Source organism: Mesorhizobium sp. B3-1-8 (genome assembly GCF_006439495.1).
GTDB lineage: Bacteria > Pseudomonadota > Alphaproteobacteria > Rhizobiales > Rhizobiaceae > Mesorhizobium.
In genome coordinates this window covers 1-44,873 of the sequence record NZ_VFTK01000045.1, presented here as the reverse complement: position 1 = coordinate 44,873, position 44,873 = coordinate 1, and the positions used below count along the sequence as shown (strand labels likewise).

The window sequence follows — 44,873 nt, the reverse complement described above, 5'->3', positions numbered from 1 at the left end:
CCACTGGTCGTCCCGAAGCGCGTCGCAGTTCATCACTGATCCCCAAAAATCAGTGTTGAATCTGATTTGCCGGCCTGCGGGAATCCCAATTCCTTAAATCGTCACTACGGCCTAGCCACCAGATGATTTTCAATCGATCGCAAGAGCAACAATCATCTCGATTTCCACGGTGATCTGGTTGGGCAGCGAACCTGCTCCAATGGCCGATCGAGCGTGCATGCCTTGTTCCCCAAACACGGAAATAAGCAGATCCGAGCAACCATTTATGACAGCAGGATGGTCAGTAAAATCTGCAGCCGCGTTGACAAATCCGAGGACTTTGACGATCTCCGCGATACGGTCAATTGAGCCTGCCGCTGCCTCTGCAACGGCCAGCAGATTGAGCGTGGTCAGCTGCGCATGCTCGTATGCCTCGCTTACGCTGACGTCGAGCCCGACCTTTCCGGTATGTCTCACACCCCCGTGGCTCACGGGGCCTTGTCCCGAGAGGAAAAGCAGGTCTCCATGTCGCTTGTACGGCAGGAAGTTGGCGACCGGCTTTCTTGGCGGCGGCAGCGTCAAACCGAGCTTTCTCAACCTTTCCGATGGCGCCTCGAAGGTCATCTGGCTGCCTCGCCGGCAGCGGTCTGAATTTGCCGGACCGTTTCCTGGGCGATCTTGCCAAGGAGGGTGGCGTCGCTGGTTATGGTGATGATGCGGAATCCAAGCCCTATCATACGCGCGGCATAGGCAGGGGCGGCATTGTGGAGACCGGTGATCAGACTACGCCTACCGGTCTCTTGTATGACCCGCGCGTAGATATCCAGGATCTCCGGCTCCTCCCGATCCAGTGTCGGGGACATTCCGAAGGACAGGCCCATGTCGCTCGGGCCGACATAGACACCGCTGATCCCGGGCACATCCAGAATTTCTTCGAGATTGTCGACCGCTTGCCGCGTCTCGATCATGGGCAGAACAAGCAGTTCGTCATTGGCGAACCCTTGATAGAGATTGCCTGGTTCGCCATAGCCGCCAGCACGGACTGGACCGTTCGAACGATTTCCTTTTGAAGGATAAAGGCAGGCCGCGACAAGGGCCCTGGCTTCCTCGGCGGTGTTGACCATCGGGCAGATGACACCCCACGCCCCGGCATCGAGAACCTTACCGATGATGCCTGGCTCGTTCCAAGGCACGCGAACCATGGGCGTCACCGGATATGCTACCATGGCCTGAAAACATTGAACCATGCTGAGATAGTCCTGGACACCGTGCTGCAAGTCGACGGTCACACTGTGCCAGCCTGCTCGAGCCATGACTTCTGCGGAAAAACCGGAAGGGATCGCAAGCCAGCCGTTCAGGCAGGCCCTTCCGGCCGCGAGCCGGGCTTTGAGAGCGTTCTTCAAGAAGGTCTCCTTCATGGTTCAATGAGCGTTTCGGCCGCGATCGTCCGGATCATGCGTGCTAATTTTGGCTATGGGCATTCGCCGTCTTCGTTGTCCATGCGCCTTCGCACAATAGCTGACGTCTGACATTTTTGAAATATCAAAAATGCCAATATGACACGCACCTTGCGGCCAGGCCAAGGGCACCGATTTGTTCTCACACACTCATATTGCTGAGATACCGTCGCCGGCGAAAACAATTTTGACCAAGAGGTAGCTTGCGCAACCGTGATGCGAAATGTAACAATCATATATCAAAAATAGGTCTTCTTATACGATGCCATCGCTACTTAATTCCTTGGACCTGCCCTTGACCGCTCTGGACAAAGGCGTACCGCCGATGGGCGGATCCATATCGATCAACGACGTTGCGGCACAACGCTGGAATCTCTTGCGGGAAGATCTGCCGCTCCCAGTTGCGGTCCTTAAGGATCGGGCGGTGCGCGACAACAGCGCATGGATGAAATCATTCCTGGCCGATGCCGGCGCCATCCTGTCACCACACGGCAAGACCACGATGTGCCCTGCCCTATTCGACCTGCAGATTGCCGACGGAGCCTGGGCGATTACAGTCTCAACGCTGCATCAAATCCAGGTCGCCCGCAGGTTCGGCTTCAAGCGGATCTTCCTGGCCAACCAGCTTATAGGACGGCAGTCGATCGATTATGTGATCGGCGAACTGGCAGCCGATTCGAGCTTTGAATTCCTATTTCTCGCAGACTCGCAGGAGAACATTCGTGCGATCGCCGACGCCGTTCGAAAGGCGGGCCACAACCGCCCACTGCAAGTGCTGGTCGAGCTCGGGTATCCTGGCGGCCGCACTGGCTGCCGCAGCCTCGAAGAAGCCTTGGAGCTTGCTCGCTCTATCGCGCGCACCAAGGGCGTGGTTGTTCTTCGCGGCATTGAAGGTTTCGAAGGCCTTCTCAAGGGCGCCGACAACATGGAGACGCTGACGCTTGTCGAAGACTTTGTCGGGCAAATGGCTTCGCTTGCCCGCCTTTGCGATGCCGAAAATCTCTTTGCCGCCGATCCTATAATCCTGAGCGCTGGAGGCTCCTCCTTCTACGATGTGGTGGTCAAAGGACTGGGCGGCGCGGCGTTGTCACGGCCCAGCATGGTTCTGGTGCGGTCCGGCTGCTACATAACGCACGATTCTCTCCTCTACGCGAAGGCCGTCGATGCGCTCAGGGAACGCAATCCCGAGCTTGCCAGCTCTCACGGTGGGCTCACGCCGGCTCTCGAAGTCTGGGCCTATGTGCAATCCCGGCCGGAGGACGAAAAGCTAATTGCTGGGCTCGGCAAGCGCGACGTTTCTTATGACGACCAGCCGGTGGCCCTCACATGGTTTCGGCCTGGGGGCGGCATGGAAAGTCCGCAGAAGCTGTCGTCGGACCATACCGTCACTCGGCTGAACGACCAGCACTGTCACATGACCATCCCGGTGGGCTCGCCGCTCCAAGTCGGCGACATGATCGGCTTCGGCATCTCGCACCCGTGCCTGACCTTCGACAAATGGCGCGTCATGCATGTCGTCGACGAGAACTATCAGGTGGTCAGCTCGGTCCGCACTTATTTCTAGCAAGTCTATCTTCCAGGCCGTAAGCGCCTGACCACAGAGACAGAGGCAAAATGAAAACGTCCAAACCAAAGGTCTTTCTCATCACCGGCGCGGCAAGCGGGATCGGCGCGGCTCTCGCCAGACTGGCCGCCGAAGCCGGCAACACTGTGGTGCTGGCCGACATCAACCTGCCCGGCGCGACGACGGTTGCGGCGAGAATCGGCCCTGCCGCCTCGGCTGTCAGACTGGACATCTGCTCTTCAGAGCAGTGGGAACAGGTGCTCAAGCACATCTGGGAAAGATTTGGACGCCTCGACGTTCTGGTCAACAACGCGGCGATCGTCCACACGGGTTACGCGCGCGACCTGACGATGGAAAAGCACGAGGACACGATGCGGACGAATTTCTTCGGTCCCGTCAGAGGAATGATGGCCGCATTGCCTAAATTCAAAGCGCAGGGATACGGCCATCTTGTCACCGTCTGCAGCATGACAGCGTTCCTGCCGTTTCCCGGCATTGCCAGCTATGCGGCGGCAAAACATGCCCTTCGTGCCTATCATCTTTCCCTCGCGTTGGAGGAACGCGGCAGCCCGGTAAAATTCACGATCGTTCATCCGACCTCGACCGAGACACCGATGCTCGACAAGGAAGCCGAGGACGACTCGATGGCGGTGTCCTTTGCCGGCACGCCAGTAACCGCGGATTTCGTCGCCGGTATCGTCCTCGAAGCCATTCGGAAGAATACTATCGAGGCCTTTGCGCCGCTCGAGCGCGGCAAGGTCGTCAAGAAGCTCGGCGCCAGTCCGCGCAGCCTTTGGAAGATGATGGACCGGAATGCGGCAATAGGTGCCGAGAAACTCAAAGCGCGCCGTGCGGCCAGGGCAGTGTCGTCAAAATAGGGCCGACACCGACCACGCAAGTGCGGCTACCAAGAGCGAGGCAATCAAGGCTCGGCCTTCTTGCGTCGAGACTTTTTCACTTGCCATGCATTCGCCTCGTTCTTGATCTTCTCGAGGATCACATAGGACCCTTCGCGCAAATCTCGGACGACCAGTTCTCCGGTTTCGCCGGGTGCCCTGCGTGTGAGAGCGTCGATAATCAGCAGATGCGGATGGACGCTATGGGCCGCGCTGCGGACGAGAGGATATTGATTGTTCACGAATGGACCGGCCAAGAGCCACAGATTCTCGATGCAGCGAACCAGAACGTAATTGCCGGACGCCCGGTAGATAGTGAAATGAAATTCCTGGTTGGCTGCCAGAGCCTCCTTCCAGCGTTCCTGATTTTCGGATTGAACGAACCTATCGTGCAGTGCCTTCAGGGTTTCTATGTCATCCTCGTTTATGTGGACGGCGCCCAGCTCCGCAGCGAGACGCTCGAGAGGCGCCCTGGTCTCTCTGATATTGATGTACTGGGGGATGGTCAGGACAGGCACCCGCGGCTGGTGGCCGAGCCGCAATTCCAGCGCGCCCTCGCGAACGAGCTGAACGATCGCTTCCCGCACCGGGGTGGGAGACATATCGTAGGTGGCAGCAAGCCGGCGAATATTCAGCCGGCTGCCAGGTTCGTATTGTCCGGTCATCAAATCGATGCGCAACCGCGCGTAGATGCGCTCCGACAAACTGTCGCGGTTTGTATCTGGTCCCTCAGGCTCCAGATCGATTTCTTCCGTCGCCGGGGAACTCATGACTGCTCATCAGATAGGGCCAAACCGCGAAATGCTTTTCTCCCATAGCATAAGTCCGGAGGCGTTCCATCGCTGCGCTGAAGCTCAGAACAAACCTTGTCTGCAGTCGGGCTCCGGAAAATGGCAAGCGAAAGTAGCCTTCCCGATCGTGCGCAGCATGGGCTCTTCGTTTGCGCATAGATCCTGTGCTTTCCAGCATCGGGTCCGAAACCTGCAGCCGCTCGGCGGAGCAGCAGGGCTCGGCAAGTCACCCTTCAAGACGATCCGCTTTCGCTGGCGCTCGCTCCTGGGGTCGGCGGTTGGCACGGCGGAAAGCAAGGCGACGGTATAGGGATGCCTAGGGCTGCTGAATATCTGGTCCCTTGGCGCGAGTTCGACGATCTTTCCAAGGTACATGACCGCGACCCGGTTGGAGATGTGACGAACTGTCGAAAGGTTATGCGCGACAAAGAGATAGGAGAGGCCGAGGCGCGCCTGCAAATCCGCCAGCAAATTCAGGATGCCGGCCTGAATGCTGACGTCGAGCGCGGACACGGGCTCGTCCAGGATCACGACTTTCGGATTGACCGCAAGCGCGCGTGCAATGCCCACGCGCTGCCTTTGGCCTCCCGAAAGCTCATGGGGGAAGCGTTGTAGATGCTCTTTGTTCAGCTTGACCAGGTCGACAAGCTCATGAAGGCGATCGAGCCTTTCCCTTTTTGACATGTTCAGAAGATTCAAAGGCTCGGAAATTGTCTCGCCAATGCGCATTCGCGGGTGGAGCGATGCAAACGGATCTTGAAACACGACTTGGAGATGCCGGCGCTGCCGCCGCATCTCCTCCTCGCTGAGCTTTGAAAGATCGACACCATCCAGGAAGACTTCTCCAGAGGTCGGGAGGGTCAGCCTCAGGATACACCGCGCCAGGGTCGACTTGCCGCAACCGGATTCGCCAACAAGACCCAGCGTCTCTCCTCTTGCCAGATCGAAGCTGACACCTGCGACAGCGCGGATGACCGGTGCGTTCTTCGATCCCGAAAACGCTCCGCCGGTGCCGAATTCCTTGGTGAGGCCTCGCACTGAGAGCAGCACTGGGGCGCCAGCGCGCAAAGGCATTTCGTCGCCAGCCTGCTCAAGCGCTGAACCGTGCAATACCGCCGTCATGCCGTCTTCCTTCGCTTGTCGTACTCCGGCAGCACCGTCGCCAGATGACAAGCGACGTCGGAGACGCCGGCCTTCATCAGCAACGGAGACTCGATGCGGCACCGATCGATCGCGAAATGGCAACGTGGGTTGAACGCGCAACCCGACGGCATGGTCTGTGCCGTTGGCGGCGCACCGCCAATGTCGATGAGACGGCCGATCTCGCCTTTCATTTCGGGAAGCGAGCCCAACAGCCCGCGGGTATAGGGATGGCCGGGGTGGTCGAACAGATCGTCGACTGCGGCACGCTCGACGATGGATCCCGCATACATGACGGAGACCCCTTCGGCCATGCCGGCGACAACGCCAAGATCGTGCGTGATCAGAACCAGCCCGGTGCCCTGCTGGCGGCAGAGCTGCTTCAGGAGTTCCAGGATCTGAGCCTGGACCGTGACGTCGAGCGCCGTGGTCGGTTCATCGGCGATGATCAAGTCCGGCTTGTTCGCGATCGCGATGGCAATCACCACGCGTTGACGCATGCCGCCGGAAAATTCGTGCGGATATTGCTGCATGCGCTTTTCGGGAAACGGAATCGCGACCTCGGAAAGCAATCCCAGCGCCTGAACATGTGCCTGTCTCGCCGAGATCGTCGGATTATGAATGCGTATCGCCTCCATGACCTGGTCTCCGATCGTCAACACCGGGTTCAATGCGGTGAGCGGATCCTGGAAGATCATCGACATCCTGGAGCCGCGAAGCTGCTCGAGTTTTTTCGCCGGACAGCCTATCAATTCGCTGCCGAGCAACTTTACCGAACCGCTGATCCGCGCAGAACGCGGCAGCAGTCCCATGACCGCACGCATGGTGATGCTTTTGCCGGACCCGGACTCGCCGACCAGGCTGATGATCTCCCCCTTGCGAATGGAGAACGACACGCCCCGCACGGCGTCGACGTATCCGAACGGCGTGTCGAAAGCAATTCTGAGATCCCGAACATCGAGAAGGGGTTCATCCTTCATGCATGCTTCCTCGGATCCAATATGTCGCGCACCCGGTCGCCGATGAAATTCAGCGCCAGCACGACGCTCAGAATGGCGGCACCAGGGGCTGCCGCGATCCACCAGTAGTAGAAGTTGACCGCGCCGTCCGAGACCATCGCCCCCCATTCAGGCGCCGGCGGTGCGGCTCCAAGTCCGATGAAGCTCAGGGAGGCCGCCAGCAACACGACCTGGCCGAAGTCCATCGTCGCGTTGATCAGAATGGGCGTCCAGCAAAGCGGTAAGATATAGCGGGTGAGCAGCCGACGAGGCCTCACACCCGATGAGATGGCGGCATCGACATGCTCCATCTGTTTCACGCTTATGACCTGCGCCTGCATCAGCCGCGTGTAGAGCGGCCACCAGACGGCGATCATTGCCAGCGTTGCGGTCCACAGCCCTGGTCCGAGCGAGGCAGCCACGGCCATGGCCAGAAGCATGGGCGGGAACGACAACGTCACGTCGACCAGGCGCATGATCACCGTGTTGGTCCAGCCGCCCAAGAAACCGGCGATGGCACCGAGCAGGCTGCCAAAAAATGCGCCGACCGAGACAACGAGCAAAGCGATGGGGATCGAATAGACGCTGCCAGCCATGGTGCGTGAAAAGACATCGCGGCCGAGCGCGTCGGTGCCGAAGAGGTGTGAGAAGGTCGGCGGCTGAAGGCGTCGGCCGACCATGTCGAGCGGCGCATAAGGCATCCAGTATCGCGACGTCAGCGCGGTCATGATCCAGAACAGGATGATCACAAGGCCGATATAACCCGGCACCACAGACCAAAGGTCGCGGCGGCGCCGCTGTGATGGGGCGAATACGACACTGGCCATCTCGCCACCTATTGGAGTTTGATTCTTGGATCGACCAGCACATAAGTGAGGTCGGTCAAGAGATTGGTCAGCAGGAAAGCCGCGCCGCCAAGCATTGTCACGCCCATGATCGCCGGATAATCCAGGGCTCGCGCTGAATCCACGGCGTACGAGCCGATGCCGGGCCACGAAAAAATGGTCTCGGTCAGGACGGCGCCGGTGATCAGGAATGCAAAGGAATAGCCGATAACGGTGATCGCGGGGATTAGCGCGTTGCGCAGCGCATGATGGAAGAGCACGCGCTTGCTGCTCGCCCCTTTTGCCCTGGCCATCATGATGTAGTCCTGGCCAAGGACGTCGAGCATGCTGGCTCTCACCAGCCGCGAGATGATGCCGGTGATCGACCAGCCCAGAACGGCGGCCGGAAGGATCAGATGCAAAACGGCTTCGAAGAAGCTGGACATGTTGCCGTGCAACAGCGCGTCGACGGTGTAGAATCCGGTGATCGGATCCAGAGGAGTGGACCGCGAATCGAGCCTGCCTGGTCCCGGCAGAATGCCAAGCTGCACGGAGAAGATCGACAGCACCGCAAGACCCGACCAGAAGACAGGAAGCGACGAGCCGAGCAGTGCGAACAGCCTGACCAGATGATCGACGATCGTGTCACGCATTCTGGCCGCCAGCACACCCAGCAGAATGCCGGACACCGAGCCGACAAGCAGAGCCGCGATGACGAGTTCAAGCGTGGCGGGCAGCCGCGCCAGGAGATCCTGTGAGACGGGGCGTTTGGTGCGAAAGGAGATGCCGAGATCGCCGGTGACGACGTTCTTCACGTAGAAGACGTATTGCTCGACCGGGCTCTTGTCGAGGCCCCACCTTGCCTTGGCGGCCGCCACCGCCTCGGGATTGCTGAGCTGACGCTCCGGCAGGATCGATGACAAGGGATCGGCTTGCGTGCCGTGCGACAGGATGAAGGCAACGGTCAAAACACCAAGCAGAAGCGGCGGCAGCCCAATCAAGCGACGAAAGACGTATCTGTAGGCTTGCATGGATTCGAACTCTCGATCAGGCCACTCCGCGGCTCGGCGCTATTTCTTGATGCTCAGGTCCTGCAACGGCAGCACCGACGTGACGCTGTACTTCATGCCCTGTACCTTGCTGCTGTAGGCAAGCACCGTGTCAGGCCCGACCAGGGGGACGATGACGCGATCCTTGATCATCTCCAGCGCGATCTCGTTGTAAAGCTTGTCGCGCACGTCCGTGGGCGATGCGACGGCTTTGTCCAACAACTCCTTCTCCTTCATGTTGAGGACGCCCTGCACACGCTCCGCTCCCGAACGCTTGAGCCAGCGCGTGCCCGGGATCATTCCGAATGTCTTCACATATTGGTCGGTGCCGTAGTAGTCGGGCGCGTAGAAGGACGCCGTCAGCGATGTCCCATCGCCTTTGACGGTGTCCAGCCAGACGGGGAAGGTAACCGGCTTCAGCTGAAGCCGGATGTTGACCTTGGCCAGATCCTGCTGGACGAGTTGCATCAAGGTCGACATGTCGACGCCATAGTAATTCTCGTTCGGGAACACCGACTCCATGTCGAACCCGTCTGCCAATCCCGCTTCCTTGAGAAGAGCCTTTGCCTTCTCAACGTCATGGACAGGCATTGGCAGACCGTCGGTGCCGGGGAAGCCGTTCGGGATTGCCACCGGGACCATCTTGCCGGCACCACCGATGGTGAAATCGATAATGCCCTGATAGTCGAGCGCATAGGCGATCGCCTGGCGGACCTTCGTATCCATTGGCACCTTGTTGGATTTCGCTCCCGGGCTGATGGCCATGTAGATAAAATTGTACGACGGAACGGTCTCAACGGTGACGCCAGGCGCATTGATCGTCTTTGCTGTGTCGGGCGCGATCTGCATGGCGATATCGACATCACCGCTTTGCAGGACCTGCGCCTGGGCGACCGAGTCTTTCGTCTGCTTGATGACAATTTCATCGATCGCAGCCGGCTTGTCCCAGTAGGCCGCGTTTCGCTTGAACCGCAGTTCATCGTTGGGGCTGTAGGATTCCAGAGCGTAGGGGCCGCTTCCGGCGGAATTGGCAAGAAACCAAGGCTCGGCCGAGTCGGAGGCTGCGTCGTCCTTGCCGGCCTTGGCTCCATGCTCGATGGCCAGATTGCTGTTCACGATGCCAGCGTAGGGCGCAATCACCTTTCCTAGAAATTCGGAGTCGGGCTGAGTGAGTTTGACGATCACTGTATGAGCATCCGGCGCCTCGATCGACTTCACCGTTTCGAACAGCCAGGCCATACCACCCTGCAAATTGGCCAGCCGATCCCACGACCACTTCACATCCTTGGCTTCGACCGGCGATCCATCGGCGAAAACAGCCTTCGGGTTGAGGTGGAAGGTGAACTCGGTATTGTCGCCGTTGACCTCCCACTTCTGCGCCAGGGCCGGATTGATGGTCTTGTTGTCGTCTCCGAGGCGCACCAGCGTTTCATAGACGGCATAGAGGAAGATATTGCAGGTGTCGCAGGAGGTTCGCGCGGGGTCGAGCGAATTGACCGCCAGGTTGCGCGCAATGATCAACGGCTTCTCCTGCGCCGAGACGGCACCAAGCGAAGAGGCCAGCATCACGGCCACCGTGGTTGAGAGAAACGCGGTCCGGATTGCACGCCCGGCTCTGGGCGTATCAGATGCTTTGATCATTGTTCATTCCCCTTGTTGTCCGTCTGATTCAGCTCAGAGCGCCTAATTTGATATATCATAAATGCCAATTGAAGTCGGCTGTCAATCTCTTTTTGACCGACAACGCAAAACTGGCTCGACGCTGCCGTGGCCAAAAAACGTGCGTTTCGAGCTCAATGCGGGGCGATTCTTGACAGCAATCCCTTATCTATCGCTATGCACGGCCCCTCGGTACGAACAACTTGCCCAAATTCCCGCCAAAAATCTCCTTCCAAGAAAATTTGACGGCACCAGAGAGGATCAGCAGTCGACAGGCGCCACAATTTTGCTATATCAAATCTCAAGACCGCATCGGACGCCGACTGTCTTGGAGTGCAAGGTGGAAATTGACGTGCCCATAACAACCAATTCGTTCGAGACCTGTATCGATTTCAGGCTCGAGATTGGCGAGAGTCCGGTGTGGGATCCGGTTCGGTCCATCCTCTGGTTCGTCGACATCCTGCACCCGGCGATCTACAGCCTTGACCCCATCTCCAGGACCATCGCGCGCTACAAGATGCCGTGCGTAGTCGGGAGCATCGGCATGGCGAATGGAGGCCTCCTCGTCGTCGCGTTGCGCAGCGGCATCCATCTTTTTGATCCGGCAACGCAGCGTCTGGATTTTCTGGTGCATCCTGAGCCGGACATGACCATGAATCGCCTCAACGACGGAAAGGTCGGACCGGATGGCTGTTTCTGGGTCGGCAGCATGCACGATGCGGTGCCAAGGGCGCCTTCGGGCGCCCTTCATCGCATCACGCCTGATGGACGAAGCAGGAAGGTCCTCGATGGACTTTACGTCTCGAACGGACTGGCCTGGAGCCCCGATGGACGGACCATGTATCACGCGGACTCCCGTGGCCCGTTCATCCAGGCGTTCGATTTTGATGTTGCGACCGGGAACATTTCAAACGGTCGCATCATTACCCTTCTCGACGAGACGAAGGGCCTGCCGGACGGCGCGGCAGTCGATCAGGAAGGCACATACTGGAGCGCCGGGGTCTCCGCGGGACGGCTCAATAGAATAGCGCCAGATGGTTTCATGCTCGACCCGGTGAAGGTGCCGCTCGATGCACCCACCATGCCCTGCTTTGGGGGGAGCGATCTGCGAACCCTTTTTGTCACGTCTCTCTCTACGATCGCGTCAAACAGAACCAGCAGCGGCTCGTTGATAAGCTTCAAGGTAGCCGTGCCTGGAACACCTGTCGGGCAGTTCGGCCCCCCCGGCTGAGGCGCATCGACTTTCAGCGGCGCACAGACGCCCTCCAATCCCAGCGGAAACGACGGAACGAGAATGTCAGTCATTGAAATCGAGCGCCATGTTGCAGAACTGCGTCGCATCCTTGGCGATAACGGCGTGCTGACTGGCACAGATATGACACCCTATGAAGCCGGCGCCCGGTTCGACAAGGGAAAGTCAGCGTTTGTCTTGCGTCCAACAACGACGCAACAGGCTGCCGCCGCGATCTCCTATTGCGTGCGAGAGAAGGTCTATATCATACCGCAGGCGGGAAACACCGGAGTGGTCGCGGCATCAACACCCGATGCCAGCGGCCAACAGGCGGTTTTGAGCATCGACCGGATGAACCGGAAATTCGAACTTGATCTCGATAACCGATCCGTTCGTGCCGATGCAGGAATGCGGCTCTCCGAAGTCAATGCGAGATTGCAAGCACACGGGCTCTTTTTCCCCATTGATCTCGGTGCCGACCCGCGGCTGGGCGGCATGCTGGCAACCAACACCGGCGGCGCACGCTTCCTGAAATTTGGCGATGTCCGCAAGAATGCCCTTGGCATGACAGTCGTCCTGGCGGACGAACATGGCACTGTCCTCGACCTGAATTCCGACTTGCGCAAGAACAACACCGGCGTCGACTGGAAGCAATTGTTCATTGGCACGTCAGGGGCTTTCGGCCTGATCACGGAATGCGTACTCAATCTGGAGCGACTTCCCCGCCAGACAGCGGCGGCGCTGTTGGTGCCACGGAATCCGGCCAAAGTCATGCCGCTGCTCAATGCCATGGAAGCACGGCTTGGCGCTTACCTTACCGCCTTCGAAGGTATGTCCGGCAATTCGATCGCAGCGACCTTGGCCCATATCCCATCGCTGAGAAACCCGTTCCAGGGCGGCTTGATACCCAGATATGTGATTCTCGCTGAAGTTACGCGCAGCTGGGATCCGAGGCAGGGTGAGCAGCCTCTCTCCGAGACACTCGAAAGTGTGCTCGCTGAAATCTGGGACAGCGACGACAGCCTGCTCGAGGACGCGATCATTGGGCCACTGCATGAAATCTGGTCGCTGCGGCACGCGATTTCCGAAGGAGTCAAACATCTCGGCAAGCTTGTCGCCTTTGATCTTTCGTTCCGCCGTGGGCAACTGATGGCGTTCTGCGAACGAATGGCGATCGAGATCCCGCAAAAATTTCCCGACGTTTCCATCTGCGATTTCGGCCATATCGGCGACGGCGGCGTCCACTTCAATCTGGTCGCATTGAAGGATGGTGCAAGTGCCGCCGACAGTACCTTCGAAGGACGCGTCCGCGACTGGGTGGTCGATATCGTCGTCAACGACTTCGGCGGCAGCTTCAGCGCGGAGCACGCCATCGGCCGCAAGAACCAAGCCTACTACGATGCCTATACACCGCAGAAACTCAAGGATCTCGCTTCCATTCTCAAGGCCGCCACATCGCCGGCGGGGATCGGCGTAGCGCGCTATGACGGAGCCGCTTAGATAGGGATACGGGACCGGGATTTCGAGGTCCAAAACCTTCATCAGCGAGCCGCGGTGGAGGTCGTCCGCGCAGTAATCAACATCTCTTGTGGCGTCGCCATGTAAGACGCGCCGGTTCGATGTCGGTCGTAGTTAGCCTATCCAGCGACCACCATTTCGTCCGGTCCATTTGTCCTAGGTGGATCCATTCCCAGTATTGGCGGAATTGAATAGCGGGCCCCCACGCCATGCCGGAAAGCCAAGCCCGTGCACAATCGCGAGATCAATATCGGAACTCCGGAGCGCCACGCCCTCGTTCAGTATAGTCTTGGCTTCGCTCACCATTGCCTCGAGTGCTCGCTCGACGATCGCGTTGCTGCTGATCGGGTGGCGCGTGATATCGCGTTCGGCAGAAGCCCGCTTGACGAGTTCCTCCACGACGGGGTCGGGCACCCGCTTGCCCTCCCCGTAGCAGTACCATCCCGCCCCGGCCTTGCGGCCGAAGCGTCCCATCTCGCACAGCCAGTCGGCCACCTTCACGTAGCGTTCGGAGGGGTCGCGCGTCGGCGCGAGGCGCTTGCGGCGAGCCCAAGAGATGTCGAGCCCCGACAAATCCGCCACAGCGAAAGGTCCCATGGCGAAGCCAAACGCCTCCAGCGCACCGTCGATCTCCTCGGGCAAAGCCCCATCCTCCAACAGATACTCCATCTCGCGCCGGTAGCGAGCCAGGATCCGGTTGACGATGAAGCCGTCGCAGACGCCGGAGACGACCGCCAATTTGTCGAGGGACTTGGCGAAACGCAGCGCGGTGGCTATCACGGCCGGATCACTGTCTTTGGTGCGGACGACCTCGACCAGCCGCATCACCTCCGCCGGGGCGAAGAAGTGGAGACCCACAAAACGCGACGGGTCAGCCACCGAACTGCCCAGGAGGTTGGTGTCGAGATAGGACGTGTTCGTCGCAATGATGGCGCCTGTGTCGGCGTGGAGCGCGATGCCGACCAGTACCTCTTGCTTCACCGTGAGGTCTTCGAAGACGGCCTCGATGATGAGATCACGGCGCGCCACTGCCGCAAGCGATATGGCAACCTCAAGCCTGTCAAGCAAGGTCTGGGCTCGCGCCGCCTCCCATTTTTCGCTTTTGGCCATTCTGGCAAGAGATTCGCCAATGGCGGCCTTGGCCCTGTCGACGATTGCCGTATCCTGGTCGATCAGCAAGGTCGGGTACCCTGCCTTGAGACAGGCGCTCGCGATTCCCCGTCCCATAGTGCCGGCGCCGACAACCGCCACCGAAGCCACTGTACGCGAGGCCTTCGTGTCCACTCCCGGCACCCTTTGTGCCTCGCGCTCGGCGAAGAACAGGTGTCGCAGCGCGCGGGCCTGTTCGGACATGCGCAGGTCAAGGAATGTCGCTCGATTAGAGGCTGCTGCCTGCCTGAAATCCTGGTCCAGGGCGGCGCGGACTGCGTTGACAGCCTCTCTCACGGAGCGTTGTCCACGCGCTCTGCCTAGGAGCCGCTGCGCCGAAACCTCGAACGCAACCGGGTCCTCGGTTGCCCTGACCGGTAGTTGAGAGGTCCTGCGCAGAACCCCTCCAGCAAGGACGTTTGCCAAGGCCACCGCAGCGTCCATGAGACGCGATACCTCCACTACGGCGTCGAAAACCCCGAGCGAGCAGGCCTCTCTCGCGTTGACGGGTCTGCCATTGGAGACAAGATCGAGCGCCTTCGTGGGGTCGACAAGGCGCACCAGGCGGGGAATACCGGCGGCCCCCGGAATTATCCCGAGCTTGACCTCCGGAAAGCCGAAGCTGCTTCGCTCTGTCGCCAAACACGCATGACAGGCAAGAGCCAGCTCTGCACCACCCCCCAGCGCCACACCATCGATGGCCGCGACGATCGGCTTTTGAGACCCCTCGATCGCCAGCAATACTTCCGGGAGGGCCGGCTCCAGCAGCGGCCCATCGAATTCGCGCATATCGGCTCCGGCAATGAAGGCCTGTCCCGCACCTGCGATCACGACCGCCCGCACATCCGGCCGCGTCGAAAATTCGTCGATAAGGTCCAGCAGCGCCTGGCGCACCGCCCGCGAGAGCGCATTGACTGGAGGGTTTGTGACGGTGAGGCGGGCGATACCGTCAATGTGCTCGACGAGCACTGGAGCGATACTTGCTTCATTCTGGCTCATGGGGCGGTCCCGGATGCGAATATCGATTGGTGGGGGCCGGCGGTCACGCCGCGGCCTCGGCGTCTTTGATCATATTGCGTGCGATGACGAGTTGTTGGATCTGGGTCGTGCCCTCGTAGATGCGGAATAGGCGCACGTCCCGGTAGAAGCGCTCGATACCGTACTCCGCCATGTAGCCTGCGCCGCCGTGGATCTGAACAGCGCGGTCCGCCACGCGACCCACCATCTCGCTTGCGAACATCTTGCAGCAGGCGGCCTCGGTCGAGACACTGGCGTCTCGATCCTTTGCGCGCGCCGTCTCGATGACCATGCAACGGGCCGCATAGGCCTCGGCCCGGCTATCGGCCAGCATGGCCTGCACGAGCTGGAATTCCGCGATCGGCTGCCCGAACTGTTTGCGCTGCATGGCGTAGGCCAGGCTGTCGGCGACGAGACGTTCCGCCATCCCCACACAGACCGCAGAGATATGAAGCCGACCCCGGTCCAACACCTTCATGGCTGTGCCAAAGCCCTGGCCCTCGCGCCCCCCTAGTACGGCGTCGGCCGGGACACGGCAGTCCTCGAAGATGACGTCGCTGGTGAGGGAGCCGCTCTGGCCCATCTTCCTGTCCGGGGCGCCGAGGCTGAGACCAGGGGTCTGCGCCTCGACCAAGAAGGCCGTGACCCGCCCCTTGGGACGCTCAGCGTCCACGGTGCGCGCAAAGACAGTGAACAGGCCGGCGTGTGGGGCGTTGGTGATGAAGCGCTTTGTGCCGTTGAGCACGTAGCTGTCGCCGTCGCGCCGCGCACTGGTGCGCAGCGAGGCCGCGTCGGAACCTGCCTCCGGCTCCGTCAGCGCGAACGACGATATGATCTCGCCAGTGGCAAGGCGAGGCAGATACTTCTGTTTCTGAGCTTCAGTACCGTCCATGACGAGGCCTTGGGACCCGATGCCGTTGTTGGTGCCGATGAGCGATCGAAAGGCCGCCGACGTCCGGCCGAGCTCGAACGCGATCCTGACTTCCTCCTCCATCGTTAGGCCCAAACCGCCATAGGCTTCCGGGATGGAGAGGCCGAACAGGCCCATGTCGCGGAACGCGTGCCTGATCTCCTCGGGAATGGCATTGTTCTCGGCCACCGCAGCCTCGAGCGGCACCAGTCGCTCTCTGACGAAGCGGGCAACGGCCGCCACTAATTGATCGAAGGTGGCTGGGTCGAGCGCCATGTCAGTGTTCCGTGGTGACGTTTGGATGGTGTTGTTCAAGGTGGTGGAACGGCGCATGGCCGTCCATGAGCCCGTCAGGCCAGAGGCATTGGCCCCCAAAGGTTGCGATCGACGCCCGTCCCCGGCCGAGCCGTATTGACGGCGTCGGCGACACGACGCTGGCCTCCCTCTCGTGACCTTGGCTGATTTGCAGATACAGGTTTGCGCATTTTCGGTCCGCCAATGGCTCCGTCCGCCCTTGCAATGGCCTTTACACTTGGGTACGGTCCGAGTCAATTATTCGGAACTTAATTCCAATATACGGAATTATCGATTTGACGTTGATTGTTTGGCAGGAAGTGAGAAGGCCTTGCGTGCATGACGCCAGCGAATGAAATGACGGGCGCAGAAAGCCTGGTGCGGACGCTGATTGGCGGGGGTGTTGATACCTGTTTTGCCAACCCCGGCACCAGCGAGATGCACTTCGTGGCGGCCCTCGACCAGATCCCCGGCATGCGCTGTGTACTCGGACTGCAGGAGAACGTCGTCACAGGCATGGCCGACGGCTACTATCGCATCGCCGATAGGCCGGCTTGCACATTGCTGCACTGTGGACCGGGACTGGCCAATGGCCTGGCGAACCTCCACAACGCACGCCGGGCCGGCAGCGGCATCGTCAATATCGTCGGGGACCATGCAACCTACCACGCACCGCTGGACGCGCCACTGACGGCCGATACCGAGGCCCTGGCACGCACGGTCTCGGCGTGGGTGCGCGCAAGCGCCCGGCCGCGGGATGTGGGACCTGACACTGCGGCAGCGATTCAAGCGTCCCGAACGATCGGACGGAACATCGCCACCCTGATCCTCCCGTCAGATGCCTCGTGGGGCCGGGGCGGAGTTATGGCCGACCCCTTGCCCACGTTGCGACCGCCGCCGATCGATCCACATGCGGTCGAGGCCGCCGCCCATGCGTTGCGCAGCGGTACCGACGTGCTCATCCTGCTCGGTGGCCGTGGCTTCCGCGCCGCCTCGCAGCGGCTGGCGTGGCGGTTGGCCAACGCCAGCGGCGCCTCGGTCCTGGGCGAATTCGTGGCCCCGCGCGTGGAGCGGGGCGCCGGGCGCCTAGCGCTCGAGCGCATACCCTACGGCACAGACGCCGCTAACAAAGTCCTGGCCCGGTTCACCGACATCGTCCTCGTTGGTGCCCGGCCGCCTATCGGCTTCTTTGCCTATCCCGACAAACCGTCGAGACAATATGCGCCCGGCACACGCCTGCACGTGCTTGCCCGTCAGGACCAGGACGTCGAAGCCGCTCTTGTCGCCCTGGTCGAGGCGCTCGGCGTGCCGGAAGCAGCCTATCCGGCCACACCGGCCCGCCGCCCGGAGCGGGCCACAGGCAAGCCCACGCCAGAAGGCCTGGCGCGGATGCTGGCCGCCGTCTTGCCCGAGGGAGCGATCGTTTCCGACGAGAGCATCTCGTTCGGCCGGGGGCTCTATGCCGAGACGCATGGCGCGGCACCCCACGATTGGCTGCACCTAACCGGCGGGGCTATCGGGGATGGCCTGCCCGTCGCCACGGGAGCTGCCATTGGCGCAGGCAGTTCCAGGCGCGTGATCAGCCTCCAGGCCGACGGCTCGGCCATGTACTCCCTGCAGTCGCTGTGGACCCAAGCGCGGGAGCGACTACCGATCACAACCATCATTCTGAGCAACCGCAAATACAATATCCTGATCGGCGAGTACAAGGGCGTCGGCGCCGTTCCGGGGCAGACCGCGATGAACATGCTTGACCTGTCGAACCCCGACATTGGCTGGGTGAAGCTCGCTGAAGGGATGGGCGTCGAAGCCGTCCAAGCGCACTCCCTTGAGCAATGTGGCGACCTCCTTGAGTCAAGCTTCCGACTGTCCGGGCCCTTTCTGATCGAGCTGGTGCTGTGAGCAAGGAGTATAGCGGGCTTAGGCTCATCAGCTCGACGCCCCTCCACTGATCCAGGCGCGCTGCCGCAACCACTCATGCCTCCCAAGGCGCAAAACGTGCTCCGCGGACCAGGTCCTCTCCAGCCAGGGACGCGGAGCACGGTTTGGCGTCCGAGACGGTGGCGGCGTAGCAGAGCGAAGCCCGGTCGTGGTCTGGAACTGGCACCCGGTGGCCTTTGCGAGCGGACCTACAGCAGATCTTGGTTAGGTGTGTTCCACTGCTGTCAATTGAACAAGTTGGCGCCAGCGAAAGTCCCCGCAACGGGCTGACAATACGACGACAAAACCTGCTTAAAATCAGTTTATTTGACTCCCTTCGTGAAGGTTACATCAAGGCCAACCTAAAAGATTCGACGCGCTCCACCTAGCCGATTCATGGCTCACAAGCAGGACTTTAACCAAACGCTTTGACATTGTGAGTTCGAGCTATTCGCGAACCGTTTGCTCTCCAAAATGTGGCAATTCCATTATAATCTGATATTAAACAAATTACTGGGAATAGCCGGATGGGAAGGCTGTCTTCCTTTCGCCCAGCAGCCAAAAGCTAGGAGACCCTTCGTTGATCGAAACAAATGCCGTCACCAAATCCCTCCGCCAACTCGGTCTCGGCCCGATAGGGCACATAGCCTTCGTGGTCGACGACATCCGCACTGCCGCCGCGGTATGGTCGTCCGCCTTCAGCGTCGGACCTTTCGTCCTGATCGAACATGTTCGCAGCAAGGAACTGCTTTATCGAGGCCAACCCAGCGATGTCGACTACAGCCTTGCCTTCGCGAGCCGAGGCGCCTTGCAGATCGAGCTGCTTCAACAACACAATGAAGCCCCCTCGGTCTTCAGGGCACCGGGGGTGCCTTGGCGTGGTGTCCATCACGTCGGTATCCGCAGCCAAGACGTCGTCGCCGACGAGCAAAAGCTGGTCGATGTCGGCATGGTCCGCATCCAGCGTGGCGTCTCGTCGACGGGGACGATAACCTGCTTCATGGGCGGCGGACCGGAACTGGGGATTGTCGAACTGGTTCAATCCTTCGATGGCGGCTCCTTCGCCAACCGCGTAGAAAGTGCTGCGGCCGGCTGGGACGGCACTACGGTCTTCGCCACGTAGCGCCCCGGCGGCTTCCTACAGGCCCTGCCGTCTGACGACGTGCCAGGCCGAGCTGTTGTCAGCCGGCTTTCAATTTCTGCTCATGCGCTATGGCCACCTCGATCGCATCGATGATGGGCTGGATCTTGGCGATATCGTAGCTGCGCCCCATGTAGGTCATCTGGTAGGTGACGGCTTCCTGGGCGAGTATGCGGCGACGCTTGATCAACATATCCAACATCTTCTTCAGGTTATCGAGATGGTCCTCGCTGACTTCCTGTGCGCCGAACTCGTCAACCGGCCGGGCGTAGCCCGATTGTTCGCGCAGAGAGTTGAATTCGCTGATGTCCGGTGGATTTTTGTGTTGCACGGTGTTCTCCAACTATAAAACGAGCTTTGCTGAACCCACACCAAAGGGAGTGGCCCTACAAGGCGAGCTGTTCGGGCACCGCCCTGCCCTGGTCCGCGTCATTCCACAGCGCCGGCAACGGCCCCCGCGATCCGAAAACCGGATCGAAGGCTGGTATAGGTACTTTGCGCGCCGTTTCAGCGAGTTCGTAGTACTCACTGGGATAACCGAGTCGGAAATCCAACACGCCGAAGCCGGCTGGAAAGGCGCCGGTGACGAACAGGTCCTCGGTGAGCGACACGCCGAAATGGCCAACGCCGGCCGGGATGACGACGATGTCACCACGACGCAGCGTAACCTCGCGCCCATCGTGTCCACCAAACAGCCCTGTAATCTCGCCGCGCGTCACTGCGATGAGTTCGTGCGCTTGGCTGTGAAAGTGGTGCTGAGGGTACATCCCGATCGGACTGTGCCAACTCGGGTACCAATTGTTCAAACGCAACCGATGTTCCAGCTCGGGTCCGCCCCAAGCGTGGACGTCGCGATAGACGCACACCGGCAGCCGCGAATTCGGCACACGCCCATTGCCCCTGAAGAGGTAGGTTTCGACCACGCCGCTCATTTTAGGCCACTCCGCCGATCGTTGTCGGCGCCGGTCGACCCGCTCGCCGCCATCCGGTCCGCCTGGGCGAGAACGCCCCCGATGGCGGCGAGCGACGCCGGCTCGTCGAGCATTGGCCAATGCCCCCTGCCGGCGATTGTAGTCACCGTCGTATGTGGTGAGGCCCCTGCCATGCGCTCGGCAAGATCGGGTGGCACGAACTCGGAGAACTCACCCCGTAACAGGGCGATTGGCCTGTCCTGCAAGGATGTGAACTCTTTCCAGAAGCTGGGGCGGGCCTCCTTGAACCGATGCGTCTCGGCCTGGGTCAGCTCGTCGAACGCGCGCACATAATTCCCGCTCTCTGTCCGGGCGTAGCCCTGCAGGGTAAAGTCCCGCCAGTCGTCTTCGGTGAATTCCGTGAGGTATTTGCCGTGTTGGTTCTTCACCTTGTCAATAGCCTCTTTAAGGCTGCACTCGTTGAAACTCAGCCCGTGGGCGAGCCCTTTGCTTCCCGGGGTCGTTGTCTCGGTGCCGATATCGTTCAACACGATTCCAGCCACACGCGAGGGGTTCTGAGCCGCCATCTCCAACCCGATGAAGCCTCCCAGCACCATTCCGACAGTCACCACGCGCTCGATCTCCAGGTGGTCGAGAAGCGCCCACATGTCCGCCACCAGTTTGTCGAAGTGATAGTCGGCGACATCGGTTGCCCTCGCCGTTTTGCCGCGGCCACGCAGATCGGGCGCTACCAACCTGCGCTGCCCAGCAACACAGCGCGCCAGGCGCTCAAAGTCCGAGGAGTTGCGCCAATATCCGCCAATGCAGAGCAACGGGGTCAGACGAGATGTGACGGCCGGCACATAGTCCCGGAAGAACATCTTGCCGAAACCGCCTATCTCGAGATGTCTCTCACTGACTTCGTAGGCCATCATCTCAACCATCTTGTCGCCTCCTCGTCCTGCCGGCCACCGATCCGACAAGCGAAACGCTCGATCGCATAAGTAAATTTAAATCAGGATTATAGAGAACAGCGAGGCAGCTGCAACTGCAAAATGGCAGCATTTTGAGTTGCGGTCACACACCGCACCAAATCTGATTCGAATTTTAATCAGACTGCCAGTAGCCGAACCACTCATCAAAATCTACCAAACGGTGACAGCCGGAAATCTCGCACCAGACCTCACGACCGCGGTTCAATGGGTCGCACCGTTTTGTCCCGGCCGGTGATGATGGCGGCGGCCTTGGCCGCCATCATCATGATCACAACGTTCGGGTTGCCTGAGATCAGGTGTGGCATGGAGGAGGCATCGACTACGCTCAGACGTTCGATTCCGCGCACGCTGAGGTCCGGGTTGAGGACTGCGTTCTCTCCGCTCCCCATCCTGCAGGTACAGGAGGGGTGGTAAAGCTGGATCGCATTGGCCCGGATATAGGCATTGATGTCGGCGTCCGTCCTCAGATCTGCGTCCGGCACCGTCTGACGGTCACGGAAAGGAGCCAGCGGCTCGCTGTTGCCTAGCGCGAGCGCGCGCCGGACGCCGTCGCGCATGACGTCGAGGTCCTCCGGCGCGGAGAGAGAGTTGTAGAAAATGCGCGGTCGATCGCCGGGATCGGAGGACTTCAGGAGAATTTCGCCACGACTTTGCTGGCTGAGCAGTTCGGGGCGGATACCGAAGCCGTCGACATAGGGGCGCTTGATGCCGGGGAACCAGAAATTGGCGTCGCCGGGCACCATCGACACTACGAATTCAAGATCGGGCTGACGCAGACCCTCTCTCGACCTAAGGAAGGCCAGGATGACTCCGGGAATGTTCGTGGCGGGTCCCACCCCCCCGAAATATGCGCGCAGCATGTTCAAACCGACACGGTCAAGCCGCAGGGTGCGATGGAAAGAACCCGGCCGCTTCCGACCCCAAAACACCCAGACCCCAAGGTGGTCCTCAAGGTTCTTGCCCACGGGCAGATCCACCCGGGGAATGATGCCGGTTGCCTTCAGGTGATCGGCTGGGCCTATGCCCGAGAGCATGAGCAGATGCGGTGTGTTGATCGCTCCGAGGCAGAGGATCGTCCGCTCCGTTGCGCGAACAGTCGACCTCTTGCCCGTGCGCACAAACTCGATGCCAGTTGCCCGGCTTTCCTCAAACAGGACCCTGGTGGCCAAGGCGCGCGTGAGCACGGTGAGGTTTGGCCTCGCCAAGGCCGGCCCGAGAAAAACCCGGCTCGACGACGAACGCCTGCCGTCGCGGACCGTGTACTGGGCCATTCCGAAGCCCTCCGGCTCGGCCCCATTGTAATCCGCCGTGACCGGATAGCCCTGGGCGCGGATGGCCTCGAACCATGCGTCATAGATGGGGTCGGGTCGCAGCGCCTCGCGGGCACCGAGCTCTCCGCCCCCACCGCGCAACGCGTCCGCTCCCTTTTCCCAGGTTTCGCATTCTCTGAAGTAGGGAAGCACGTCCTCGAAACCCCATCCCGTCGCACCCTCCTCGAGCCAGCGAGCGTAGTCGGCCGGATGTCCACGTGTGTGGGCCATGTAGTTGATCGACGAGCCGCCGCCGACTATCTTTCCGTGCGGAACCTGCAGCCGTCGGCCGTTGAGCTCCGGGTCAGGTTCGGAGACGTCTCCCCATTCGTAGAGCCCATATTGCGTCAGCTTCCGAGCGCCAATGGGAATGGAGATCAGGGGGTTCCAGTCCCATCCTCCCGCCTCAAGCAGCAGCACCCGCACGTTCGGGTCCCGTGTCAGCCGATTGGCCATTACGCAGCCGGCTGATCCCGCGCCGACCACGATGAAATCGAATGAATCCGTCAAGCAAGGCTCCTGTACAGCGCTGAAGCAAGTTATGGCCGGAGGCCGGCGAGGTGCCGCCGACTAGAGCGAGGACGCGACCTTCATCGCCTCCAAGACAGCTTCCTCGGAGGCCCGCGGCGCCAGGCAGTCGCCGAAAACGTGGATCTCGACACCGAGGTCTTCGAGATCGACCTCGAGATCCCGGTTCGACTCGCAACCGGACCTCAACGCCGTGCAGACAACCTCGAACATGTCGGGCAACAGGGGGCGTGGTGACGTGCATAAAAACTTCCCGTAGCCTCTATAACTTGATGTTACTCAGGTTTTTGATGACGGTCAACGGCCGCGCTCGATGCCTATCTTCGCCCACATTTTCCTTGCTAGGAGCCAATGGACATGGCTGGTTATGTCAGATCTTGAGTTGAAGCCCGGCTTACGCTGCGAGAGAAAATGTGTTGCATGACGCAACAGCAAACTTGACAAAGATCAAAAACTTTGCATCATTTCTGTCGCGACGTGAGCCGTTGCGAGCCTGCCTGGCCAAAAGATCTCGGCAGGGTTTGTTCCGAGAAATCAACTGCACGGCTCATTTGCTAAACCGCCTCGACGGGATGCCGTGCACTCCAACGCTTGAGGTGTGGAATGCTGAAGGTAAGTGTCGTCGTCGGTAACCCCAAACCGCGATCGAGAACAGCCAAGATTGCGGAAAGCTTCGCGCGCCAGCTTGTCGGGCCCTCCGACGACTTGTTGCGGATCATCGATCTGGCCGATCACGTTGACGAGATCTTCCTCTGGCCTGCCGAGAGGATGCAGGAGCTGAACCAGCACGTGGCGGAATCGCAACTGGTGATTTTCTGCTCGCCCACCTACAAGGCGAGCTACACGGGGTTGCTCAAGGCGTTTCTGGACCGTTACCCGGCGAACGGATTGCGCGGAGTGACGGCATTGGCCCTTATGACTGGGGCCGACATGGGCCATTCGATGGCTCCCACCGTGAACCTTGTCCCGTTGCTACTGGAACTCGGCGCCACCGTGCCCGTGCGCGGGATCTATTTCAACACATCCCAGATGGATCAGGTCGACGATATGATCCGAGGCAATGTCGAGCTCGTTCGTGAATCACTCAACCTTGTGGGCCGCCTTGTCGACGGGCTTGGCCCCCCCACGACTACCTCCACCGGGGCGAGGGCGAAATGATGCTGCACTCACCAATCGAAGATCGCAGGTTCCGCGAGGCGCTCGGCAACTTCGCCTCCGGCATCACCGTTGTGGCCGCAATGGTTGAGGGCGAGCCGGTCGGCTTCACCTGTCAGTCCTTCTACAGCGTGTCGATCGCACCGCCGCTGGTCTCGTTCTGCGTCATGAACACATCCACGAGCTGGCCGAAAATCCGCTCGGCGGCCCGCTTCAGCATCAACATCCTCTCGGCCGGTCAGGTCGAAGTCTCTCAGGCATTCGGCCGCAAATCTGCCGATCGGTGGGCTAGCGCGCGCTGGCAGCTGAGCCCGGACGGAAACCCGGTGCTTCATGACACCCTACTCAGCATGGATTGCAGCCTGCATGCCGAGCATGTGGCCGGGGATCACTGGCTGGTGCTTGCCAACGTGCACCAACTTGTCGGCGAGGGCGTCATCGACAGCGGCCCCCTGGTTTTCTACAGGGGCACTTACTGGCAGCTCGCCGGCCCCTGACGGCAATCCACAGCGCACAGGTACAGGCGTCGCGGCAGCGTGCCCGCGACGCCAGCCCGGCATCGCGCTGCTTGCCAAAATTGGAATTTAGTTCTGATTTTGGACTTGCCTTCGGAAACCTCGATCAATACGATTACAACTCGGACCTCGGTCCGGCGCTTGAGGATTGGCTCATGACAAGACAATTGCATTTCGTGGGGTACTGCTGTGTCAGCCCGACTTGGCACAACAACGGCGCTTGGCGGCACGCAGAGAGCGACGCGGTGAACGTAATGGACCCGTCGCGCTACGAACATATCGCCAAGATACTTGAAGAGGGCAAATTCGATGGCCTCTTCTTCGTCGACTGCCTATCGATGTTCGAGGCGTATGGCGACACATTTGCCGCCGACCTTCGGTACGGCGGTCAGATGTATATGCTTGAGCCGATGCAGATTCTGGCGGCAATGGCGAGGGTGACCAAGAACATAGGTCTCGCCGCCACGATGAGCACCACCTTCTATCACCCCTACCACATCGCCCGCCAGTTTGCGACGCTGGATCACCTCAGCGGCGGTAGGGCGGGTTGGAACGTGGTAACGTCGGCAAACAACCTCGAAGCGCAGAACTTCGGTATGGACAAGCTGCTCGACAAGGCCGTTCGGTACGATCAAGCCGACGAGGCTCTGGAGGCCTGCAACGCCCTCTGGAACAGCTGGGACGAGGGTGCGCTACTGCTCGATCAGGAGAAAGGGCTCTTTGCGGATCCCGACAAGGTACGCTACGCGAATTACGCGGGCAAATACGTCAAGACAAGGGGCCCCCTCCAGACCCCCCGCAGTCCGCAAGGACATCCGGTGATTATGCAGGCGGGCTCTTCCGACCGGGGACGCGAGTTTGCTGCGCGCTGGGCGGAGATGGTGTTCACCAACCAGCGCGACAAGGCTGGGATGCAGGCCTTCTACAGCGATATGAAGGGCCGCGTCGATGCGGCCGGCCGTAACCCGGACCACTGCGCAATCCTACCGGCGCTGGATTTCGTGATAGGCGAGACGGAGTCTATCGCCAAGGAGCGCGCCGACTACATCAACTCGCTCGTCAACGCGGAACTCGGGGTCGCCGACATCTCGAATTCGCTGTATCTCGACTTGTCGAGCCACCCGCTCGACCAGAAGGTGGACGACCTCGACCTGTCCGAGGGTGCGAAAGGGATACGCGGCATCTTCGACCTGATCCTCGGCGGATCCAAGGGCAAGACCCTGCGCGATGCCGGCCAAGCCTGGGGCGAGAGCCAGATGGTTTTCCAGTTCGTCGGCACGCCGGCAATGATTGCGGACCACATGCAGGACATGCTGGAATCCAGCGCCTGCGACGGTTTCATAGTGACCCCGAAGCTCAGCCCCTCCTCCTACATCTCCTTTGTTCGGTCGGTCGTGCCTGAGCTGCAGCGACGCGGCATCTACAAAAAGGATTATACCGGCAGGACCTTCCGCGAGAATTTGAGGAGCGGGATCTAGCCGGCCAAGCGCAGCTTTCGACCGCGCGGCCTGATCGTTCGGAGCGATGCCTGGACATCGAACAGTTTCAAGAACGCTGGAGGCCGAAAGTGCAGGGCAACCCGTCGAATACTGAGCAAAGACTACCGCTCAGTGGCGTGAACGTACTCGACCTCTCCCGTGTTCTTGCCGGTCCTTGGGCGACAATGAGCCTAGCAGACCTGGGGGCCACCGTGTGGAAGATCGAAAACATAGACGGTGGTGATGACACTCGCGCATGGTCGATCCCGAGCTACAAGGGGGTCAGCACCTACTTTCTTTGTGCCAACCGCGGCAAACACTCCGTGGCACTCGACCTCAAGTCCAAGGAAGGGCTTGAGATTGTCAGGGCCCTGGCGGCCAAGTGCGACATCGTGGTCGAAAATTTCCGTGTCGGCACTGCCGAGCGCCTCGGCGTCGGATACGATCAGCTGCGGAAGATCAACCCGGAGCTCATATACTGCTCAATCTCGGGCTATGGCCGTGACAGTTCAGAGGCCCGCCGCCCGGGCTATGATTTCGTCGTCCAAGCAGAGAGCGGTCTGATGGCAATCACCGGCGAAAAGGAGGGCCAGCCCCTGCGGTTCGGGATCGCCATAACGGACGTCGTCTGCGGCATGGTCGCCACTCAGTCGATCCTGGCGGCACTCATCCAGCGTGACAGGACTGGGCGAGGCCAGCAGATAGACCTTTCGCTGCTCGATTGCGGCCTTAATCTACTCATCAATGTCGGCAGCGCCTACCTCAATACGGGCGCCGAGGTGAAGCGCTACGGAAACGCTCATCCCACCGTCGTCCCGTACCAAATTTTCAACTGCTCAGACGGAGACCTTGCGCTCGCGGTCGGCAACGATCGCCAGTTCCGGGCGCTTTGTCGGTCCGTCATCGGCCAGCCGGAGCTCGCCGATGACCCACGCTTCACAACCGCCAATGGCAGGGCGGCCAACAGGGAGGCCCTTATCCCTATCCTGGCCAAAGTGTTCGAAACCATGACGCGCCAACACTGGATGGGCGTATGCGCAACGGCCGAGGTGCCGGCTGGCGTCGTGAAGACCGTGCCTGAAGCCTTGGGCAGCCGCAATGTCCTCGAACGCGGCACCATCCAGACCCTGCACAGCGATGCCGTTGGGCCCGTCTCCCTGGTCCGCCCAGCCCAGGGCCTTCGCGCCCAGCGGCACTCGTTACCCCTTCCGCCGCCAATGCTCGGGCAGGACACACAATCCGTACTGCGCGACGTCCTGGGATACAGTGACGAGGCGATCGGGTCCCTCATCGAGGCGGGCGTGGTGTCCCAATATGACAGCGCCACGCAATCAGTCCCGACCACCTGACATTTTTGCCGACGCGTCGACCTCACATGATCGGCCGCCTTTCGCCAGCCGTCACCGGCTGATCGAGACTAGGTGTTTTGCGACTCTGAGGGCGTTCGCCGCCACCGTCAACGACGGGTTGGTTCCCGAACTGGTGGGCAGGAAGGACGCGTCGACCACATATAGATTTTCGATCTCGTGGGCCCGGTTATTCCTGTCCAGCACGCTGGTTCGCGGATCATCCCCAAAACGGCATGTCCCGCAGCCGTGACCGAGCATTCCATTCTGGTTGGCCCGGAAGATCGTGGCTACACGGTGCGGACGCAGAGCACTCAGGATCGCGCCACGAAAGAGGTCCAGGCGACGCTGGTCGGCCGGCGCGATACGGTAGCGGATCTGCAAGGTCTCGCCGTCCCGCCCCAGCGTCACGCGATTGGCCAGGTAGGGCGGATCCTCCATGAAGGCGGTCATCACGTGCCCCCCCAACAGCATGCTCTCCAACCGCTGGGCGGCGAGCGGTCGCACGAGCGGGAACATAGCTGCCAGCGGCGCCCACTTTCGCCGCAACTCTTCTCGATAGCCGTTAAGGATCGCCGCGACGGGTGGCAGCTTCCCATTCGACTGCAGGGTACCAAGTTTCTGACCCCCGTGAATGTAGAAATCGTTGAGGGCGATCTGCTTCATGGGACTGTTGTCGGCGGCGGCACGCGGATAGAGGATGTAGTAGTCAATGAAGTGACGCATCAGATTACGTCCGACCTGGCCGGAGCCGTTGGCCAAGCCCACGCCGTGGGAGCCGGACCGCAGCAGCAACCCCGGCGTGCGTAGCGCCCCGGCCGCCAGCACGACCGTCCTGCCCCTCAGATTGAGCTTTTGACCTCGCCACCCCGCCGTCACCGTGCCGATCTGTCCGTTTTCGGATTCGAGGCTTCGAACGGTGCATTCGGTCAGCATCTGCGCGCCGTGCAGGCGCAGCGCCGGCTCGAGGCAGGCGGTGGCACTGTCGTGCTTGCAGCGCTTCTCGCAGATGAAGCCAATACACTCCCTGCAGTCGGGAACATATTCGCAGGCCATCGGCAAGCGATAGGGGTGAAGTCCTTTCGCCCGGAAGCGCTCGACCAGCTCGGCGCTTGCGCGGGTCAGCGGTGGAGGCTCGACCACGCCGCGTGACCCTTTTTCGGGATGGAGCGGGTCTGGCGTTGCACGCACCCCATAGAGCGTTTCCGCTTCCGCGTAGTGTGGGGCAAGGTCTTCGTAGCTTATGGGCCAGCTGTCAGGCACATTCGCCCCGGAGACGCCCCGAAAGTAACGACCGGGCATGAAATCCGCGGGAAAGAACCGCTCCATGACCATGCCGTAGATCGCACTGCTGCCGCCGGTCCCGGTCCCCAACATGGGGCGCATCGTGCGCGGCTGTCCCGTCGAGATGTCGACGACGGCGCCGTCAAACCGACCCGCCCGGAACTTCTCGTCCGCCGTCGGACCGCCCCGCTCCGCCGTCAGGGACTCCAGCCAATTCCCCTCGATGACGTCTGTGTCATGGAGGTAGGATCGGCCCTGCTCGACGAACAGAACGCTGCGGCCCGCTTTGGCCATCGCGTAGCCCAGCGTCGCCCCGCCGATTCCGGTTCCGACCACGATGACGTCCCATGTCCGGGACACAAGATCTTGGTTGGCCATAGCCATGTCAGCGGGGGAAGCGAAGGGGCGGAGTCATGCGACCGCCGATCCTGCGGTTGGCGACATGGCGCTTGTGGATGACCACGGTCGCGAGGATCGCGGCGAGCGTCCGGCTCGGCCATTTCCGCTTCTTGCGCGTGACGAACCAGGCACCGGTATTTTCAGTGTGTAGGTCAAGAGCCAGTTCGGCGAGGGTTCGACCGTTCTGCGTCCCGCATGGCATGCCGTTGCCCCAGCAGCCGCAGGCATAGAGGATGCGCGGATCGCTCGCCACACCGACGTGTGGAATCCAGTCCGGCGTTATCGAAATCGGCCCTCCCCAGGTCTGGGCCGCCCCGATACCCTTCAGCGCGGGGAAGAAAGCTTCTAGATGGTCCGGTCCTGCCCGCTTCAAGCGCGTGTCGACCTCCGGCGCCAAGTTTCTGTCCCACGGCGCCGATGTGTAATAACCTCCGACATAGAGAATGCGACCGTCCGCCGTCGGCGCGAAGGAGTAGAACAGGTCGGAATGGATGTTAATCCCCGAGCGCCGAGGCCACCCTAACTGTTCCCACTGGGATGTGGGGAGAGGTTCGGTCACAATGCCCTTGACCATCAAAGGGGTCTGCTCGCGTGCCAATCCTAGGTGTCCGGCCCCAGCAAGCAGATGAGTGAAAGCATTCGTCGCCAGAACCAGCTTCTTGCAGCGAATAACGCCAAGACCGGTTTGCAAGGTGATGAGATCGCGTCCAATGTCGACCGAGGCCACCGGAGAATTCTCATAAATGCGGGTGCCTCGGCGCTCGGCGGCGCGTTTGATGCCGCGCACCAGCTTGAGAGGATTGAACTGACCGCCACGCGATTCATGGTATGCGGCGCCGAAATGGAGACTGCCAAGCTCCCTCTCAACCTGCTGGCGATCGATGTGGGTCACGTACCTCGATTGCCCCATCTGCTCGATCAGCCGCAACGCGTCGTCGATGTACCGGTCCCCTTCCACGCGCAGGCACACATTCATGGTCCCTGTGTTGGCATAGTCGCAGTCAATGCCTTCTTCCTCACGCAGATCCTCGATCAGGGCGATGCCGCGGTGAATGTAGTCCCACGCCTCGCGGGCCCGCTCCAATCCGTATGTTCCAACGAGCTTTTCGGGCGTGGTCCCTCCGAACTTCATGATGATCTGTCCAGCGTTGCGGCCACTCGCCCCGAACCCGACGACCTCAGCCTCGAGCAAGGCGACGGCCGTCGTGGGATCGAGCTTCCTGAGGTGATAGGCGGTCGACAAACCATTGATGCCCCCGCCGACGATACAGACATCGACAGTCTCCTGGCCGATTAGGGGGGCAGACGGCGCATAGGGCTCGGAGGTATTCCACCAGTGTGAGCGAGACCGGTTGAGGACGGTCCCCGGCGCCGACCGCTCTCCAGACGATGCGCCCAAAATTCCTGCTTCCATCGCGCAATGCTCCTGGCTGGGGCCGGCCCCCGCACACGGGCAGATCATCAGCCCTCTAAACGAAATCTGATATTAATCTGATTTTGTCAAGACCGGCGACTTTGACAATGTCTGGGGTTCTTACGATCGCCCAACAGAGAATCTGTGGCGCCGAGTAGAGACTGGACCTTGGTTAGCAGGTCGCAACGCTGATGCTTCAAGGACTAACCAAGGACCGCAAAGCCTTGCAATCTACGACAAGCCGCGCACGTTGCGTCTCGCTTCCGTCCTCCATCCAATGCATTCATAATTGGACTTAAATTTCATATATTGCGAAATAGGTGATTTCGTGAGACACATTGCGGCGACCGGTTTGGACGCCGGGAAACACCAAAAACAAACTAGGGAACATGGAGAAATTCGATGACAGTCGGGAAAATGGGTGTCGGCCTCTCTCGTCGGAAACTTCTGAAGATCAGTGCAGCGGCCGGTGCCGCGCTGGCTACGACAAAGCTTGCCACGCCGGCGATTGCACAGTCGGACGCGGAGGAACTGTTGGTGTCTTCTGGGGGCGGCGATTTTCTTGCCGCGCTGCAGAAGGCCTATTATGACGATTTCACCAAGCAGACGGGCATTAAGATTGTGCCTCAGCCCTGGAAAGGCCTGGCCGAGTTGAAGGTCATGGTTGAATCGAGCGCCTTCGGCCAGTTCGATATGATGCTGACATCCTCGGGCGAGGCGGCGAGCGCTCAGGGCCAGGGCCTGAGCGAAGCCCTCGACTACGGCGTCATCGACCGCAGCTCGCTCATCCCCGGCGCCAGTGGCGACAACTGGTTCCTGTGCGACGTCGCGGCCAACGTGCTGTCGTGGAACACCTCGGTGTTCCACGAGGGGTCCCAGCCAAAGACATGGGCGGAGTTCTTCAGCCCGAGCAATTCGTCGCCGCGCGGGCTCTGGAAAAATGCGAACCAAACGCTCGAACTCGCGGCGCTGGGCGCGGGCATTCCGCTCGACAAGCTCTACCCACTCGACATCGATGCGGCGCTCAAGACCCTCGACAAGGTTCGCGACCGAATTGTCTGGTGGGAAGGCGGATCACAGTCGCAGCAGATCCTCGCTGGCGGGGAAGTCGACATGGCCTCGATGTGGGTCAATCGCGTGAAGGCTATCAAGGATCAGGGGAAACCGGTCGATTATTCATTCAACCAAGGGGTATGCGACGGCGACACCATCGTCATCCCGAAGAACCATCCAAAGAAGAAGACGGCCATGAAACTTGCCGCCTATCTGGCTTCTCCCGAACCCCAGGCGCGGCTGGTGGAGTTGATACCGCTCGGCCCTAGCAACACGAAGGCCATTCCGCTCTGTGATCCCAAGGCGCTATCGACCACGGTTGCCGACCCCAAAAACCTAAAAGCGGCGCGGCTCCAAGACTTCGACTGGTGGGCCAAAAACAGCGAGAAGGCCAACAACGAATTCACCAAATGGCTGCTCGGATGACACCGCGCCAGGGGCGGTCGCCCGGCCGTCCCCCGAACTAATCGCGAAGGCAGCGGCGATCGGCCGTTGTCGTCCGCTCCCGTTCGAAGCGAACCCCACAGGGCCTGAAGGCGAATGAAACGATCGCGACACTGGTCACCGGACTTTGCGCTCAAATTCCTGCTGATCCCCCCGGCGCTGTTCCTGCTACCGACATTCTTCCTGCCGCTGGTCGTCGTCGTCTACCGCGCTTTCGGCGCGGGACGACCGAGCCTTGATAATTTCAAAGAGATAGCTTTCAACCACGTCTACCTCACGGTCCTCTGGCAGACGTTCCAGACGGCGATCTACGCGACCGCGCTCTGCGTGGTCATTGCGTTCCCGATCGCCCAGCTCATCGCCCGGGCCAACAGGTTCTGGTCTGGCATCGCCTTTGCATTGGTCATGATACCGTTTTGGACGAGTGTCGTGACGCGGACCTACGCCTGGATCGCGATCCTTAGCCGGCGCGGATTGATCAACAACCTGCTCATTCAGCTCGACTGGATAGAGCAACCCCTGAGACTGATGAACAATATGACGGCCGTGCAGATCGGTATGGTGCAGTTCCTGCTGCCCATGATGGTGTTGCCGCTGGTCAGCACGATGCGCCAGATCGACCACACCAAGCTCCTTGCAGCCCGCATTTTGGGGGCCAACCCGTTGCGCACGTTCTGGCACATTTACTTGCCCATGTGCCTGCCCGGTCTCGTGGCAGGGAGCGTTCTCGTGTTCATAACGGCACTGGGATTCTACGTGACGCCCGCCCTGCTCGGGTCCGACAAGAACATGATGGTTTCGGTGCTCATTGAAAGACAGGTATCCCAGGCACTGAACTGGCAGCTCGCCTCGGCGCTCGCAACCGTGTTGCTCGCCATGGTGCTCCTGTCAATCTCGCTCATCGCCTATGTTGCCGGTCGTCGCGGTGTCAGGTTGGCCATTCAATGAACTGGACCGCTTTTGAGCGCCTCACGCGCTTCGCAAGCCTGCTGTTTGCCGTGGGTGGCCTCATCTACTTAATTTTGCCGGTGCTGATCCTCGCGCCACTGTCGCTGAGCAGCGGGCTGTTTCTGGACCTGCCACTGCCTGGCCTTTCGATGCAATGGTACTCCAGAATGTGGAACCATCCAGGCTACCTGGCTTCGTTCTCAAACACGCTCATGATCGGTATTGGCGTGGCGGTGCTCTCGGTTTTGCTAGGCACGATGGCCGGGCTGGCAATCGTGCGAGGAAGGATGCCTTTCGGCAGGGCGCTCTCGGGTTTGATCCTCTCGCCATTGATCATGCCGCAGATCATCCTGGCTATCGGCATCTTCCCTATTCTGGCGCGGTTTGACCTTATCGGGTCGCGGGCAGCGGTCATCGTTGCCCACACGGCCGTCGCGACACCGCTTGTGTTCGTGACAGTCTCCGCCGCCCTGCGCGGCTATTCGCAGAATATGGATCTCGCCGCGATGACGCTTGGCGCCAATGGTTGGCGGACATTTTGGCATGTGACCTTTCCCATGATCCGACTGGGGATGTTGACGGGGGCCATCTTTGCCTTCGCCTTTTCTTTCGATGAGATCATCATCGCGCTCTTCCTGACAGACGCGTCCTCTGTGACCTTGCCGGTCTTCATCTGGAACGAGTTGCGCTACCAAATGGATCCGACCATCGCGGCGGCCTCGACTGTCGCCATAGTCCTGGCGCTAGGTCTGCTTGGCGTGGCGACGCTTCTGCAGAGGCAAAGCGCCAAAGTCTCGACAAGTAAGGAACCCGATGCATGAGCGCCGTCGATCAACACATGAAGGCCATGAGCGCCGTCGATCAACGCATGAAGGCCTTGGCCGCCGTGTCTGGTGCCGCCGCCAGCGTCGAATCCCCAGCCAGCGTTCCCGGTAAACAGATCAGGTATGTCGGGCTCACCAAACGTTACGGATCGGTTGTTGCGCTGCAGCCGACCAACTTGACCATCGAGGCCGGAGAATTCTTTGCTATCATTGGTCCCAGTGGCTCGGGGAAGACCACGCTGTTGGGACTGACCGTCGGATACTTGGCGGCAGACGAAGGCGAAATCCTCGTAGATGGACACAACATCGAGGGTGTGCCGCCCTTCAAGCGCAACTTTGGCATGGTCTTCCAGAACTATTCCCTTTTCCCCCACAAGACAGTTGCGCAGAACATCGGTTTTCCGCTCCTGATGCGCGGCATGGCCAAGGAAGAGGTCGCCCGTAAAGTAGCAGGTGCCCTTCGCCTGGTGCGGCTGGACACCTTCGGCGACCGCTACCCAAGCGCGCTTTCGGGCGGGCAGCAGCAACGTGTGGCCCTGGCCCGCGCCTCGGTCTACAACCCCTTGCTGCTGGTCATGGACGAACCGTTGAGTGCGCTGGACAAAAACCTGCGCGAAGAAATGCAGTTCGAGATCAAGCAACTGCAAGGCAAACTCGGATCGACCGTGCTCTATGTCACTCATGATCAGGGCGAGGCGTCCGCGATGGCGACGCGGATCGCGATCATGCGTTCGGGTTCGATCGTTCAGATCGGCTCTGCAAAGGAACTCTACCGCAATCCAAAAAACCGGTTCGTCGCCTCCTTCCTCGGTCAGGCCAACATCTTTGAGGTCACCGGAACGCAAGAGGCGGCCAAAGACCCGATCGTCACCACCACGTCTGGCGTTGCCCTCAAGGTGGCGTCGATGCCAGCGGGAACGAGCCAATTGTGTGCCTGCGTGCGGCCCGAGGCAATCAGCATATCGGCCACACGGCCTGAACTGGACAACGTCATTCGTGGCACCGTGGTGGACAGCACCTTCACCAACGGTGTTCAGCGCCACCGCGTGTCCGTCGCGTCCGGCACCACCCTGGAACAGTGGCAACAGATGACCGGCGACCCCTTCAGTCCGGAGCCGGGCAGCGAGGTCTATCTGGGATGGCAGGCTAGAGAGACCATCATAGTTCGTGCGGAATAGACATCAGGTGATGGCGTAGTTGCAGGCGCGCCCTTGGAAACGAGAGGGTCTTCAAGTAAGCGAATGTCATTCGAGGCCATCGTCCCCAGATGCGAGGAAACGCAATTGCGCAAGCGACTGAGCAATCCCATAGAAGACATGGTGGATTCCGATGGCGTATCCACCTCCTTGGTACGCGGCCTGCAGATATTACGAAGCTTCCGGCCGGGTGAAGCGTCGCTAGGCAATCTCGAGCTCATGGCCCGGACCGGTTTGCCAAAGGCGACAGTTTCCCGACTGACCTACACATTGGCCAGCTTAGGCTACCTCGTATACGACGACCTTCTTGGACGGTACAGCCTCGGGTCGGCTACGGTTTCGCTGGGCTACACAGCTTTGAGTTCGAATGCCGTCGTTCACGTGTCGCGATCGCTGATGCAAGCTTTGGCGGATGAGACGGGCGCGGCAGTCGCTCTCGGCACGCGCGATCAAAGTGAAATGGTCTATCTTTCCAACTGTCGGTCTGAGAGCCTCGTGACATTAAGACTTAATGTCGGCTCGAGAATTCCGCTCTGGAACAGCGGCATGGGTTTGGCGTATCTGGTTGGTCTCTCCGAAGAGAGACGCAAGCAGTTAAAGGACCGGTACATGCCTCGGACCCGGGCGGAGCGTGCCTCCCTTTCAAAACTGCTCGATCAGGCGTTGGAGCAGTATGCGCGCCTTGGCTATGTCACGGCCGTCGGTACGTGGCACAGTTACATCAAGGCAGTCGGCGTGCCGTTCCAACCCATTGACGGGTCTCCGCCGTTAGCCTTCTCGTGCGGCGGTACCGCCGAGATCATTGATGATCAAGCAATCGCTGAGAAGATTGGACCCGCGTTGGTGCGCATGAGGGTGGCCGTCGAGGAAATACTGGCAGGCACCCCAAGAGAGACCGCGTCGGCGCCGAATGAGAAGAAAAAGCGGGTCAAAGAAAAACCATAGGAGCGACGCGCTAGGGCGCCTGTTCTGTGGGACTGTCTGGCGGAAAGTGATGTTGCAGGTCACTTCGGACGTTCAAGGTTTCCGGGAGGACGGTGCGCAGATAAGCGATCTGCATACGCATCGACTCCTCGAATGATTCGGTGTCGATGCTGCCATTCAGGATGTAGGATCGTTCCCATACGCTCTCGGCAAGGTGCATAGCCAACGACAGTTTCTGCTCGAGGCCCGGTATCTCGGGCAGGACAAAAAATGTCCTGAAGCTCTCAAGCAATTCGTGCGCCGCCCGCCCCGTTTCTTCGATGATGAAGCGTCTCGCTTCCCGGTGTATCTCTGGTCCGAGCAGAACCTCACTGATGTAGCGGTTTCGATTGTACTCATCGCGGGTGTAGGAACCCATTTCATACAGCCAACTCTGCCAGCTCGGATTTCGCGACATGAGTTGCGCCTTGTGCCCGTGCACCGTCATTTCCGTTCCCACGATGGCGTAGCGCCTGGCCAACTCGATATGAAGGGCCGCCATCGTGGGAAACAGGTAGTTTATGGACGCTGGAGAAATCTGCGCCTTGCGGGCGATGTCGTAGAAGCTGATGTCCTCGATGTTGTATTGCTTGAGCAGATCCTCCGCCGCGCTCAAGATGCGCTCGAAACGCTGCTGACTGCGACTTTGAGTGGGCTGCCGCGCTGTGTGTTCAACCGTGTCCGACCGCTTCTTGCGCTTGGAGGATTTCGACCGAACGACCACCTCCGCCTCGGTGCTGTCCGGTCCATTTTCCTCTTTTTCCATAGCGATTGATTTCCCCGAGGCTATTCCCAGCAGACGACCTCTGCGCTCGTATATAGTTGGTTCGGGGGCACGACGTCCACCTGCTCGCCAGATCCCGACCATAAGCTGCCCAACCACGCCGACACGTCGGCAGTGTCGCCACTGCCAGGCCAGGCCTGTTGCGCAGGAATTCTCGTTGTTGGCACGGTTTGCGTATGCGGCGCGTCGTGGGGATGTCCCGATGCCTGTTGAAAATTGCTGGGCAGGCGTCACTGGTTGAGGAGGTTACGCAGCGAGGTCGAGGTTTTCAAGATTGGTGTTGAGGACAAGCTTGGCGTGATGGTCGAGGAGAGCCTGGCGCAGGACTGGCAACTGCTTGTGGGCCTTGAGCCTGCGGAAGCCTTTGGCCGCTTCGAGCATGGCGGCGCTGGTCCAGCGCAGTGCCATGGAGGCATCCTGCCAGCATTTGACGTTGCGGCAGACGCGACGGGCAGGGGCCGACTGGGCGCTCAGTGGCGGCGTATCGTTTGCGCTGAAATTCTAAGCTCCAAACCGACCTGGCGCGGTCATTCGAAGATTCGTGACCGACAAACGCATGAAGGCATGTCCCCGCGGAACAGAGCATGGCGATCACCAAGGCGTGGGCGGCGCCTGCGCCATCGCAAAAGCCGTATAGGCCTCGTCGATGAGGTTCGTGGCAACACCAGATCACATCCCGAAAAGACGCTGTGGTTGGCTTTCGATGTGACCAGAATACGCGAAGACCAGACAGGTGCCTTTTCTGGGTGAAAATTCGAGTTAAGTCTGATCTCAAATCGACTGACTCCGCTTCCACGGCGACAGAACGCAAGGATTTGAGTAATTTTAAAGCCATTCAGACCGACCTCACGATGTTGTCAATTCCCAAATATCCGCAATTTTCTGATATTAGTCGGATTTACAACGACGATAGCCTGGTTTAGCATTCGCTGAAATCGGGTTCTGGATCCACGCCGGGCGGCACGAAGCGTCGTGGAGATAGCCACACCGCGGAGCAGCGCCGCAACAAGTCGATCGGATAAAAAGGGAGGTTGAAGTTGGGGGCGGGTCCGAAGCCGCCAGAAGCAGGCGCCAAAGCGCGCAGCCTTTGAAACGTCCAAACAATGGGGAACCAGTCATGAATAAACCAACACGCAGAACCATCCTCAAGGGAGCTGGCACGCTCGCTGTCGCAACTCTCGCGTCGCCCGCCTTGGTAAAGAACGCTTTCTCATCTTCCGGCTCTCTCAACTATATGGCTTGGGCCGGCTATGACTACAAACCTCACGTCGAAGCTTTCAAGAAAGCGACCGGCATCACGCTGAACATTGTCTCACAGCAGCCAGACGCGGACACGATGCTGGCCCAATGCAAACTGGCGGCAAACGGCGGTGGCATCGACATCGTCGAGCCCGCAATGATGGGCACGCCTGCTTGGATCGATGCGGGGATTGTGCAACCCTACGATCTTACCAAGATCAAGATGTCCAACTTCATCGACGGCGCGCCAGGCACAAAACCCGGCGACCAGGGTGAGGTGAATGGAAAAAGATACTATCTTCCCTCAAGCTGGGGTACCGAGGCGCTCGTCTACAGCAAAGCGGACGCGCCCTTAGCCTACGGCACCGCAAGCCTCGCCGATCTCTTCGATACCAAATATGCCGGTAAGGTCGTTTTGCGGCCTTCATCCGGCCTTCCAGCCATGGGGCGCCTTATGGAGGCGCAAGGTAAGCTCCCGAAGCCCTTCGCCGACAGTTACAAGGATGAGGCGACGATGCGCGAGATTTGGGATATCGTGTTGGCCGAGGCCGTCAAGCACAAGAGCAGCGTCGGCCAGTTCTGGACGTCGGAGGCCGACGCCGAAGGCGCTTTCCGGACAAATGGTTGCGTGCTCGGTCTGTGTTGGGATTCGACCGGAGCTCATTTGGGCCCGGACGGTTTCGGCTACATGGCCCCGAAAGAAGGCGCGTTTGCCTGGTCGCAGGGCTTCATGCTTCTCAAGAATGCCGCCAATGTCGAGCAGGCCCATGAATTTGTGAACTGGCTCAGCTCACCTGAGGGCAGTGCGGCGTGGGCCACGATGTACACCTGCAATCCCATCGGAAAAGGTGCGATCGACATCATGCCCAAGGCGACACTCGACTTCTACAAGACTGCCTTCCCCGAGGATGCAATCAAGAAGACATGGTGGTGGCCCGCCCGTCAGGGCTGGGCTGTCAAATTGATCAATGAATATGGTGACAAGTGGCGAGCCGCTTGATCCACTAGGTTTGGTCGGTCCGACCGGCGTGTGCCGGTCGGACCCTGCTGATTTTTCCGATTGAAGAAGTTTTGAATGAGTGAAGGTGTTGAGCTTTCCAGTGTGTCGGTAACGTTCGGAAGCTACAAAGCGGTCGACGACGTTTCTATACGCATACGCCCCGGCGAATTTTTTTCTTTCCTAGGCCCGTCGGGCTGCGGCAAGACAACAATCCTTCGCGCCATCTCGGGTTTCATCACGCCAAGCCAGGGCGTCGTGAGCATCGGCGGCAGGCCGATGACCGGCATTGGACCGAACAAACGCCCAACCGCGCTGATATTTCAAAACTTGGCGCTCTTTCCGCTCATGCCCGTCTGGGAGAACATCGCCTTCGGCCTCGAGGTCCGTGGCGTCTCAAAAGCCGACAGGCGCAATCGCGCGGAAGAGCTTCTGCAGCTCGTCGATCTGCCGGACGCAGCCGGGAAGGCCATTGGCCAATTGTCGGGGGGACAAAAGCAGCGGGTGGCGATCGCACGCGCCCTTGCGGTTGAGCCCAAAGTCATGCTGCTGGACGAACCCCTGTCGGCGCTTGACCTCAAGTTGCGTCAGCACATGCGCCACGAATTGCGGTCGATCCAGAAACGGACGAACATCACCTTTATCTACATCACTCACGACCAGGGCGAAGCGCTGGCCATGTCGGATCGCATTGGGGTGATGTCGCGGGGAAAACTGCAGCAGGTGGGCACACCCGAGCAGATCTACGAAACGCCAGACAATGGCTTCGTTGCATCGTTTGTCGGTGAGAACAACGTGTTTTCTGGGAAGCTTGAAAAAATCTCCGGTGCTCTAGGCGCCTTCCGAACGCAGGACGGTACCATGCTGCACGCCAAGGTCGGTCCGGGCGTCACCGTGACCTCGGCCGTTCACCTCTATATTCGCCCGCAACGCATTGCCTTGGAGGCGCTCGGCGGACGGACATCGAACATTGCGCACAATGAACTGCCGGTAGTCGTGCAGCGCGCCAGCTTCGAGGGCAATTTCGTCAACGTCTTCACCGTGGACCATCAGGGGTCCGAACGTGTTGTCCAGGTTCCGAGCGAAAAATCCGCTTCCATACCCGCTGTCGGCTCGTCCGCCAACCTCGTTTTCAGCACCGATAAGGCCATCATCCTAGCCGATGACCACCTGTCGTCGTGTGACGTCGAAGCGCCCGTCGTGGCTGAAGAGATGGCCTGAGGGACGACAATGCAAGAGGTCTTCCGCCGCTATGGCGTTCCCGCTGCCGGCCTTATGATCGGCCTAACATTCTTCTGGATCGTCATTCTGGTTGTCGTCCCCTATCTTTTTCTGGTTGAAGCCTCCTTCAGGCCGTTTTTGCCGGCTGATCAGGTCGGTGGGCCGCTGGATCATTACACGTTGGCCAACTATCTCGCCTTCGTCGATCCCAACGCCACGAAGGATTTCCTCATCTTCCACGTCCCGATTCACGCCTATGTGTTTCTGCAGACCGTCTTCATCAGCATCCTGGTGACGATCGTCACCCTGATGCTCGGCTACCCTATGGCCTACATCATGGCCAAGATTATCAACCCAAAACGAGTGATGACGCTGTTTCTGCTGCTGCTCATCCCTCTCTGGGTAAGCGAGCTGCTAAGGACATTTGCCTGGTACATCATCCTCGCCTACCAAGGCCCCTTGAACGCGGTCCTGCAAATGTTCGGGGCGGCGCCGGTGCGTTGGATCAGCGGCTACAACGGCGTGATCATCGGGCTGATCTATGCGTACTTCCTGTTCATGCTGTTCCCGATCTATGGATCGTTGACTACGCTAGACGGCAACCAGATCGAGGCGGCCCAAGACATGGGTGCGCGGTGGTGGCAGATCCATCGGCGGGTCGTGATTCCGCACGCAAAACCCGGGATTGCGTCGGGGTGCGTGATGGTCTTTATGATGTCAGCTGGAGCACTGTTTGTCCCTCGGCTGTTGGCCTCAACCACCTCACGTTGGTTTACGGAGGTGATCATGCAATGGTTCTTTGAGGGCCTCGACTGGAATACGGGCTCGGCCTACGCCTTCCTGCTGCTATTGATCTGCACGGCCTTCGTATCTGCGATGATCCGGATCTTTGGCGTGAAGCTGGCGGACATTGCGCGATGACAGCCATGCAGGGAAGCCGTGCATTTGGAATCGCCGTAAAGGCCTTCATAGGCCTGTTCTTAGCGTACACACTCTTGCCACTGATCATAATGGCGGGTGCCGCCTTCAATGACACGCGTTTCCCCTCGGTTTATCCGTGGAAAGCGGTCACGACGCGCTGGTTCGTTGCCCTCTGGAATAATGAACAGATGCAGGGCGCCGCGCTCAACACATTGGCCGTGGCGCTGGCAGTCGTCGCCATCGCGGTTCCCGTGGGGACTGCAGCAGCGCTTGTCCTCAACAGTTTGCAGAGCAAGTTCCGGCCTGTGCTCTACGGCCTGATGATCGCGCCCATCCTGACCCCAGGTGTGGTGATAGGCATCTCCACCCTGCTGTTTTGGAATGAATTCGGCGTCGGCTCGGGCTTGCACCTGTCAGTGTTAGGCCAGGTTTCATACATCGCCACCTACGTCATGCTGCTGGTGCTGGCCAGGCTGCAGAGTTTTGACAAAGACCTGGAGGAGGCGGCCCTGGATCTCGGAGCGAGCCACGGCCAACTGATGCGCCGTGTGGTCTTGCCCCACATCTACCCGGCGATTGGCGTCGGCGCGATCCTTGCCTTCTTCCAGTCCGTCGAAAATTATAATGTGACGCTCTTCACCCGTGGCAACTCCCAGACCCTGACGGTCTATGTCGGATCAATGGTGCGCACGGGGTTCACGCCGGAGATCAATGCGCTCGCGTGCATCTTCATCGCAGTCACCATCGTTGGCGTGCTGGTGATTGAGGTCGCGCAGCGCCGGACACTTCGACGCCAGGAGCACCTCGGGAAGCTGGCGGCCCTCGAGGAGGCGCGCGATTTGACCAGGCGGGCGACGTCTGGAAATCTTTGACCGGTCCGGCAGGCCGAACGCTCGGTGTACATCGCTGCCTGCGTGGCTGGCGGAGGCTTGCGCCCGATGTAGAAAATGAGCGGGAAAAGCCGAAGACAGCGAGCTTGGGGAAACAGCGGAGAGGCCATAGATCTGAACTTATATCAGCTTTTATGCTCATTTCTAGCTTGGCGACTGTGCGTTTAGGAACGAGTCCGACGTATTGAATTTAGAAAATATCTGATATAAGCCGGAACACAGTGCCTGGTTCGGCTTGACATGCATGTTTGCCAACATGACTTGCTTGAGGACACGGAATGCGTGCCAGCGTCGATGATCCTGCCTCCCGCATATGGGATTTCGTTGTTGTCGGCACCGGGATAGGCGGCGCGACCCTCGGCTATCAATTGTCAAAGGCGGGGTATTCGGTTCTGTTTTGCGAGCAGGGCCAATCATATTACACAGCGCAGGACGTGCTTCAGGGGGATTGGCTCGAAGCGCTTGTGACCCGTGACAGCGGTCCTACGTTGGAAGAAATGTTCCGGGCCGGACGTTTCAGTGCAGCTATGAGCGATGTCTCCTCGGGCCCGCCACGCACCCTTCGTCCAGTTTTGGGCACCGGCACGGGCGGAAGCAGCGCGCTGTATGGGATGGTGATGGAGCGCTTCTTTCCGAGCGACTTCGAACCTGCCCAGACCTTCCCGGACTGCCCCGAGGCAAATCTGCCAGAGAAATGGCCGATTAGCTATGAGGATCTGGCTCCGCACTACACGGAGGCGGAACGGCTATACAGAGTGCATGCCAGCAGGGATCCGCTTCACCCAGCCGGTGAGGACAGAGGAATCGTGGAGCCTCCACCTCTGACGCGAGCGAGCCAAGAACTGGTCGAAAGGTTTAGTGTCAAAGGTCTTCATCCTTACCGTCTACCGATGGCCTGCGATTATGTGCCCGGTTGCCGCGAGTGCATCGGCTATATTTGCGACAAGCGCTGCAAGCGTGACAGCGTTACGTCTTGTCTGGAGCCGGCATTGCGTGATCACGGCGCGAGCTTGATCTCCGAATGCGAGGTCACCTCGCTAGAGGTCGAAAATAGTAGGGTTCGCTTCGTGCATGCGCACTTGCAGGGAAAGCCGGTACGTCTGACTGCCAAGACGGTTGTGCTGGCGGCAGGAGCTTTTCGTACTCCCGCATTGCTATTGAAATCCGGCGACGAGGGGCGCGGCCTTTCGAACGGGTCCGATCAGGTCGGCCGCAATCTGATGCGGCATCTTGTGGACTACTATCTGCTTTACCCCAAGGCCCCGCCTTCCGAGGGCCCTTTGAAGCAGATCGCTTTCAACGATCTATACGTTTCGGGCGGTCAGAAGCTAGGCACCGTCCAATCGAACGGCCGTCTACCGCCGGTCGCCAGCATCGCGAAATATTTCAGGGAGGACATGCGGTCGTTCGGGGGGCCTCTTGCCCATCTCTTCCCTTTGATCCGACCAGCGGTCGAATTTCGTGTGCGGCGTATGCTGGCAGGCGCCCACGTGATGGTTTCGTTCCTGGAGGACCTGCCCTTCGCGACAAACAGGGTTACTCTCTCAAAAGACCGGGAACGCTTGGATTTCGCTTACCAAATCCATCGCTATGACCAAGCGCGGCTAGTATCATTCCGTGGCAAGATTGCGGACCTGATGCGCCCTCATCCTTTCAAGGCAATATATCGCGCCGAGCGCAACACCACCCTCGGCCACGCATGTGGCACATGTCGCTTCGGCAATGATCCGAAGACCAGTGTGTTGGACCGTTTCAATCGCACACACGAGATCGACAATCTTTATGTGGTCGACGGATCTTTTCTGCCGACGAGTTCAGGGACGAACCCGTCTCTCACAATCGCGGCGAATGCCCTGCGGGTCGCGGATCACTTGGCCAACACTCACTAGACATTTAGTTTCGATGGTTGACGGGTGGATCGTTGGGACTTTTGACCAGATTTTGCAGAAGCAAAGGGCATCAAGATATACGTTGAGGATGTACCAGTGAGTGCAGCCTATGAATGCGGACGCTATCGTGACCACCACCGGGGGTGTCATGCCTGTCATCATGCCTGACGGACGAATGATCGCGGGCGGCAAAGTCGGCCAATAAGCAGAATGCTTTGGAAAGCTACTGGGAAGTCCGTGACCGTCCGGCCAGGGTCGCGGTGACTATGATTTCGGGTGAGGGTTTTCTGCGGCGGGTTCGGCGCTGCGTGACCCGCAGCCCTGCGCTCGTCGACCATATGCCGAGGTTGTCGAGACCGTCTTCAGGGAAGACGACGATAGGTTCGCTTGGAGCTTGGAGCTTGGAGCTTGGGCATCCTGACTGAATCGAATGGATCGGCCATCGTGTAGCGACGACATGCTGTGAGAAAATCTAGATTTGAATATCACGTCGGGGGAACTCGTTTGTCTACAGAACGATGCGGCTTGGGGCTTCCACTGTCACTGCTCATTCTTGATTGCTAGGCGGTGGTGACGATTTAACTATTTGAGCCAGATGGCGATAGCGGCGAGTTTGACGAAGCCCATGAAGT

At 59.9% G+C, this 44,873-nt stretch carries 38 protein-coding genes and 1 pseudogene; 20 read left to right on the top strand and 19 right to left on the bottom strand.

The annotated features are described in order from the left end of the window. Nucleotides 1–129 precede the first annotated feature (129 nt). Together FJ424_RS29615 and FJ424_RS29610 are read right to left on the bottom strand one after the other, a co-directional pair. Complete coding sequence (locus tag FJ424_RS29615; RefSeq protein WP_140659238.1) at nt 130–603, bottom strand: RidA family protein; 474 nt, start codon at nt 601–603, stop codon at nt 130–132. Further along, complete coding sequence (locus FJ424_RS29610; RefSeq protein WP_246677376.1) at nt 600–1,382, bottom strand: aldolase/citrate lyase family protein; 783 nt, start codon at nt 1,380–1,382, stop codon at nt 600–602. Before FJ424_RS29610 ends, FJ424_RS29615 begins: the two co-directional genes overlap by 4 nt. 349 nt (nt 1,383–1,731) lie before the next feature. Between FJ424_RS29610 and FJ424_RS29605 the strand changes: the two genes are divergently transcribed. Next, nucleotides 1,732–3,000: an amino acid deaminase gene (locus tag FJ424_RS29605; protein ID WP_246677375.1), complete on the top strand. Its 1,269-nt coding sequence runs from the start codon at nt 1,732–1,734 to the stop codon at nt 2,998–3,000. Between the two features lie 50 nt (nt 3,001–3,050). Next, entirely contained in the window at nt 3,051–3,878 is an 828-nt protein-coding gene (locus tag FJ424_RS29600) for an SDR family oxidoreductase (RefSeq protein WP_140659235.1), read from the top strand. A 44-nt stretch (nt 3,879–3,922) separates the two neighbouring features. Here the strand turns inward: FJ424_RS29600 and FJ424_RS29595 are convergent, their stop codons facing one another. The 6 genes from FJ424_RS29595 to FJ424_RS29570 form a co-directional block, all read right to left on the bottom strand. Further along, entirely contained in the window at nt 3,923–4,666 is a 744-nt protein-coding gene (locus FJ424_RS29595; RefSeq protein WP_140659234.1) for a GntR family transcriptional regulator, read from the bottom strand. Between the two features lie 84 nt (nt 4,667–4,750). Beyond that, complete coding sequence (locus FJ424_RS29590; protein WP_140659233.1) at nt 4,751–5,809, bottom strand: oligopeptide/dipeptide ABC transporter ATP-binding protein; 1,059 nt, start codon at nt 5,807–5,809, stop codon at nt 4,751–4,753. Next, nucleotides 5,806–6,807, bottom strand: coding sequence for an ABC transporter ATP-binding protein (locus FJ424_RS29585; RefSeq protein WP_140659232.1), 1,002 nt, complete (start codon nt 6,805–6,807; stop codon nt 5,806–5,808). The genes FJ424_RS29590 and FJ424_RS29585 overlap by 4 nt, the downstream gene beginning before the upstream one ends. Beyond that, the gene (locus FJ424_RS29580; RefSeq protein WP_140659231.1) at nt 6,804–7,652 is read right to left on the bottom strand and encodes an ABC transporter permease; all 849 of its coding nucleotides are present in this window, start codon (nt 7,650–7,652) and stop codon (nt 6,804–6,806) included. The genes FJ424_RS29585 and FJ424_RS29580 overlap by 4 nt, the downstream gene beginning before the upstream one ends. Before the next feature lie 8 nt (nt 7,653–7,660). Further along, on the bottom strand, nt 7,661–8,680 hold the full coding sequence (locus FJ424_RS29575) for an ABC transporter permease (protein ID WP_140659230.1): 1,020 nt from the start codon (nt 8,678–8,680) through the stop codon (nt 7,661–7,663). A 39-nt stretch (nt 8,681–8,719) separates the two neighbouring features. Then, nucleotides 8,720–10,339: an ABC transporter substrate-binding protein gene (locus FJ424_RS29570; RefSeq protein ID WP_140659229.1), complete on the bottom strand. Its 1,620-nt coding sequence runs from the start codon at nt 10,337–10,339 to the stop codon at nt 8,720–8,722. 364 nt (nt 10,340–10,703) lie between these two features. Here FJ424_RS29570 and FJ424_RS29565 point away from each other — a divergent pair, with 364 nt between their 5' ends. Continuing rightward, on the top strand, nt 10,704–11,588 hold the full coding sequence (locus FJ424_RS29565) for an SMP-30/gluconolactonase/LRE family protein (protein WP_246677377.1): 885 nt from the start codon (nt 10,704–10,706) through the stop codon (nt 11,586–11,588). Between the two features lie 63 nt (nt 11,589–11,651). After that, a complete protein-coding gene (locus tag FJ424_RS29560; RefSeq protein WP_140659227.1) occupies nt 11,652–13,088 on the top strand; it encodes an FAD-binding oxidoreductase in 1,437 nt (478 codons plus the stop codon). 174 nt (nt 13,089–13,262) lie between these two features. Here the strand turns inward: FJ424_RS29560 and FJ424_RS29555 are convergent, their stop codons facing one another. Both FJ424_RS29555 and FJ424_RS29550 read right to left on the bottom strand, forming a co-directional pair. Continuing rightward, nucleotides 13,263–15,254, bottom strand: coding sequence for a 3-hydroxyacyl-CoA dehydrogenase NAD-binding domain-containing protein (locus FJ424_RS29555; protein WP_140659226.1), 1,992 nt, complete (start codon nt 15,252–15,254; stop codon nt 13,263–13,265). Nucleotides 15,255–15,297: 43 nt separating this feature from the next. Continuing rightward, on the bottom strand, nt 15,298–16,458 hold the full coding sequence (locus FJ424_RS29550; RefSeq protein ID WP_140659225.1) for an acyl-CoA dehydrogenase family protein: 1,161 nt from the start codon (nt 16,456–16,458) through the stop codon (nt 15,298–15,300). Between the two features lie 357 nt (nt 16,459–16,815). Between FJ424_RS29550 and FJ424_RS29545 the strand changes: the two genes are divergently transcribed. Together FJ424_RS29545 and FJ424_RS29540 are read left to right on the top strand one after the other, a co-directional pair. After that, nucleotides 16,816–18,378, top strand: coding sequence for an acetolactate synthase large subunit (locus tag FJ424_RS29545; RefSeq protein WP_246677374.1), 1,563 nt, complete (start codon nt 16,816–16,818; stop codon nt 18,376–18,378). 598 nt (nt 18,379–18,976) lie between these two features. After that, nucleotides 18,977–19,519, top strand: coding sequence for a VOC family protein (locus tag FJ424_RS29540; RefSeq protein ID WP_140659224.1), 543 nt, complete (start codon nt 18,977–18,979; stop codon nt 19,517–19,519). A gap of 58 nt (nt 19,520–19,577) precedes the next feature. Here FJ424_RS29540 and FJ424_RS29535 read toward each other — a convergent pair whose 3' ends face one another. The 5 genes from FJ424_RS29535 to FJ424_RS33735 all read right to left on the bottom strand — a co-directional run bounded on the left by FJ424_RS29535 (nt 19,578) and on the right by FJ424_RS33735 (nt 23,494). Beyond that, complete coding sequence (locus tag FJ424_RS29535) at nt 19,578–19,868, bottom strand: hypothetical protein (protein WP_140659223.1); 291 nt, start codon at nt 19,866–19,868, stop codon at nt 19,578–19,580. A 55-nt stretch (nt 19,869–19,923) separates the two neighbouring features. Then, nucleotides 19,924–20,469 (bottom strand): cupin domain-containing protein, encoded by a 546-nt coding sequence (locus tag FJ424_RS29530; RefSeq protein WP_140659222.1) that lies wholly within the window; start codon nt 20,467–20,469, stop codon nt 19,924–19,926. Further along, nucleotides 20,466–21,392 carry an alpha/beta hydrolase gene (locus FJ424_RS29525; RefSeq protein WP_140659221.1) on the bottom strand — a complete coding sequence of 309 codons (927 nt, stop codon included), beginning with the start codon at nt 21,390–21,392 and terminating at the stop codon, nt 20,466–20,468. Before FJ424_RS29525 ends, FJ424_RS29530 begins: the two co-directional genes overlap by 4 nt. A 239-nt stretch (nt 21,393–21,631) precedes the next feature. After that, nucleotides 21,632–23,263: a GMC family oxidoreductase N-terminal domain-containing protein gene (locus FJ424_RS29520; RefSeq protein WP_140659220.1), complete on the bottom strand. Its 1,632-nt coding sequence runs from the start codon at nt 23,261–23,263 to the stop codon at nt 21,632–21,634. 60 nt (nt 23,264–23,323) lie between these two features. Next, entirely contained in the window at nt 23,324–23,494 is a 171-nt protein-coding gene (locus FJ424_RS33735; protein WP_181182208.1) for a hypothetical protein, read from the bottom strand. Nucleotides 23,495–23,884: 390 nt separating this feature from the next. Between FJ424_RS33735 and FJ424_RS29515 the strand changes: the two genes are divergently transcribed. The 4 genes from FJ424_RS29515 (at nt 23,885) to FJ424_RS29500 (ending at nt 27,778) form a co-directional block, all read left to right on the top strand. Continuing rightward, nucleotides 23,885–24,439 (top strand): NAD(P)H-dependent oxidoreductase, encoded by a 555-nt coding sequence (locus FJ424_RS29515; RefSeq protein WP_140659219.1) that lies wholly within the window; start codon nt 23,885–23,887, stop codon nt 24,437–24,439. After that, complete coding sequence (locus FJ424_RS29510) at nt 24,436–24,933, top strand: flavin reductase family protein (protein ID WP_140659218.1); 498 nt, start codon at nt 24,436–24,438, stop codon at nt 24,931–24,933. The genes FJ424_RS29515 and FJ424_RS29510 overlap by 4 nt, the downstream gene beginning before the upstream one ends. Nucleotides 24,934–25,106: 173 nt before the next feature. After that, on the top strand, nt 25,107–26,429 hold the full coding sequence (locus tag FJ424_RS29505; protein ID WP_140659217.1) for an LLM class flavin-dependent oxidoreductase: 1,323 nt from the start codon (nt 25,107–25,109) through the stop codon (nt 26,427–26,429). Between the two features lie 89 nt (nt 26,430–26,518). Next, entirely contained in the window at nt 26,519–27,778 is a 1,260-nt protein-coding gene (locus tag FJ424_RS29500; RefSeq protein ID WP_140659216.1) for a CaiB/BaiF CoA-transferase family protein, read from the top strand. Nucleotides 27,779–27,829: 51 nt separating this feature from the next. On the opposite strand, the gene FJ424_RS29495 is transcribed toward FJ424_RS29500, so the two are convergent. Both FJ424_RS29495 and FJ424_RS29490 read right to left on the bottom strand, forming a co-directional pair. Continuing rightward, nucleotides 27,830–29,437, bottom strand: a complete 1,608-nt coding sequence (locus FJ424_RS29495; protein WP_181182207.1) for a GMC family oxidoreductase — start codon at nt 29,435–29,437, stop codon at nt 27,830–27,832. A gap of 7 nt (nt 29,438–29,444) precedes the next feature. Continuing rightward, entirely contained in the window at nt 29,445–30,872 is a 1,428-nt protein-coding gene (locus FJ424_RS29490) for an FAD-binding oxidoreductase (protein WP_181182206.1), read from the bottom strand. Between the two features lie 402 nt (nt 30,873–31,274). Between FJ424_RS29490 and FJ424_RS29485 the strand changes: the two genes are divergently transcribed. From FJ424_RS29485 to FJ424_RS29465, 5 genes are all read left to right on the top strand, one after another. Next, nucleotides 31,275–32,351 (top strand): extracellular solute-binding protein, encoded by a 1,077-nt coding sequence (locus FJ424_RS29485; protein WP_140659213.1) that lies wholly within the window; start codon nt 31,275–31,277, stop codon nt 32,349–32,351. Nucleotides 32,352–32,465: 114 nt separating this feature from the next. Further along, nucleotides 32,466–33,317, top strand: coding sequence for an ABC transporter permease (locus FJ424_RS29480; protein ID WP_140659212.1), 852 nt, complete (start codon nt 32,466–32,468; stop codon nt 33,315–33,317). Then, the gene (locus FJ424_RS29475; protein WP_140659211.1) at nt 33,314–34,138 is read left to right on the top strand and encodes an ABC transporter permease; all 825 of its coding nucleotides are present in this window, start codon (nt 33,314–33,316) and stop codon (nt 34,136–34,138) included. The genes FJ424_RS29480 and FJ424_RS29475 overlap by 4 nt, the downstream gene beginning before the upstream one ends. Further along, the gene (locus FJ424_RS29470) at nt 34,135–35,319 is read left to right on the top strand and encodes an ABC transporter ATP-binding protein (protein ID WP_140659210.1); all 1,185 of its coding nucleotides are present in this window, start codon (nt 34,135–34,137) and stop codon (nt 35,317–35,319) included. The genes FJ424_RS29475 and FJ424_RS29470 overlap by 4 nt, the downstream gene beginning before the upstream one ends. Before the next feature lie 105 nt (nt 35,320–35,424). Next, nucleotides 35,425–36,282, top strand: coding sequence for an IclR family transcriptional regulator (locus tag FJ424_RS29465; protein ID WP_140659209.1), 858 nt, complete (start codon nt 35,425–35,427; stop codon nt 36,280–36,282). A 10-nt stretch (nt 36,283–36,292) separates the two neighbouring features. Here the strand turns inward: FJ424_RS29465 and FJ424_RS29460 are convergent, their stop codons facing one another. Beyond that, the gene (locus tag FJ424_RS29460; RefSeq protein ID WP_181182205.1) at nt 36,293–37,066 is read right to left on the bottom strand and encodes a TetR/AcrR family transcriptional regulator; all 774 of its coding nucleotides are present in this window, start codon (nt 37,064–37,066) and stop codon (nt 36,293–36,295) included. A 264-nt stretch (nt 37,067–37,330) separates the two neighbouring features. After that, a pseudogene (locus tag FJ424_RS29455) lies at nt 37,331–37,534 on the bottom strand (IS256 family transposase); the annotation flags it as partial. A 667-nt stretch (nt 37,535–38,201) separates the two neighbouring features. On the opposite strand from FJ424_RS29455, the gene FJ424_RS29450 reads away from it, so the two are divergent. The 5 genes from FJ424_RS29450 to FJ424_RS29430 all read left to right on the top strand — a co-directional run bounded on the left by FJ424_RS29450 (nt 38,202) and on the right by FJ424_RS29430 (nt 44,241). Beyond that, nucleotides 38,202–39,323 carry an extracellular solute-binding protein gene (locus FJ424_RS29450; protein WP_140659207.1) on the top strand — a complete coding sequence of 374 codons (1,122 nt, stop codon included), beginning with the start codon at nt 38,202–38,204 and terminating at the stop codon, nt 39,321–39,323. 75 nt (nt 39,324–39,398) lie between these two features. Further along, entirely contained in the window at nt 39,399–40,541 is a 1,143-nt protein-coding gene (locus FJ424_RS29445; protein WP_140659206.1) for an ABC transporter ATP-binding protein, read from the top strand. A 9-nt stretch (nt 40,542–40,550) separates the two neighbouring features. Further along, on the top strand, nt 40,551–41,462 hold the full coding sequence (locus FJ424_RS29440; protein WP_140659205.1) for an ABC transporter permease: 912 nt from the start codon (nt 40,551–40,553) through the stop codon (nt 41,460–41,462). Further along, nucleotides 41,459–42,334, top strand: coding sequence for an ABC transporter permease (locus tag FJ424_RS29435; protein WP_210239445.1), 876 nt, complete (start codon nt 41,459–41,461; stop codon nt 42,332–42,334). The genes FJ424_RS29440 and FJ424_RS29435 overlap by 4 nt, the downstream gene beginning before the upstream one ends. Before the next feature lie 296 nt (nt 42,335–42,630). Further along, complete coding sequence (locus FJ424_RS29430) at nt 42,631–44,241, top strand: GMC family oxidoreductase (protein ID WP_140659204.1); 1,611 nt, start codon at nt 42,631–42,633, stop codon at nt 44,239–44,241. The last annotated feature ends 632 nt before the right edge of the window (nt 44,242–44,873 follow it).

Coding starts and splice junctions, on each gene's coding strand:
- FJ424_RS29615 (WP_140659238.1), bottom strand. CDS start 603: ATGACCTTCGAGGCGCCATCGGAAAGGTTGAGAAAGCTCGGTTTGACG.
- FJ424_RS29600 (WP_140659235.1), top strand. CDS start 3,051: ATGAAAACGTCCAAACCAAAGGTCTTTCTCATCACCGGCGCGGCAAGC.
- FJ424_RS29595 (WP_140659234.1), bottom strand. CDS start 4,666: ATGAGTTCCCCGGCGACGGAAGAAATCGATCTGGAGCCTGAGGGACCA.
- FJ424_RS29590 (WP_140659233.1), bottom strand. CDS start 5,809: ATGACGGCGGTATTGCACGGTTCAGCGCTTGAGCAGGCTGGCGACGAA.
- FJ424_RS29585 (WP_140659232.1), bottom strand. CDS start 6,807: ATGAAGGATGAACCCCTTCTCGATGTTCGGGATCTCAGAATTGCTTTC.
- FJ424_RS29580 (WP_140659231.1), bottom strand. CDS start 7,652: ATGGCCAGTGTCGTATTCGCCCCATCACAGCGGCGCCGCCGCGACCTT.
- FJ424_RS29575 (WP_140659230.1), bottom strand. CDS start 8,680: ATGCAAGCCTACAGATACGTCTTTCGTCGCTTGATTGGGCTGCCGCCG.
- FJ424_RS29570 (WP_140659229.1), bottom strand. CDS start 10,339: ATGATCAAAGCATCTGATACGCCCAGAGCCGGGCGTGCAATCCGGACC.
- FJ424_RS29560 (WP_140659227.1), top strand. CDS start 11,652: ATGTCAGTCATTGAAATCGAGCGCCATGTTGCAGAACTGCGTCGCATC.
- FJ424_RS29555 (WP_140659226.1), bottom strand. CDS start 15,254: ATGAGCCAGAATGAAGCAAGTATCGCTCCAGTGCTCGTCGAGCACATT.
- FJ424_RS29550 (WP_140659225.1), bottom strand. CDS start 16,458: ATGGCGCTCGACCCAGCCACCTTCGATCAATTAGTGGCGGCCGTTGCC.
- FJ424_RS29545 (WP_246677374.1), top strand. CDS start 16,816: ATGACGCCAGCGAATGAAATGACGGGCGCAGAAAGCCTGGTGCGGACG.
- FJ424_RS29530 (WP_140659222.1), bottom strand. CDS start 20,469: ATGAGCGGCGTGGTCGAAACCTACCTCTTCAGGGGCAATGGGCGTGTG.
- FJ424_RS29525 (WP_140659221.1), bottom strand. CDS start 21,392: ATGGTTGAGATGATGGCCTACGAAGTCAGTGAGAGACATCTCGAGATA.
- FJ424_RS33735 (WP_181182208.1), bottom strand. CDS start 23,494: ATGTTCGAGGTTGTCTGCACGGCGTTGAGGTCCGGTTGCGAGTCGAAC.
- FJ424_RS29515 (WP_140659219.1), top strand. CDS start 23,885: ATGCTGAAGGTAAGTGTCGTCGTCGGTAACCCCAAACCGCGATCGAGA.
- FJ424_RS29510 (WP_140659218.1), top strand. CDS start 24,436: ATGATGCTGCACTCACCAATCGAAGATCGCAGGTTCCGCGAGGCGCTC.
- FJ424_RS29505 (WP_140659217.1), top strand. CDS start 25,107: ATGACAAGACAATTGCATTTCGTGGGGTACTGCTGTGTCAGCCCGACT.
- FJ424_RS29495 (WP_181182207.1), bottom strand. CDS start 29,437: ATGGCCAACCAAGATCTTGTGTCCCGGACATGGGACGTCATCGTGGTC.
- FJ424_RS29490 (WP_181182206.1), bottom strand. CDS start 30,872: ATGGAAGCAGGAATTTTGGGCGCATCGTCTGGAGAGCGGTCGGCGCCG.
- FJ424_RS29485 (WP_140659213.1), top strand. CDS start 31,275: ATGACAGTCGGGAAAATGGGTGTCGGCCTCTCTCGTCGGAAACTTCTG.
- FJ424_RS29480 (WP_140659212.1), top strand. CDS start 32,466: ATGAAACGATCGCGACACTGGTCACCGGACTTTGCGCTCAAATTCCTG.
- FJ424_RS29475 (WP_140659211.1), top strand. CDS start 33,314: ATGAACTGGACCGCTTTTGAGCGCCTCACGCGCTTCGCAAGCCTGCTG.
- FJ424_RS29470 (WP_140659210.1), top strand. CDS start 34,135: ATGAGCGCCGTCGATCAACACATGAAGGCCATGAGCGCCGTCGATCAA.
- FJ424_RS29460 (WP_181182205.1), bottom strand. CDS start 37,066: ATGGAAAAAGAGGAAAATGGACCGGACAGCACCGAGGCGGAGGTGGTC.
- FJ424_RS29450 (WP_140659207.1), top strand. CDS start 38,202: ATGAATAAACCAACACGCAGAACCATCCTCAAGGGAGCTGGCACGCTC.
- FJ424_RS29445 (WP_140659206.1), top strand. CDS start 39,399: ATGAGTGAAGGTGTTGAGCTTTCCAGTGTGTCGGTAACGTTCGGAAGC.
- FJ424_RS29440 (WP_140659205.1), top strand. CDS start 40,551: ATGCAAGAGGTCTTCCGCCGCTATGGCGTTCCCGCTGCCGGCCTTATG.
- FJ424_RS29435 (WP_210239445.1), top strand. CDS start 41,459: ATGACAGCCATGCAGGGAAGCCGTGCATTTGGAATCGCCGTAAAGGCC.
- FJ424_RS29430 (WP_140659204.1), top strand. CDS start 42,631: ATGCGTGCCAGCGTCGATGATCCTGCCTCCCGCATATGGGATTTCGTT.